The organism is Dokdonella sp. (genome assembly GCF_039926425.1).
Taxonomy (GTDB): Bacteria; Pseudomonadota; Gammaproteobacteria; order Xanthomonadales; family Rhodanobacteraceae; genus Dokdonella_A.
On the sequence record NZ_JBDSWZ010000024.1, the window covers coordinates 1 to 42259 of the forward strand.

Below are 42259 nucleotides of genomic sequence, written 5' to 3' on the forward strand. Positions count from 1 at the left end.
ATGAACGTCCGCAGCGTCGCGCGCCGAAGGCGGGAGCGTAAGTCATGCTGCAACCCAAGCGCACCAAATACCGCAAGGTACAAAAATCCCGCAACCGCGGTCTGGCCTATGTTTCCAACAAGGTCAGCTTTGGCGAGTACGGTCTTCGGGCAACGACGCATGGTCATCTGACCGCGCGCCAGATCGAGTCCGCGCGTCGTTGCATCACGCGATATGTTAAGCGCGGCGGCAAGCTCTGGATCCGCGTGTTCCCGGACAAGCCGATCTCGAAAAAGCCGATCGAAGTCCGCATGGGCAACGGCAAAGGCAACGTCGAGTTCTGGGTGGCACCGGTGCAGCCCGGCCGCATGTTGTATGAGATGGAAGGCGTGACCGAAGTCGAGGCGCGCGAGGCATTCCGCCTGGCCGCTGCCAAGCTGTCGGTGCAGACCCAATTTGTGGCTCGGACGGTGCTGTGATGGAACTCAAAGAACTCCGCCAGAAGAATCCGCAGCAGCTCAACGAGCATCTCGTCGAATTGCGTCGCGAACAATTCAACCTGCGCATGCAGAAGGGCGCTGGGCAGCAGACGCAGACGCATCAGTTTGGTCGCGTCCGACGCGAAATCGCGCAGGTCAAGCACCTGCTCGGCGCGCAGAAGCAGGAACAGCAAGCATGAACGATACCGAGAAAACACAGCGCACCATCGAAGGTCGCGTCGTCAGCAACAAAATGCAAAAGACCGTGACCGTCCTGCTCGAGCGCCAGGTGCAGCATCCGCTGTACGGCAAGATCGTGCGCCGGTCGACCAAGGTCCATGCACACGACGAGACCGGTGAGTGCAAGGAAGGCGACGTCGTCCGCATCGCGGAATGCCGACCGCTGTCGAAAACCAAGAACTGGCGCGTCGTGAAAGTCGTCACGCGCGCTGAAGCCTGATACGTGCAGAGCGGAAGGAGCGAGTAATATGATCCAGATGCAAAGCACGCTGGCCGCAGCGGATAACAGCGGCGCACGTGAACTGATGTGCATCAAGGTGCTGGGTGGTTCAAAGCGCCGTTATGCCCACATCGGCGACGTGATCAAGGTTTCCGTGCGCGAAGCGATTCCGCGCGGCAAGGTGAAGAAGGGCGAAGTCTACGACGCCGTCGTGGTGCGTACCCGCAAGGGTGTGCGTCGCGCAGATGGCTCGCTGATCCGTTTCGACGGCAATGCCGCCGTCCTGTTGAACAACAAGCTGGAGCCGATCGGTACCCGTATCTTCGGACCGGTGACGCGCGAGCTGCGCAGCGAACGATTCATGAAGATCGTCTCGCTGGCGCCGGAAGTTTTGTAACGAGGTTTATGTCATGAACCGTATCCGCAAAGGTGATCACGTACTGGTGATCTCCGGCAAGAACAAGGGTCAGAAGGGCGAAGTGACGCGCGTCGCGGGTGAAGCCGTGTTCGTGCAGAACATCAACCTGATCAAGCGCCACACCAAGCCGAATCCCCAGGCGAACCAGCCGGGTGGAATTGTCGAACGTGAGGCTGCGATCCATATCTCCAACGTAATGCTGTTCAACACTGCCTCCGGCAAGGGTGAACGCGTGGGATACAAGACGCTCGAGGATGGGCGCAAGGTCCGCGTGTATCGTCCTTCCGGCGAAGTAGTTGACGCCTGAGGTCTGCAGCGATGACGCGCCTTGAAAATTTTTACAAAGAAACGGTCACGCCGAAGCTGATGGAACGCTTTGGCTACGCCAATCCGATGCAGGTACCGCGCCTGACCAAGATCACGCTGAACATGGGCGTGGGCGAGGCTGTCGGTAACAAGAAGATCCTCGAGAACGCGGTCGGTGACATGGCGAAGATCGCTGGTCAGAAGCCGATCATCACGCTCTCGCGCAAGGCGCACGCCACGTTCAAGATTCGCGAGAACTGGCCAATTGGCTGCAAGGTCACCTTGCGCCGTGCGCGCATGTACGAATTCTTCGATCGCCTGATCAACATCTCGCTGCCGCGCGTGCGTGACTTCCGCGGCATATCGGGTCGTTCGTTCGACGGTCGCGGAAATTTCAACATGGGTCTCAAGGAACAGATCATCTTCCCCGAGATCGATTTCGACCAGATCGATGCGCTGCGCGGCATGGATATCGCGATCACGACGACTGCGCGTTCCGACGAAGAAGCCAAGGCATTGCTTGAAGCCTTCAGCTTCCCGTTCCGCAACTGATTGGGACTTGAGACATGGCAAAGCGTTCAATGATCAACCGCGATGTGAAGCGTACCAAGCTGGTCAAGCAGCATGGTGCGAAGCGCCTCGAGCTGAAGAAGATCGTCGTGAGCACGACGGCCTCTTATGACGACAAGATGGCTGCGGTGGTGAAGCTGCAGAAGCTGCCGCGTGATTCCAGTCCGTCGCGTCAACGCAATCGCTGCCTGCTGACGGGTCGTGCGCGTGGCGTGTACAGCAAGTTCGGCTTGGGCCGCCAGAAGCTGCGTGAGGCGACGATGCGCGGCGACGTGCCCGGCCTGCGCAAGGCAAGTTGGTAAAAAAATACATTCAGGGCTTCCGATTCGTTCGGAAGTGCCCGGATATCGATGCTAGATGAGGAATTGAACCATGAGCATGACTGATCCCATCGCCGACATGTTTACGCGCATCCGAAATGCGCAAGCCACGGGCAAGCGCTCCGTGGGCATGCCGGCTTCGCGTGTCAAGCACGCGCTTGCGAATTTGCTGAAGGACGAGGGCTATGTCGCTGACGTCCAGACTAACGTGGTAGATGGTAAGCCAAAGCTCGAAATCGCCCTCAAATACTACGAAGGCAAGCCAGTGATTGCGCGCATCGAGCGCATCAGCCGTTCCGGCTTGCGCGTATATCGTGGCAAGGACGATCTGCCGAAGATCCTCAACGGACTCGGCATTTCGATCGTGTCCACATCGTCCGGGATCATGACCGACGCACAGGCCCGCAAGCAGGGTCTCGGCGGCGAAGTCATCGGTCTGGTTGCCTGATCCTGGAGGAATACAAGCCATGTCACGCGTTGGAAAGAAACCCGTAATACTGCCCAAAGGCGTCGAATGCCAGGTGCAGGCAGATCAGATCATCGTGAAGGGCCCCAAGGGTTCGCTCAAGATGGCTGCCCCCTCAGGTGTCGACGTAGCCGTCAAGGACGGTCAGGTGCAATTGACCGCACGTACCGATGATGACCACAAGATGGCCGGCACGGCGCGCGCGCTGATCAACAACATGGCCGTCGGTGTCAGCGAAGGTTACTTGCGCAAACTTGAGCTTGTCGGCGTCGGTTATCGTGCTGCCTTGGCCGGAAAGGATCTCAATCTGAGCCTCGGCTTCTCGCACCCTGTGGTGTTCAAGGCACCGGAAGGCATCACGATCGAAGTGCCGATTCAGACCGAGATCCTGGTCAAGGGCAACGACAAGCAGAGTGTCGGCCAGGTCGCGGCAAAAATTCGCGCTTTCCGGCCACCAGAACCCTACAAGGGCAAGGGCGTTCGTTACTCGGGCGAGAAGATCACCATCAAGGAAGCCAAGAAGGCGTAATGCGGTTGATCCGCGAGAGCAGCACCGATTTCGGTCGCGCTCTTCATCAAGGCCTTCAGCTTCAGGAGCACTACCATGATCAAGAACATCGCAAGACTGCGCCGCGCCAAGACCACGCGTTCGCACATACGCTCGCTTGGCGTGCCACGCCTCAGCGTGCATCGAAGCGCGCAGCATATTTACGCGCAGGTGCAGAGTGCCGACGGTGACAAGGTGTTCGCGGCCGCCTCGACGGTGCAGAAGACCATTGCGGAAGGTCTCAAGGGCACCAAGAACAAGTCGGCTGCTGCAGCGGTGGGTAAGGCAGTTGCCGAACTCGCGTTGAAGGCGGGCATAGAGAAAGTTGCGTTTGATCGCTCGGGCTATCGTTACCACGGCCGCATTCAAGCCTTGGCCGATGCTGCACGCGAAGCAGGCCTGAAGTTCTAAGTACGTCCGCGATCTGTTCAAGATCGCGGTTCTCTGTAAATTGCTGGACGACGGGCGCACGTTCATCGTTTGGCGACACAAAGAGAAAACCGGATTGAGCTTTTCCGGAATTTGAAAACCACAATTCCAAGCGGCCTGGCCGCAAGCAGAAGTCCGCACCGGTTACGGGCGGCATGACAGGTGAAACATGGCGAACAACAACGAACGTGAAAGCGCCGATGGCTTGCTCGAGAAGCTCATCGCCGTCAACCGCGTGGCGAAGACCGTCAAGGGTGGCCGCCAGATGAGCTTCACGGCTCTCACCGTGGTCGGCGATGGCGATGGCCGCGTCGGTTTCGGATACGGCAAGGCGCGCGAAGTGCCGATCGCAATCTCCAAGGCGATGGAGCGCGCGCGCAAAGCGATGGTCAAGATCGAGCTGAACAGCGGCACGTTGTTCCATGCGGTCAAGGCCAACCACGGTGCCGCTAAGGTGTACATGCAGCCCGCCTCCGAAGGTACCGGCGTGATTGCCGGCGGTGCGATGCGCGCAGTGCTCGAAGTGGTCGGCGTCAAGAACGTCCTCGCCAAGGCTGTCGGTTCGCGCAATCCGATCAATCTGGTCCGAGCGACGATCAATGGCTTGCAGGCGATGGTTTCGCCACAGCGTATTGCATCCAAGCGCGGCAAGTCCCTCGATGAGGTGCTCGGCAATGAGTAAGACAACGACAACTGCAGGCAAGACGATTCGCGTCCGCCTGTTCAAGAGCGTCAATGGCTGCAAGGGCCGTCATCGCCTGAGCGTGCGCGCCCTCGGCTTGCGCAAGCTCAATGATGTCCGCGAACTGACGGACTCTCCGTCGGTGCGAGGTCTGATCAACCAGGTCAGCTATCTCGTCCGCGTCGAAGACAACGCCTGATCCGCAGCATTTTTCTGGAGTTCATTCCCATGCGTCTCAATACACTCAAGCCAGCCCCGGGTGCCCGCAAAGATCGCGTACGCGTCGGTCGTGGTATCGGTTCCGGACTCGGCAAGACGGCTGGTCGCGGTCACAAGGGTCAGTTTGCTCGCTCGGGCAAGGGCAAGGTCAAGGCCGGTTTCGAAGGCGGCCAGATGCCACTTCAGCGTCGCCTGCCCAAGGTCGGCTTTCGTTCCAAGAAGTTGAAGGACATCAGCGAAGTGCTGTTGTATCAGCTCGATGCACTGAAGGTCGACGCGATCGATTTTGATGCGCTCAAGGCGGCGGGTCTGATCACGACGCGTGCGAAGCGCGCGAAGATCGTCAAGAAGGGCGAGATCAAGCGAGCCATTACGCTCAAGGGCGTTGCGGTCACTGCAGGTGCCAAGGCTGCGATCGAGGCTGCCGGCGGCAGCGTGGAGTAAGCGAGTGGCAGCTTCCCAGTCCAATCCGCTGGCAGCGTTCGGCAAGTTGACCGAACTCAAGCAGCGTCTGCTGTTCGTGATCGCTGCGCTATTCGTGTATCGGCTGGGCTCGTATATCCCGCTGCCGGGCGTGAATTCCGACGAGCTCGCGCGCCGCGCTGCTGCGGGCGGCGGTGGCGGCTTGCTCGACATGATCAACATGTTCTCGGGCGGCGCGTTCAGCCGTCTGTCGGTGTTCGCGTTGGGAGTCATTCCCTACATTTCCGCGTCGATCATCGTGCAGATGTTTGCGACCGTGGTGCCTGCCTGGCAGGCGTTGCGCAAGGAAGGCGAGTCCGGTCGGCGCAAGCTCACCACCTATACGCGCATTGGCACGCTGGCGTTGGCGTTGTTCCAGTCGTTCGGTTTGGCTGTCACCCAGAATCAGCCAGGTATTGTCTACGCACCAGGTCCAAGTTTCATCTTCACGACAATGGTCGGTCTGACTGCCGGCGTCATGTTCCTGATGTGGCTGGGCGAGCAGATCACCGAGCGCGGGATCGGCAACGGAATTTCGCTGTTGATCTTCGCCGGCATTGTGGCGGGATTGCCTGCCGCAGTGGTCACGACCCTGGGGATGGCTCAGAGCGGCGAGCTGCCGATTCTTCGGGTATTGATCATTTTTGCGGTCGTTGTTGCGGTGACTGCTTTTGTCGTCTTCATGGAACGCGGTCAGCGCCGCATCACTGTCAACTATGCGAGACGGCAGGGCGGGGCTGGCAAGGCCTACATGAATCAAAGCTCGCACCTGCCATTGAAGATCAACATGGCCGGTGTTATTCCGCCGATTTTCGCGTCGTCATTGCTGATGTTTCCGGCAACGGCAGCGACGTGGTTCAACAATTCGAACGAGATCCACTGGTTGCAGGTGTTGACCGCGTCCCTCGGCCCTGGTCAGCCACTGCACATGTTCATCTACGGTTTGCTGATCATCGTCTTTGCGTATTTCTATACGGCGCTGACGTTCAATTCGCAGGAAACCGCCGACAATCTCAAGCGCTCTGGAGCATTGATTCCGGGAATGCGGCCGGGAAAGGCGACCGCCGATTACATCGATGGAGTGATGACCCGATTGACCGGCGCCGGCGCCCTGTATCTGGTTGCTGTGTGTCTGGTCCCGGATCTCTTGCGCAATGCGTGGAACGTGCCGTTCTATTTCGGCGGTACGTCACTGTTGATCGTCGTGGTTGTGGTCATGGACTTCACTGCCCAGATCCAGGCACACCTGGTTTCGCACCAGTACGAAAGTCTGCTCAAAAAGGCGAACCTGCGCGGCCGTTGAGCAAAAAAGCGATACAGCCGGACTGCGCGTTCAGGGGTTCCCTGGCTGCGACAGACCGGCTATAATGTCAAGTTCCCTGCGCACTTAAGTCGTTTTTGGAGATCATCAAGCATGGCCCGCATTGCAGGTGTCAATCTGCCGGTTCAGAAGCACGTCGTGATCGGCCTGCAGAGCATTTTCGGTATCGGTCGTTCGCGGTCGAAAAAGGTCTGTATCGAAGCGGGCGTGAGTCCGGCAGTCAAGATCAAGGATCTCACCGAAGCTGAAGTGGACAAGCTTCGCCAGGAAGTTGCCAAGTTCGGCGTCGAGGGCGATCTTCGCCGCGAAGTCGGCATGTCGATCAAGCGTTTGATCGATTTGGGCACGTATCGTGGACTGCGCCATCGTCGCGGCTTACCGCTTCGTGGTCAGCGTACCCGTACCAACGCACGCACCCGTAAGGGTCCGCGTCGCGCCATCAAGAAATAAGAGGACACCCCGGACCCATGAACAAGCCGGTCGCAGGCAAGGCAAAGAAGAAGATCAAGCGGGTGGTGACGGATGCCGTCGCCCATGTGCAGGCTTCCTTCAACAACACCGTGGTCACGATCACCGATCGTCAGGGCAATGCGCTGTCGTGGGCAACCGCCGGTGGAGCGGGATTCCGGGGTTCGCGCAAGTCGACGCCGTTTGCAGCGCAGGTCGCTGCCGACAAGGCGGCTCGTGCCGCGGCCGACTATGGCGTGAAGACGGTCGAAGTGCGCATCAAGGGCCCAGGCCCTGGTCGCGAGTCGGCGGTTCGCGCGTTGAACAATGCCGGTTACAAGGTAACCAACATCATCGACGTGACGCCCATTCCGCACAACGGATGCCGTCCGCCGAAGAAGCGTCGGGTGTGACTTTTGCGGTCGTTCGCGATCGCGAGAATTGAACACCGGCCAGCCTTGGCCGGACTTTTCGATAAGAGAATTTAAAATGGCTCGTTACATCGGACCCACCTGCAAGCTTGCGCGCCGTGAAGGCGCCGATCTCAGTCTAAAGAGCCCAGCTCGCGCACTCGATTCCAAGTGCAAGCTGGAGCAGAAGCCCGGTCAGCATGGCGCCGGCGGTGCCAAGCGCGGTCGTCTGTCGGACTACGGCGTGCAGTTGCGTGAGAAACAAAAGGTGAAGCGCATCTACGGTGTGCTGGAAAGGCAGTTCCACTCGTATTACCAGAAGGCTTCAGGCCAGAAGGGAAATACCGGTGAAAACCTGCTGCGCATGCTCGAAGGGCGGCTGGATAACGTCGTCTATCGCATGGGCTTCGCAGTCACTCGCGCCGCCGCCCGCCAGCTGGTGTCGCACGCCGCCATCCGCGTCAATGGCAAGAAGGTCAATCTCGCTTCGTACCAGGTTCGCCCGGGCGACGAAGTGGCGCTGAGTGAACGCGCCAAGAGCCAGTTGCGCGTTCAGGAAGCCCTGACCGTGTCGCAGGAGATGGATCTGGTTCCGACGTGGATCGAAGTCGATCCCAAGAAGGTCAGTGGACTCCTCAAGTCGTTGCCGGAGCGGTCGGATCTGCCGTCCGACATCAATGAGAGCCTCATCATCGAGCTCTACTCGAAGTAACGAAGTCTTTTTGCTGGCCGGGTTTTCCGCTGCAAACACATCATTAAGGGTCCGCTCGGACTCTTGGAGTCAAGCTCATATGGCGGGATCGTCAACCAATGTGCTGCGTCCGCGCGGCATTCAAGTCGAACGCATCGGCACCGACCGCGCACGAGTCGTCGTCGAGCCTCTGGAGCGAGGCTTCGGCCATACGCTCGGCAACGCCCTGCGTCGCGTGCTTTTGTCGTCCATCCCTGGCAGTGCAATTGTCGAAGTGGAAATCGACGGGGTTCTGCACGAGTACACGACGCTCGAAGGCTTGCAGGAAGACGTCATCGAGGTTCTGCTGAATCTCAAGGATGTCGCCATTCGGATGCACGGGCATGACGAGACCACGCTCACGCTCAGCAAGAAGGGCAAAGGCGTTGTCACCGCGGGCGACATCAAGGTCGATCATTCGGTCGAGATCGTCAATCCGGATCACGTGCTGTGCCACCTGACCAAGGACATCTCGCTCAACATGCGGCTGAAAGTTGCGCGTGGCGTCGGCTACCAGCCGGCGACTGCACGTCGTCTTCCAGACGAAGAAGCGCGTCCGATTGGTCGCTTGCAGCTCGATGCTTCGTTCTGCCCTGTTCGGCGCGTCGCCTACAATGTCGAGAGTGCGCGTCTTGAGCAGCGAACCGACCTCGACAAGCTGGTGATCGATGTCGAAACGAACGGCGCGATCGATGCAGAGGAAGCGGTCCGCAAGGCGGCCGAAATCCTGCAGGATCAGATCAGCGTCTTTGGTGATTTCGCGCGCCGCGAGAGTACCGATGCGAAGACCGACAAGAGCGGCGTCGATCCGGTTCTGTTGCGCCCGATCGATGACCTCGAGTTGACGGTGCGTTCGGCCAACTGCCTCAAGGCCGAGAGCATCTACTACATTGGCGACCTCGTCCAGAAGACCGAAGTCGAGTTGCTCAAGACGCCGAATCTTGGCAAGAAGTCGCTCACCGAGATCAAGGATGTGCTGTATCAGCGCGGCCTGCAGCTCGGCATGAAGCTGGAAAGCTGGCCGCCGCCGGGATTGGTTCACGGCATGCAGCTGGGTTGATGTTTTTTCGTTGCGATCTCCTTTGATCGCGCTGTAGCCTCCTTGGCTGCACGAAGGCGTGACTCAGCCTTCGGTGAGTTCCAGATGCGGCCATTCGTGGCCGCATCAGAAAATAAGGGCCCGATTTGAGTAGGCCCAAAAAATTGCGGATCACCGCGAGTAACCGGCCTTGTCCGGTTTTCTCATGACAATTGAAGTTCGAGGAATTCACCATGCGCCACCGTAAAGCCGGCCGTAAACTCAATCGCACCAGCAGCCATCGCGAAGCGATGTTCAAGAACATGGCTGCGTCGCTGTTCAAGCATGAACTGATTCGCACGACGCTCCCGAAGGCGAAGGAACTGCGCCGTGTTGCCGAGCCACTGATCACGCTTGCCAAGGTCGATGGCGTTGCCAATCGTCGTCTGGCTTTTGCGCGTTTGCGTGACAAGCAGGCGGTGGGCAAGCTGTTCGTCGAGCTCGGCCCGCGTTACCGCGAGCGCAAGGGCGGCTACCTGCGCCTGCTCAAGTGCGGCTTCCGCGTTGGCGACAATGCACCGATGGCCTATGTCGAACTGGTCGACCGTCCGCGCTCCGATGCGGGCGATGTGACTGAGGATTGATTCAGGCGTCAGCCGATGTCACCGAGCCCCGGCATGTCCGGGGCTCTGTTTTTGCGGCGATCGACATCCAATCTCGCCGCGGCGATTCGCCACTCGGCAAGCGTGATGCGTGGAACGGTCCGATCGCAATTCTGCTTGCGCTTGCCTTCGCGACCGCTGCGTTGGTCGCACTGTCCGGCACTACGCCACGCAGTGACGAAATCTTTCATTTCGAACAGATTCGCCAATTCCTCACGGGCCAGCTACACGGTCCCGACACCCACCTGAGCACCATTCCGGGTTATCACGCCCTCGTTGCGGCAGTGATGTGGGTTGTGCGTCAGGATTCACTTGGAACGGCGCGGCTCATCACCGCGTTGATCGGGCTGACAGCGGTCGCGGCATTCCACCGACTTCGCAGCAATCTCTGGAGCAATGACACCGGCCTGGCGGCGGCGCAGTTGGTTGCGTTGCCGATCCTCGTGCCGTTTTTTTTTCTCGTCTACACGGATGCGCTTGCCCTCGCCCTGGTGCTTTGGGCGACGGTTGCGGCGTTCGGAGGTCGGCATTGGCTTGCGGTCGGCTTGCTCAGCGTCGATATCTTCGTGCGGCAGACGGATGTGGTGTGGGCGGGTTTGCTTGCGCTGCTGTGTTTCTGGCCATTGCTTCGCGCGAGTGGCTTGAAAGCATTGCCAGCGGTGGTTGCCAAGTCGCTTCCGTATGCAATTCCCGTGGCCATCTTCATTGGCTACTGGGCTTGGCACGGTTCCATTACATGGTCGCCTCTGGAAGCACCGCTGCATCCTGAATTGACATTGCGATTGGGCAACATTGGTTTTGCCGTGCTACTGGCCGGGCTGCTCTTGCCGCTACAGGTCGTGGAAGGCGTCGGGCGTTTCACGTCGAAGGTGCGCACGAACCCATGGTTGATTGGGGTGCCACTGGTCGCGTTTGCAGTGTTCTGGTTCGGCTTTCATGCCGACAATCCCTACAACAACGCGTTGCCGCAGGTATATCCGCGCAATCGCCTGTTGATCGCGATCGATCAAGACCCTTGGTGGCGCGCAGCGGCCGGCTTCTGGATTGCGCTGTCCGTGTGTGGCCTTGGCAGCGTTCGACTTGCTCCTATGGGTGCGGCTTGGCTCTATCCCTTGTCGGGCTTCTTTCTAGCCTCGTCGTGGTTGATCGATCAGCGTTACATGCTGGTGCCGTTCGTGCTTTGGCTCGCGTTTCGCGAGCAGTCAAGCGTCACCGTTGAACGATCCACTCTGGCACTTTGGCTTGTTATTGCGGTCGCACTGTTTGCAGCGATCGCAGGCGGCCGTATTCTTCCCTAGCCACACACTCGCGCGCTTCGACCTCCTTTTCCAATCGACGATCGATGACACCCATGAACATGAATCCCTTCGCATGGCCCTTTCGCGCGCAGTTCCTTGCCGGCGCACTCGCGTGCATTGCATTGCTCGCTTACGCGATCTTCGAGCAGTTCCAGATGGGCATTGAGCCGTGCCCCAAATGCATCTTCCAGCGTGTCGCATTCATGGCGATGGGTGTGGTGTTTCTCGCGGGTGCGGCGCACGGACCGGCTGCGACGGGTCGGCGGATCTATGCGGTGCTCGTCGCGTTCGCGGCGGCGATCGGTGGAGTCATTGCGATTCGGCACCTGTATGTCCAGCTGTCGCCGCACGATCCTCTCATGGAGGGTTGCGGCCCGGGGCTCAACTACCTCATCGATTCGTTTGGTTTCACCGGGGGCATCCGCAAGGCGTTCACCGCATCGGGAGACTGCGGGGAAATCAACTGGACGTTCCTCGGCCTCACGATGCCCGGCTGGACGTTGATCTGTTTTGTGCTCCTCGGAGCTGGCGCTTTGTGGGCGGGATTCCGCCGACGGGCAGGTTCCGGTTTCGGACGGCGGTAGTGAGCCGAGCCTTGGCGTGTAGGCGCGCGCCAACTGCTGTGGCATCATCGTTTTCCGCACTGCAGCACACGTGATGGTCATGGTGTCGATCGACGGAAATATCGTTTCGCTTCGTGAAGCCGCATCGTGGGCTCCGGGCTCGTGGCAACAACGCCCGCACACCCAGCAGCCGGTGTATGCGGATGCGAACGAACTCGAACACGCGCTTCTGCAGTTGAACCAGCTACCGCCACTGGTGACGTCGTGGGAAATCCTGGCGCTCAAGGGGTTGCTTGCCGAAGCAGCCGAGGGCAAGCGGTTCCTGTTGCAGGCCGGCGATTGTGCGGAACGATTCGATGACTGCAGCTCTCCGCTGATTTCCAATCGGCTCAAGGTGATGTTGCAGATGAGCCTCGTGCTCGTTCATGGCCTGAAGCTCCCGATCGTGCGCGTGGGCCGCTTTGCCGGTCAGTACGCCAAGCCACGTTCGACCGATACCGAAACGCGCGATGGCATCGACCTTCCGAGCTACCGCGGCGACCTGATCAACGCCCCTGCGTTCAACGCGGAAGCGCGGCGGGCGGATCCGCAACGGCTGGTGCGAGGCCACGCCTATTCCGCGATGACGATGAACTTCGTGCGCGCGTTGATCGATGGCGGTTTTGCCGACCTCCACCATCCCGAGTACTGGGACCTCGGATGGGTCGAACATTCGCCGCTGCAGGAGGAATACCGCGCGATGGTCGAATCCATCGGCAATTCCCTGCGCTTCATGGAAACACTGGCTGGCAACTCGATCGGGAGTTTTCAGCGCGTCGACTTCTACACCTCGCACGAAGCACTCGTTCTGCATTACGAGCAGCCGCTCACCCGGCAGGTGCCGCGCCAGCCCGGATGGTTCAACCTGTCGACGCATTTTCCGTGGATCGGCATGCGCACCGCCGCGCTCGACGGGGCGCACGTGGAATATTTCCGCGGCATCCGGAATCCTGTGGCGATCAAGATCGGACCTTCGGTGACTCCCGACCAGCTGCTTCGACTGGCTGATGTGCTCGATCCGGATCGTGAGCCCGGCCGCTTGACGTTGATCCACCGCATGGGCGCCGCGAAGATCGAGAGCGCACTGCCTCCGTTGCTGGACGCCGTGAAAGCCGCAGGCCGGCAACCGCTGTGGTGCTGCGATCCGATGCACGGAAATACCGAGACGGTTGGCAACGGGGTCAAGACGCGCCGATTCGAGAACATCCGCGGAGAACTCGATCGCGCATTCGACGTGCATCGCGCCGCAGGCACCCGCCTCGGTGGCGTGCACCTCGAACTCACCGGCGAAAATGTCACCGAATGCATGGGTGGGGCGCGGGATCTGCTCGAAACGGATCTGGGCCGCGCGTACAAATCGCAGGTGGATCCGCGCCTCAACTACGAGCAGTCGCTGGAACTCGCGATGCTCATCGTGCGCAAGAGAGCCGGCACGCCGTAAGGCGCGCAGGGTGGTCCGACATCGGTCGGAGCCTTTGCCTGGTTCCCGCGCATCTCTGCGGTCGGAAAGTGCAGGGAAACGTCGCGGCGCCCACGACGATGATTCCCATTCGGATCCAGCGCGGATGCCGCTGGATCCGGATTTTCTGTTCGCGTAGTGAGACGGTCTACGCGGTCCGCGAAGCCCGCTTGCGATCGTTCTCGGTCAGGTGCTTCTTGCGCAGGCGGATCGCCTTGGGCGTCACCTCGACCAGTTCATCGTCCTCGATGAATTCGAGCGCCTGCTCGAGCGACATCTTGATTGCGGGGGTGAGCTGCACGTAGTCGTCCTTGCCAGCGGCGCGGACGTTGGTCATCTGCTTCGCACGCAATGCGTTGACCGTGAGATCGTTGTCCTTGGAATGGATACCGACAAGCTGACCTTCGTAGATGTTGTCGCCCTCGCTCACCAGCAGGCGACCGCGTTCCTGCAGGCTCACCAGCGAATAGGCTGGCGAGGGTCCCTGACCGTTGGAAATCATGACGCCGTTCTGCCGCTTGGCGATCGCGCCTTCGGATTTGGGCCCGTAGTGGTCGAACACGTGGAACAGCAGCCCGGTACCCGCGGTCACTGTGCGGAACTCGGTCTGAAAACCGATCAGTCCGCGCGCAGGGATCATGTAATCGAGGCGCACGCGTCCCTTGCCGTCGGGTTCCATGTTGACGAGCTGGCCGCGGCGCATGCCGAGGCGCTCCATCACCGCGCCCTGATACGGCTCTTCCATATCCACGACCAACTGCTCGAACGGCTCGCTCATCACGCCGTCGATTTCCTTGATGATCACTTCTGCACGCGATACGGCGAGTTCGTAGCCTTCGCGGCGCATCGTCTCGATCAGCACCGACAGATGCAGTTCGCCTCGGCCGGAAATCTTGAACTTGTCCGGATCCTCGGTTTCCTCGGCCTTCATCGCGACGTTGTGGAGCATCTCGCGCATCAACCGTTCGCGGATCTGGCGGCTGGTGAGGAACTTGCCGCCGCTGTGTTCCTTGGTGCCCGCGAATGGCGAGTTGTTGACCTGGAAGGTCATGCTGATCGTCGGTTCGTCAACGTGGAGCACGGGCAACTGCTCAGGCTTGTCCGGCGCGCAGATCGTGTCCGAAATGCTCAGCCCTTCGATGCCGTTGATCGCAATGATGTCGCCGGCTTCGGCTTCCGCCACTTCACGGCGCTCGAGGCCCATGAATCCAAGTACCTGCAACACTTTCGCATTGCGCTTCTTGCCTTCGCGATCGACCACCACGACAGGCATGTTCGTACGTACCTTGCCGCGCTGGATGCGGCCGATGCCGATCAGGCCGACGTAGTTGCTGTAGTCGAGCTGGCTGATGCGCATCTGGAACGGGCCATCAGGATCGACCTGCGGCGGCGACACATGCTTCATGATCGCTTCGTACAGCGGGGTCATGTCGCCCGAACGCACATCCTGGTCGAGCCCGGCATACCCGTGCAGCGCTGACGCATAGACGACCGGAAAATCGAGCTGCTCGTCAGTCGCGCCGAGGCGGTCGAACAAGTCGAATGTCTGGTTCAGCACCCAGTCCGGGCGCGCGCCCGGGCGGTCGACCTTGTTGATCACGACGATCGGCTTGAAGCCCATCTCGAACGCTTTCTGCGTGACGAAACGGGTCTGCGGCATCGGGCCGTCCATCGCGTCGACCAGGATCAGCACGGTGTCGACCATCGAAAGAACACGCTCCACCTCACCGCCGAAGTCGGCATGTCCGGGCGTGTCGACGATGTTGATGCGGTTGTCACGCCACGTGATCGCGGTGTTCTTCGAAAGGATCGTGATGCCGCGTTCCTTTTCCTGATCGTTCGAGTCCATCACGCGCTCGGCCAGCACGGTGCGTTCGCTGAACGTTCCGGACTGTTTCAGAAGGCAGTCGACGAGAGTGGTCTTGCCATGGTCGACGTGCGCGACGATGGCGATGTTGCGGAGCTTTTCGATGGACATCGGGATGACCTGCGGCCCAAGGTGATGGGCCGTATGAGGGAGTGCGGCGAGTGCCGGCAGTTAGCCGGTCATTATAGCCTTATCGGATGACGGCCGTCGCGTGCGGCGATCGGTCAGCGAATCGAGTCAAAGGATCGGTTAGTCTGCGCATCCTTTTTTGGCCCAGCTCCCAAGGAACCTGTCATGTCGAACCTGCCTGAACTCACTGCCGAAATCGCCACCGCGCACGGCACGATTCACCTGAAGCTCTTTGCGAGCCAGACGCCGATGACCGCCGCGAGTTTCGTCAACCTCGCGCGTCGCGGCTTCTACAACGGCAAGACCTTTCACCGCGTGATTCCCGATTTCATGATCCAGGGTGGATGCCCGCAGGGCAGTGGCACTGGCGGTCCGGGCTACAAGTTCGGCGACGAGATCGTCGCGACGCTCAAGCACGATCGTCCGGGCATCCTGTCGATGGCCAATGCAGGTCCCGGAACCAATGGCAGCCAGTTTTTCATCACGCATGGCGCCACGCCGTGGCTCGACGGCAAGCACACCGTGTTCGGCGTCGTGGCCGGAGCCCAGGACCAGGCGATTGTCGACAAGATCAAGGGTGGCGACGACATCCAGTCGATCACGATCCAGGGCGACGTCGAGCCTTTGCTAGCGCAGGAAGCCGCGCGCATCACCGGCTGGAACGCGGCGCTCGACGCCGCCGGTTTCAAGGCGTCCTGATCGCCCGACGATTATCGCCCTGCACAGTGCGGGGCGATGATCGTTCGCAGGCGAGGCCGGTCAGGCGCTTTTGCGCCGAAACAGCCGGTAGATCACCAGAAGAATGAGCGCTCCGATCACGCCGCCGATGAAGCCGGTCGGTTCGATGGATCCGGTCGCGGAAATATGGGTTCCGAAGATCAGGCTGGCCAGCCAGCCGCCCAGGAACATGCCCGCGATACCGAGCAATCCGGTGATGAAGAAGCCACCTGGATCCTTTCCGGGCATCAGGAACTTCGCAACGATGCCGACGAAAAGGCCGACGACGAACATCCACAACCAGTTCATGGAACTTTCCCTGCACAGAGTGATGCGGCAACTGTAACGCAGGATTGCATCTGCCTCCGTGCAACTGCTTGGAGAAGTGGCGCGTCGGTCTTCCGGACACGGTCGGACGCGCGCCGTGTGCTATGATTTTCAGGTTTTCCCAAGCCGTTTACTTTCGATTCGCGAGGACCTGCATGCTCACTCTCGCCGCTCGCATGAGCCGCGCCAAACCCAGCGCGATCATGGCTGTTGCCGACAAGGCAAAGCAGCTCAAGGCCACCGGCCGCGACGTCATCAGCTTCTCGATCGGCGTGCCCAATTTCCTGCCCGGACCGCATGTCTACGACGCAGTGCGTGACGCGCTCGGGAAGGACAGTGGCCAGTACGGATCCAATCGCGGCTCCGATGCGCTCCTCGATGCGTTCCTGAAGCATCTCGATGGCACCGGCCTGACGGGCTACTCGCGAAAGAACATCGCGACGGGCATTGGCGCGAAACATGTGCTCTACAACCTTGCGGAAGCATTGCTCGATCCAGGCGACACGATTGCATTTCCGGTTCCGTACTGGACGACCTACGTCGATATCGCCGAGATCCTCGAGGCGAAGATTCGTGCGATGCCGTGTCCTGCGGACCAGAACTACAAGCTCACGCCGGCGCAACTCGACGCGGCGCTCCCGGGTGTCAAGGTTTTTCTGTTCAACAATCCGTCCAATCCGACGGGCATGGTGTACACCAGGGACGAGATCGGTGCGCTCGCCGACGTGCTGGTGAAGCATCCGGATGTATGGATCATCTGCGACGACATCTACAACAGGATGGTGTTTGACGGCGTTGGCTACCACAACTTCGTCAATGCACGACCGGAACTGCGCGAGCGTGTCATCCATGTGGACTCGCTGTCCAAGACCTACGGCATGCCGGGATGGCGCGTCGGTTTCATCACGGGTCCCGAAGTCGTTGCGCAGGCCTGCGTCACGCTCAATTCCAACCACATCACGAACGTGCCGGAAATCGTCACGGCTGCGGCGGTTGCCGCGCTCGCCGGCCCGCAGGATGTGCCAACGCAGAAATGCGCAGAATTTCAGGCCAAACGCGATCTGGTCATGGATGTGATGAACTCGATCGCCGGCTTGGTCTGTCCGCGGCCGCAGGGAGCGTTTTACGTCTTCCCCAATGTCTCGAGCGCGTTCGGCAAAAGTCATGGGGGCGTGAAGATCGCGAACGATGTCGACTTCTGCAACGTGCTGCTGGAATCGAAGGGCGTCGCGTGCGTTCCCGGCTCGGCGTTCGGAGATCCGAATGCGCTACGTATTTCCTATACCTGCCCGACAGCGCAGTTGCCGGAAGGACTCAGGCGCTTCGCGGAGTTTTTTGCGGAGCTGGCCTGAGCCCATGTCTGCGTTGCGCGTCCTCGTCGCATTCGCGCTGGTGGCCTGCGTCGCCGCGTGCGTACCCTCGGACAAGGTTGCGGCCGACGTGCGCGCTGCGGTTGGCGATTCTCCGGTCGTTCTCCTTTCTGCATCGTGGTGTGGCTACTGCAAGCGCGCGCGCAATGATTTCCATGCGTGGGGTGTGCAGTTTCGCGAGTTCGATGTCGAGACCAGCGAGCCCGGTCGCAGGGCGTACGCGCTGCTCGGTGCGCGCTTCGTTCCGATCCTGTTGATTGGCGATCGACAAATCCGTGGTTATTCGTCCGCGGCGGTTCGCGCGGCCCTCGCGGATGCGGGTGAATTGCCACGAAACGCGTCCGTTGATCCCGCTTCCCTTTCTGTCTCACCTTGAGGTCGATGTCATGAAAACTCCCGTTCGCGTTGTCGTCACCGGAGCGGCTGGCCAGATCGGTTATGCATTGCTGTTCCGCATTGCTGCGGGCGACATGCTCGGGCCGGATCAGCCCGTGATCCTGCACCTGCTGGAGATCACTCCGGCCTTGCCTGCCCTGCAGGGCGTGGTGATGGAATTGAATGATTGTGCCTTTCCGACGCTCGCCGGAACGGTCGCGACGGACGATGTGAATGTCGCGTTCAAGGACGTCGATTTCGCGCTGCTGGTCGGTGCCCGTCCTCGGGGTCCCGGGATGGAACGCAAGGACCTGCTCGAAGCCAACGGTGCGATCTTCGCGCCGCAGGGCAAGGCGTTGAACGATCACGCGAAGCGCAACGTGAAGGTGCTTGTGGTGGGCAACCCGGCCAACACCAATGCGCTGATCGCGCAGCAAAACGCGCCATCGCTGGATCCGGCCTGCTTCACCGCGATGGTGAGACTCGATCACAACCGCGCGCTGTCGCAGCTGGCCGAGAAAACCGGTGCACACACGACCGACGTCCGCCGGATGACCATCTGGGGCAATCATTCTTCAACCCAGTATCCGGACATCCATCACTCAACCGTGAAGACAAAGCCGGCAATCGGGCTGATCGACCAGGCCTGGTACAAGGACACCTTCATCCCGACCGTGCAGCAGCGGGGCGCCGCGATCATCAAGGCGCGCGGAGCATCGTCTGCCGCCTCTGCTGCCTCGGCGGCGATCGACCACATGCGTGACTGGGCCATGGGGACTCCAGACGGCGACTGGGTTTCGATGGGAATTCCGTCGGACGGTTCCTACGGCATCGCGCCGGGTGTCATTTACGGCTTTCCGGTCACCGTGAAAAACGGGACGTACTCGATCGTGCAGGATCTTGAGGTCAACGCTTTTTCGCGCGAACGCATGGACGTGACGGAAAAGGAATTGCGAGAAGAGTGCCGGGGCGTTGAACACCTGTTTGCCAGACGTTGAGCGTCGCTTCTCCGCTGTGCCCGCAGGCGGTGAGAAAAGGGTAAAGCGGGTTCGCTCATCGGCCGATGCCATGCTTCAGCAGCCCCCAGACCCGCACGTTTCCTCCGCATTGACGCTCAAGTGGGTGAGCCGCCTGATGGAGGCGACGGCACCGCGCGATATTGCAAACGCAATGGCCGATCTCGTTCGGGAACTGCCAGGCTGCGTGGGAGCGAGGATGATCTGGCCGGCCGACGCGCCGGACGTGTTCGACAGTACGGAGAAGAGTCCGCCTGTCCGCGATGATCTGCAGCAGGTTCGTGCACTGCTGCACAGTGATGATGCATTGATTGTCGCAGGCGGGCGCGTGTCGTTGCGCGTGCACGCCGATGAACGCGCGGTGTTGCTGGCGGAGTTCGACAACGGCGTTTCCGCGCTGTCATTCGTCAATCAATTGCCGGATGTGTGGCCAGCGGCCGTGCGGCATTTCCGCCGAGCGCTCCGGCTCGCGGAGCTCGAACGGTCGAACCGCCAGCTGGGGCATTCGGAAGCGTTGCAGCGAGCGTTGTTCGCGATCTCTGAATTGGCGAGTTCCGACCTCGACCTGCCGGACATGTTGAAGGGCATCCACGCGATCGTCGGTACGCTCATGTACGCGGAAAATTTCTTCATCGTCCGACATGATGCCGAGCGCGACACCCTGCGATTCCTGTACTACGCGGACGCGGAGGATACCGACGCGCCGGATACCCTGACCGATGTCACGATGCAAAGCAGGGAGGGCAGCCTCACCTGGCACTTGATCACCGGCGGCAAGGCGCTGATGGGCAGCGCCGCGCAGCTCCGATCGCAGGTGTCCGGGGCGCTGCACATCGATGGACCGCACAGCGTCGACTGGCTCGGCGTTCCGATGCTGCGCGACGGACAGACGCTGGGCGCACTGGTCGTGCAGACCTACGAACAGGGAATCAGCTTCACGTTCGAGGACCGGTTGCTCCTGGAATTCGTCGGCAGCCACATTCTCACCGCGCTGGAACGAAAGCAGACCAAGGACGAACTGGAACACCGCGTGCAAGTGCGCACGCTGGAACTTGCCCAAGCCAACCGTGGCCTGCAACAGGAAGTCCTCGAGCGCGAGCGCGCGGAGCGCCTGCAGTCCGCGTTGTTCCACATCGCGCAGTTGGCAACGGCGGATATTGGAGAAACGGAGTTCTATGAAAGTGTGCATGCTGCAGTCGGTGCGCTGATCAACGCCGAGAACTTCTTCATCGCACTGCTCTCGGAGGACAGGCGGGTCCTGGGATTTCCGTACTACGTTGACGAGGGCGCTCGGCGAAGCGTCTCGCGCGAGGTCGGACGCGGTCTCAGCGAATACGTACTCCGCTCCGGCGAGCCTCTTCTGGGCACGCATGCGCACATCGAGCATCTGGGACGGTCGGGCGACATCGACCTGCAGCGCATCGGACAACCCGCAGTCTGCTGGCTCGGGGTGCCGCTTCGGGTCGGAGACCTGGTGATCGGACTCGTTGTCGTGCAGAGCTATCGAGAGGACGTGATCTACGGACCTGCCGACCAGGAGCTGTTGACCTTCGTCGCACTGCAAATCGCTTACAGCATTCATCGTCGTCGTTCGGCCGTGTCGCTTCAGCGCGCGTATGCCGACATGGAACTTCGCGTTGACGAGCGGACGCGCGAGCTGAGCGAGCAGATCCTGCAGCGCGAATACGTGCAGGAGCAGCTCAAACACCAGGTGATGCATGACGCGCTCACCGGTTTGCCAAACCGTGGCTTCCTCCGCGAGCGCATGGATCAGGTGCTGATGCGATTGCAGCGCGAACCTGGAAGCCGCTGCGCGTTGCTTTACCTCGACATCGATCGTTTCAAGGTGATCAATGACAGTCTTGGGCACATGGCGGGCGACGAAATGCTCAAGGAACTCGGACGCCGCCTGCAAGACTGCGTGCGCGAACCGGACATCGTGGCAAGACTTGCCGGGGACGAATTCTCCATCCTGCTGGCCGACGTGCGTTCCTCCGAAGCGGTCGAAGGCATCGCGCAGCGCATCCTGGACATCCTCTGCCAACCGTTGCAGGTGGCGGGAAGGGAGTTGCAGCCGTCCGCGAGCATCGGCATCGTCATCGGGGATGGCAGCTACATCATGGCGGACGAACTTTTGCGGGATGCAGACCTCGCGCTCTATCGCGCGAAGGAACGAGGGCGCAAGCGCTATGAGTTCTTCGACGAATCATTGGCCAACAACGTTGTCGACGTGCTCACTCTCGAAGGGGAATTGCTGCGAGCGCTGCAGCGCCAGGAGTTCGAGCCCTATTTCCAGCCAATTTTCCGGCTGGCGAGCGGGCAAATCGTCGGCTACGAGGCGCTGCTGCGCTGGAAGCACCCACGCGACGGCGTGATCGGGCCTTCGCGGTTCATGAAGGTCGCGCAGGACAGCGGGCATATCGAGGCGATCGACTGGTTGATGTTCGAGTTGAGTTGCCGCAGGTTCTCGCGGTTCGCAGAGGACAGCACTTTCCTCACGCTCAACGTGTCGGCGCTGCACGTGCGGCACGCCAATTTCGACCGCAGGTTGCTGAGCCTGCTGGAGCGGACGGGCGTCTCGCCGCTGCGCCTGATCGTCGAGGTCACCGAAGGATCGTTGCTGGATGATCCACAGCTCGTGCGCGCGACGCTCGAGAGGCTGCGCGGCGTGGGTGTTGGCGCCGCTCTCGACGATTTCGGAACGGGCTATTCGTCGTTGAGCTACCTGCATTCGCTTCCGCTGCGCATGTTGAAGATCGACCGATCGTTCGTGAATGCGCTGGACGAAGGCATGCATGCGACGACGACGGTGGTTGCGGCGATCCTGGCGCTTGCGCGCGCACTCAGCATCGAAGTCGTCGCCGAGGGAATCGAGACTGCGGCGCAGCGCGCCGCACTCGTCCAGATGGGCTGCGAGTTTGGGCAGGGGTACCTGCTGGGCCGCCCGACCCCGATGGAACAATGGCCGGATCCACGACACGGCGTGGTCGGCGCTGCGTCGGCGTCGTGAGCGACCTGCCAGATTACGTGGAGATCGCTCTGCAGCCCCGACTCAACGTCGCCGCGTTGCGTGGACGCGGACGGGACTGAGCCGCCTTCTCCGCACGCGCTAGAATATCCGGCTAACAAACGGAGCCCTCCCGATGAATGATCACTGCGCAGGCGCGAAGTTCCGCGCCGCCGTTGCTGAAGAGGCGCCGCTGCAGGTTGTCGGCGCGATCACTGCGTACGCGGCGCGCATGGCGCAACGAACCGGGTTTCGCGCAATCTACTTATCCGGCGGCGGAGTCGCCGCCAATTCGCTCGGCATGCCGGATCTTGGCATCAGCACGATGGAAGACGTCCTCACCGATATCCGCCGGATCACCGACGTTTGCGATTTGCCGCTGCTGGTCGATGTCGACACCGGTTGGGGCGGAGCATTCAACATCGCTCGCACAGTTCGTTCGCTGATCAAGGCAGGTGCCGGAGCGTTGCACATCGAAGACCAGGTTGCGGCGAAGCGTTGCGGTCATCGGCCGGGCAAGGCGGTCGTTCCAAAGGACGAAATGGTCGATCGCGTGAAGGCTGCCGTCGATGCGCGCTACGATCCCGGCTTCGTCATCATGGCACGCACCGATGCGATCGCTGTGGAAGGAATCGACGCGGCAATCGAACGCGCGATCGCCTGCGTCGAAGCCGGCGCAGACATGATTTTCCCCGAAGCCATCTATACGTTGGAGCAGTACCGCACGTTCAAGGACGCGGTGCGGGTGCCGATCCTCGCCAACATCACGGAGTTCGGGCAGACGCCGCTGTTCACCACGAATGAACTGGAATCGGCGGGCGTCGACATCGTGCTGTATTGCTGTGGGGCGTATCGAGCGATGAACAAGGCGGCGCTCAATTTCTACGAGACGGTGCGTCGCGACGGCACCCAGAAGTCGGCCGTGCCGACGATGCAGACGCGCGCCGAACTTTACGACTTCCTCGACTATCACGCGTACGAGCAGAAGCTCGACGCCTTGTTTGCGGGCGGCAAGGACGATTGACGATGGTTGCGCCGGGGACATCCGAACGCCGGCTTGTTGCCAGGGTTCGTCACTGGGATGGGCTTGCAGCGCTCATCGCGGCATTCATCGGCGTGCTTGCACTGGTGGTGTCCGGTTACACAGCGTATCTCCAACGGCAGCAGGTTCGGGCACAGGTGTGGCCCTATCTGGTCAGCGCCAATTACGATCCTGAATTCGCGATCAAGGTGCTCAACAAGGGTGTCGGCCCCGCCATCGTACACAGCGTCCGGGTCTCGGTGGACGACAAGCCGAAGCACGATTGGGGGCAGGTATTGAGCACGCTCGACGTCGAGGTCGCGAAACTCCGCACGTCCACCATCAGCGACAATGTCCTGAGAGCCAACGAAATGCTGGCCATGATCGTCTTTCCCGACGGAGCCAGCTATCGTGATTTCCGCGCCGCGGCGCGCGATCGCATCGCTCTTGAAATCTGCTACTGCTCGACGTTGGGCGAATGCTGGGTCTACAGCGACGGCACTCCGGGCGCCCGCGCCATGCAGACTGCTGTCGACCAATGCCCGCGCATCGCCGCCACCGATGCATTCGCCGACTGACGAACCAATCTACGATCCTGCGGCGGCGCTTTGACGTCCACGCAGATTCACGTTGCAACGGAGTTGAGAAATGAGTGAAGCCACGATTCCCTTCAAACCCAAGAAATCCGTCGCGCTGTCCGGCGTGAGCGCCGGCAACACTGCGCTGTGCACCGTCGGCCGCAGCGGCAACGACCTGCACTATCGCGGATACGACATCCTCGACATCGCCACCACCTGCGAGTTCGAGGAAATCGCGCATCTTCTGGTGCACGGAACGTTGCCGACACGCGCAGAACTGACCGCGTACAAGTCGAGACTCAAGTCGCTGCGTGGAATCCCGGCAGCGCTGAGAGCGGTTCTCGAGCAGCTGCCGGCGTCTACCCATCCGATGGATGTGATGCGCACAGCGGTTTCGGCGTTGGGTTGCGCGATGCCGGAGAAGGAAGGTCACACGCATTCCGGCGCTCGCGACATCGCCGACCGCCTGGTGGCGTCGCTGGGTTCGATTCTGCTGTACTGGTTCCACTACGCAACGAATGGCAAACGCATCGAGGTGGAGACCGATGACGATTCGATCGGCGGTCATTTCCTGCATCTGCTGCATGGCGAGCGACCGTGCGACCTGTGGGTGCGCGCGATGCACACCTCGTTGATCCTTTACGCCGAGCATGAGTTCAACGCGTCCACGTTTGCCGCGCGGGTGATTGCCGGAACGGGCAGCGACATGTATTCGGCGATTGCCGGAGCGATTGGCGCGTTGCGCGGGCCCAAGCATGGCGGAGCGAACGAGGCCGCGTTCGAGATCCAGAAGCGGTACGACAATCCCGACGACGCAGAAGCCGACATCCGAGCGCGCGTCGAGCGCAAGGAAGTGGTGATTGGTTTTGGTCACCCTGTCTACACGGTCAGCGATCCCCGAAACAAGATCATCAAGGAAGTGGCGCGCGAACTGTCTTCCGCGCAGGACAGCATGAAGATGTTCGATATCGCCGAGCGCCTCGAATCGACGATGTGGGACATCAAGAAGATGTTTCCGAACCTCGACTGGTTCAGTGCGGTGAGCTATCACATGATGGGCGTCCCGACCGCGATGTTCACCCCGTTGTTCGTGATTTCGCGAGCATCCGGTTGGAGTGCGCATGTGATCGAGCAACGGATCGATGGCAAGATCATCCGCCCGAGCGCGAACTACGTCGGGCCGGAAGACTTGAAATTCGTACCGATCGACCGGCGTTGATCGCCAGCGAGCGTCGATGAAAAAGCCGCGCAATGCGCGGCTTTTTCTTTACGACGAAGGGGACGCTCGGCCGATGCCTTCTTCCGCGAGCACTTTGCGCACCGCCGGATCGGCCTCCATGCGCGCGACGAACTTCGCAAGATGGTCCATCGCCGAGAGATCGACCTCGTTCGCCTTCGCCCAGCGCAGAACCACGTACAAATACACATCGGCGATCGAGCGCTCACCCGCGATCCACGCGTTGTTGGCGAGTTGAGCGTCTGCGCGCGCGAAGAGTCCTTTCAGCGCGGTGCGCGCGTGTTCCTTCGAATTTGCGATCGCAGCGTCGTCTCCAAGATAGCTGGTCGTTCCGAACAGCGGTTTGAACGTCGGATGCACGTCGGCATTGACGAAGGCGAGCCACCGGTTGACTTCTGCGCGGCTCCGCGCGCTACCGTCTCCACCCAGCTTGGCATCGGGGAAGGTATCGGCCAGATAGTTGAGGATCGCGGCATTCTGTGTCAGCACCCAGCCTTCATCCTCGAACACAGGCACGGCGCCTGCCGGGTTGAGTCGCAAGAAGTCCGCTGACTTGAGCTCCTCGCGGCTGACTTTCTGAGCTTCGTAGGGATTGCCGATCCATTCGAGCACGATATGGTCCGACAGTGAGCATGCACCGGGTGCGTAATAGAGCTTCATTCAATTCTCCAGGAATGGGATCTCCTGTTCTGCTGCCTCAACCAGGCTGATTCAAGGGGTTGACGCACCGGATCCGTGATCGTTCGCGCTCGCGTCGCGACATGTCGTTTATAGGCGGGCAGCCAGACGTGTACCCTGGTCGATTGCGCGCTTCGCATCAAGCTCGGCGGCGACGTCCGCTCCGCCGATCAGATGGGTGGTCAGACCCGAGTTTGCCAGTTCGACATGCAGTGCCCGATTCGACTCCTGGCCGGCGCAGATCACGATCGTATCGACCGGAAGCGTTTGATCCTGCCCACCCACGCGGATACGCAGGCCGTCGTCGTCGACGCGCTCATAAGTGACCCCGCCCAGCATCGTCACGCGCTTCGCGGCAAGTGTGGCGCGATGCACCCAGCCAGTGGTTTTGTTGAGCCGTTTGCCCGGTTTGCCGGCGGTCCGTTGCAGCAACCAGATTTGCCGCTGCGGCGGCTCGGGTGCCGCCTTGATAAGGCCGGCGCGCGCGCTGAGCGTGGTGTCGACTCCCCACTGGTGCGCCCATCGGGCGATATCGGTGGTCGGCGAAGGCGCGTTCTCGACAAGGAATTCCGCAACGTCGAAACCGATACCGCCTGCTCCGATGATCGCGACCCGCGCGCCGACGGATGCGTTTCCGCGCAGGACATCGACATAGCTGACGACGTTCGCGCGGTCGCCACCGGGAATGGCCGTGGCTCGCGCGGTGACACCGGTGGCGAAAACGATCTCGTCGAATCCGCCGTCGCGTAAAGTAGCCGGGGTCGCGGCGGTACCGATCAAGAGCGTGATGCCGGTTTGCTCGATCCGGCGTGCGAAGTAGCGCAACGTCTCATGGAATTCCTCCTTGCCGGGAATACGCTTGGCGAGGTTGAACTGGCCACCGATTTCGCTGGCTTGCTCAAAGAGGGTTACCACGTGTCCGCGCTCGGCCAGCGTCGTCGCACAAGCGAGACCGGCGGGCCCGGAACCGACCACGGCGATCCGCTTCGTGATCGTGGCGGGCCGGATCACCAGCTCGGTTTCGTGACAGGCGCGCGGATTGACCAGGCAACTCGCCCGTTTTTTCTCGAAGGCGTGGTCAAGGCAGGCCTGGTTGCAGGCGATGCACGTGTTGATGTCGGCTGCGCGGTTGTCACGTGCCTTGGCGACCCATCGCGGATCGGCGAGCAGGGGACGCGCCATCGACACCATGTCGGCATCGCCATCGGCAAGAATCCTTTCGGCGGTGTCGGGCATGTTGATGCGGTTCGTCGTGATCAGCGGAATGCGCACTTCGGACTTCATCCGTCGCGTGACCCACGCGAACGCCGCGCGCGGCACGCTGGTCACGATGGTCGGGATGCGCGCCTCGTGCCAGCCGATCCCGGTGTTGATCAGCGTGGCGCCGGCCGCTTCGATCTTCTTTGCAAGGGCGACGATTTCTTCCCAGCTCTGCCCACGCTCGACGAGGTCGAGCATCGACAATCGATAGATGATGATGAAGTTCGTTCCCACGGCGGCACGCATGCGCCGGACGATCTCGACCGGGAAACGCTGGCGATTCTCGACCGAGCCACCCCAGTCGTCTTCGCGCTGGTTCGTGCGTTCCGCGAGGAACTGGTTGATCAGATAGCCTTCCGAACCCATCACTTCGACGCCATCGTAGCCGGCGTCCTGCGCCTTGCGTGCGCAGTTGACGAAGTCTCCGATGGTCCGCTCGACGCCGCCATTGCTGAGCGCGCGCGGGGTGAACGGAGTGATCGGAGACTTGATCCTCGACGGCGCCACCGACAACGGGTGATAACCGTAACGGCCCGCGTGCAGGATCTGCAAGCAGATGCGACCGCCATGTGCGTTCACGGCGCGGGTGATCCTGCGGTGCGGACCGACGTGCCAAGGCATTGAAAGCCGGCTGCCGAACGGTGCGAGCCAACCGCGAATACCGGGTGCGAAACCACCCGTCACCATCAATCCGACGCCCCCTTGCGCGCGCTCTGCAAAATAAGCGGCCAGCTTGTCGAAATCGCGGGCGTGGTCTTCAAGACCGGTGTGCATCGAGCCCATCAGCACGCGATTGGGCAACGTGGTGAAGCCGAGATCGAGCGGGGCGAACAGGTGGGGATACGACACGCGGGCAGTCCGGTTCAAACGATCGTATGACGATGCCCGGAAAGCGATGCGACGACAAGCTCGCTCAATGGACGATGCGCAGCACGATCAGCGTCTGATCATCGACACCCAGCGCACTTTGCTGATGGGCGATCAACTCGTCGCGCAGCAATGCGAGCAATGCAGCCGGATCGTCCGGCCCGGACCCGACGAGGTCGGCGAGACGTTCGTTACCGAATGGTCGCTGCGCGGAGTCGCGTGCTTCGATGACTCCATCCGTGTGCAACACCAGCATGTCTCCCGAGGCGACCTCGAAATAATCGTTGTGCCAGACGTGGTCGCGCAGGACGCCCAGCGGAATCTGCGTGCCTGCCCCGCGGGCGATCACCGTTGAACCGCGTCGATGCAGGAGTGGCGGATGTCCCGCATCGACATAGGCGATCCTGCGCAGGTCCGGTCGATAGAGCAGGGCGAACGCGGTGAGAAAGTGCTGCCGTTGCCGCCGCGAGAAGAAATACCGGTTGGCGTAGGTGAGTGCGCCGGCGGGTCCGGCTTCCCCGTCGCCCTGGTACGTTCGCAGGATCGCATCAAATTGCACGGCTTCCATCGCGGCTGCCGCACCATGGCCGGAAACGTCCGCGAGCATCAACGCCCAGATGTCGGCGCCATCCGCGTTGAAATCTGCGGGTGCGCGCTGCGTCAGCGCGACGAGATCGTAGTAGTCGCCAGCGGCCGTGTCGGCGGGTTGCCAATGCACCGCATAGTCGAGACCGGCAATCGGCGGGTCGTCGGGCAGCAGCATCCGCTGCACGTCGGCAAGCCCCTCGATCGCCAGACGCTGCCGCGCCGTTTCGTCGCGCAAGGCACGTGTCACGAGCGGGCGGATGATCAGGTTGGCAGCGAGATTTCCTTCCACCAGCAACGCATCGCGATCGACCTCGTCGAAACGATCGTGCTGGTTGCTCGAGAAAATGAACCAGTGCTGCACCGCTCCGGCATTGGCGATCGGGATACCGAGCACGCTGCCGGGATTCGCAAGCGCGCGCCCGAACGGTGTCGCTGCCAACTCGGCAACGACGGTCAACACCCGCACTTCGGTGAGCGCGAAAAGAGTGCGGGTCAGCGCATCACCGAACACCCGCGCCCGCGAATGCTCGCCGAGCGGATCGACATTGGCCACGCGCTCGCGGCCATCTGCGCCAATCTGCCCGGCCAGCCGACATTGCCCAGGCGCGAAACCGGTGACCTGCACGAGACTCAGCGAGCACTCGGGTAGCCGATTCGCGAAGTACGCATGCAACGCGCGCAGTGCGTCGACGGAATCGCCGTCGAAGCCGCTGAGGTTGAGCAAGGGATCGAAACGTGAACCGTTCAGCGACACGGGATTTGCGTGAATGGACGAGGTGTGATTCTGCACGCCGCGTCCGTCCGCGCCAAGGCATGCATCACCAGCCCGACAGCGCGACCTTGCCGATCGTTTTGCCCGATTCCAGTTGCGCGTGCGCCGTGCGAAGGTTGGTCGCATCGATCGGGAACAGTGTTTCGGTGAGCGTGGTGCGCAATTCGCCTGCATCGACCAGCGACGCAACGCGTTCGAGGATGCGCTGTTGCTGCCCGATGTCGGCTGTCTTGAAGCGCGCGCGCGCGAACATCATTTCCCAGTGGATGCTGATGCACTTGGCCTTGTACGGATCGCCGATGTTCAGCGTCGCTGACGGCTCGACGATGAGGCCGATGCGTCCTTGAGGGGCAATCAGCTGCCCCATCGATTCCCAGTACGGCGCGGGATCGGCGAAGTTGACGATCGCGTCCACAGCGTCGAACCCGAGCGCGTCGAGTTGCGGCTTCAGCGCTTTTCGATGATCGATCACGTGCGTCGCCCCCATCTGGGTGCACCAGGCAATCGTTTCCGGCCGCGAAGCAGTCGCGATCACGATGAATCCCGCGTGGCGCGCGAGTTGCGTTGCGATCGATCCGACGCCGCCGGCGCCCCCGATGACCAGCAGAGTCCTGCCACGATCGGCGCCGTCCGGATCGAGGCGCATGCGCTGGAACATGAGCTCCCACGCAGTCAGCGATGTCAGCGGCAACGCCGCGGCCTGCGCGAAGTCGATCGTGGCCGGCTTGCGACTGACGATTCGCTCATCCACCAGCTGATACTGCGCATTGCTGCCGCTGCGCGTGATGTCGCCCGCGTACCAGACTTCGTCGCCCACCTTGAGTGACGTGACGCCGTCACCGACCGCGTCGACGACGCCGGCGGCATCGTATCCAAGCACCTTCGGCTGCGCTTCGACCTGCTGTTTGGGGGAGCGGACCTTGGTGTCGACCGGGTTTACCGACACCGCTTCGACGCGCACGAGGAGGTCGCGACCCGTCGGCGCTGGTCTTGGAAGTTCGACATCGACCAGCGATTGCGCATCGTCGATCGGAAGATAGCGCGTGAATCCAATGGCTTTCATGGCGAAATGCTCCAGGCAGCGGACATCAGCATACAGACAGCGCCCGTCTCCGATCCGCACGCGACGCCGAGCCGATGATCGCGACGGCGGCGGGGCTGGCGGCGAGATCGATGAAGCGCACGATTTCGACAGGCTCGATGAAGCGACGCAACGGCAACGGCGGCGGAAAGGAGGGCGGCAGGCAAGTTTCTTCAAAGGCGCACTCCGCTCATCGTGTCGCAACCGCCGGAAACGTGGTGCGCCCGGCGATGCGCAGCCCGAACCGGACATGCCTCGGCTCGCGCACGTCAGTTCTGGCAAAATGCGCGGCCGCGCGGCGCGCATCGCCGCCTCCCTTTGTTTCCTCGCAGCGGAACCTTCCATGTCCCAGCACGATATCCGTTCGGCCGTCCGCCCCGATCCCGACCAGCCGATGGTCGACATCGCCAACTACGTCGCCGATTACACCATCGATTCGAAGGAGGCATACGACACGGCGCGCTACATGCTGCTTGATTCACTTGCCTGTTCGATGCTCGCCATGAAGTTTCCCGACTGCGTCAAGCATCTCGGTCCGCTTGTACCCGGTGCGACGATGGCCGGCGGCGCACGCGTACCGGGCACGAACTTCGAGCTGGATCCGGTGCAGGCGGCGTACAACATCGGCGTGCAAGTGCGCTGGCTCGACTTCAACGACACCTGGCTCGCTGCGGAGTGGGGTCACCCGTCCGATAATCTCGGCGCGATCCTCGCTGTGGCGGATTACCTGTCGCGCAAGGCGGAGCGCGAAGGCGGTACGCCGCTGACCGTACGCGACGTCCTCGGTTACGCGATCAAGGCGCATGAAATCCAGGGTTGCTATGCGCTGAAGAATTCGTTCAACCGGGTGGGCATGGACCACGTCATCCTCGTGCGCCTGGCCTCGACCGCGGTGGCTACGCAGATGCTCGGTGGCGGCAAGGACGAAATCATCAATGCGGTCTCGCACAGCTGGATCGACAACGGCGTGCTGCGCACCTACCGACATGCACCAAATACCGGTCCTCGGAAAAGCTGGGCTGCGGGCGATGCGTGCCGCCGAGCAGTCACCCATGCGCTCAATGCGGTGAAGGGCTGTGTCGGTTATCCATCGGCGCTGAGTGCGAAGACCTGGGGGTTCTACGACATTGCGTTCAATGGAAAGCCGTTCGAATTCGAGCGTCCTTTCGGAAGCTACGTGATGGAAAACGTGCTGTTCAAGATCAGCTTCCCGGCGGAATTCCATGCGCAGACCGCAGTCGAATGCGCCATGAAGCTTCATGCCGAGGTTTCCGCGAAGCTGGACAAGGTCGCGCGCATCGTCATCGAAACGCAGGAAGCCGGCGTCCGGATCATCGACAAGACCGGGCCGCTGGCCAATTACGCCGATCGCGACCACTGCATCCAGTACATGGTCGCAGTGCCACTGATTTTCGGGCGTCTGACCGCCAGCGATTACGCCGACGCGGTCGCCGCGGATCCGCGCATCGACGCCTTGCGCGCGAAGATGGAGGTGAAGGAAAACCCGCAATTCACGACGGACTACTTCGACCCGGACAAGCGCTACATCGGCAACTCGCTGCAGGTGTTCTTCACCGACGGCACCGCGACGGAGAAGGTGTCGATCGACTATCCGATCGGCCATCGCAAGCGGCGTGCAGAAGGGATACCGGTCCTGTTGCAGAAATTCGAGGCGGCGCTGGCCGAACATCTCCCGGCGAACAGCGTCGAAAGAATCCTTGCGGCAAGCCGGGACACGCACACCCTGGATGCGATGCCGATCCAAGACTTCATCGGGCTGTTCAGTTTGTAGAGTGACTCGTTCCTTAACGACATCTTCACACCATGGTGGTCGTGGCGGGTCGATGCCGTTACACTGCGGCCGCAGCCCGTGGCCCAGTTAATTTGTTAAGCGCACGTTTCCTTCACGTCATTTTGGCGTAGACTAGGAAGAGTGCAGGCGTCCAGCGTGGGTTGGGCGGACGCGTGCAGAAAAAACCAAAACGTAGTTAGGAGACTTGAATGAAACGTAATGCCCTTAGTGCGCTCATCGCTCTGGCCCTCGTCGGCGGCAGCGCCGTTGCCCAGGCCCAGGATTTCGGCAACTGGTATGTCGCCCCGCGCATCGGAGCGAATTTCTCCGACAGCGACCGTCAGACGGACACCTCCGTCTGGGGCGGTATCGGCGTTGGCGTGTGGGTCAACCCCAATCTCGCCATCGACTTCGAATACACGATCAACAACGCGGGTTTCAAGGATAATTCCTTCCGCCCGAACCACGAGTGGGAAAGCGTCGGTCTCGGCGTCAGCGGCCGCTACTTCTTCGGTGACCAGGGTTCGCAGTGGCGTCCGTACATCATGGCTGGCGTCGGTGCGCTGCGTCATGCCGCGTACTCCGGCTTCCTGCTGAACGACGTGAACTTTAACGAGAATGGCTGGGATCCGATGGCCACCATCGGCGCCGGCATCCAGTACAACATGTCCGAGCGTGTCGCCCTGCGTGGTGAACTTGCAGCGCGTTACGACAAGGACAACAACACGCGCGGCGAATTGTCCGATGCGCTCGGTTACACCGTTCCGCACAAGAGCGGCTACACCGACGGCATCGCCAGCATCGCGCTGGTGTACAGCTTCGGTGGCACCGCGGCCCCTGCTGCGATGCCGGCTGCAGCCGTCACGCCGCCGCCGGCTGCTGATTGCCACGCGCTGGACGACGACCATGATGGCGTCAACAACTGCGATGACCGTTGCCCGGATACGGCTTCCGGCGTCATCGTCGGACCGGACGGTTGCCCGAAGAACGTTGTCATCGATCTGCGCGGCGTGAACTTCAAGTTCGATCGCCCGAAGACCGGTGAGCACGCCATCGAGCCGACCCTGCAGCTGCCGACCGCTGACTCGGTCGCGATTCTCGACCAGGCTGTGGATGCACTGCAGCGCTACCCGAGCATCAAGGTTGAACTTGACGGCCACACCGACTCGGTCGGTGCCGACGCGTACAACCAGAAGCTCTCGGAGCGTCGCGCGCAGATCGTGAGTGATTACCTGACGGCGCATGGCGTCGCTGCCGATCGCATCATGGCCGTGAAGGGCTTTGGTGAGTCGGCTCCGATCGACACGAACGCCACCAAGGAAGGTCGCGCTCGCAACCGTCGTACGGAAGTCAAGGTTGAGCAGTAAGCTCGATCAGGCGTTAAGTTGAGTGAAGGAGCCCGGCGAAAGCCGGGCTTTTTCTTTGTGCCTTTCGCGGGCTTCGAACAGTCACGGGGACTGTCGCGAACGGCGCTCACTGCGTGAGTGAAGGCGCATCGGCATCGCCGCCGCCCGATTGTTTGCGACGTAACGAAAACCCCTACCTTGGACGCGCGATGAACGCCCCCGCCCTGATCCCGCGTCGCCGCTTGCTGGCGCCGCTTCTGGCTGCGCTCGCGATGTTCGGACCGTTCTCGATCGATACGATCTTTCCGGCATTTCCGGAAATCGAAGCCGATCTGCACGCGACTCCGTTCGCAATGCAGCAAACGATCAGCGTGTACATGTTTGCGTACGCACTGATGTCGCTGCTGCACGGACCGCTGTCCGATGCGCTGGGAAGACGTCGCGTGATCCTGTTCGGGGTGGCGATGTTCGCGCTGGCATCGGTGGGGTGTGCGCTCTCCGGCACGATCGGCACATTGCTTGTGTTTCGCGCGTTGCAGGGCTTTTCCGCTGGAGCGGGCCTCATCGTCGGGCGCGCGATCATCCGCGACTGCTTCGACGGGGTCGAAGCACAACGGTTGATGTCGACGGTTTCGATGATTTTCGGCATTGCGCCGGCGATCGCACCGATCGTCGGTGGCTGGGTCATCGGCTTTGCGCGCTGGCCAATGATTTTCTGGATGCTTGCCGGTTTTTCGGTGGTCTTGTGGGTGGCATGCCGGTTTTTGTTGCCGGAGACCCACGCGCCGGAACGGCGCATGACGCTATCGATGGAATCCCTCGCCCGTACTTATCGGATGATCCTCGCGGATCGCGCCTTCTTTCCGCTTGCGCTGGCCGGCTCGCTGAACTTCAACGCGTTGTGGGTCTATATCTCGTCCGCTCCGGCCGTCGTGCTGAATCTTCTCAAGCTCGATGCGCAGCATTTCGCATGGCTATTCGTGCCGGCGATCAGCGGGATGATGCTGGGCGCGTTTCTCTCGGGCCGCGTTGCCGGCCGACTCACGGCCAATGCGACTGTTCGACTCGGCTACGCGATCATGCTTGGCGCTGCCTGTCTCAACCTGCTGGTCTGCTGGATCTTTCCGGAGCCGCGCCTGCCATGGGCGGTCTTGCCAATCGGTCTGCATGCAATCGGCATCGGCATCAACTTCCCGACGCTGACATTGTTGCTGCTCGACCGTTTTCCCAACCATCGCGGCGGTGTGTCTTCGGTGCAGGCGTTCGTCAGTCTGGTCATCAGCGCGGTCATGGCCGGACTGATCTCCCCGCTGTTGGCGGGACGCATGTCCACACTCGCTCTCGGAGCGCTCGCATCGACGGTCGCCGGGTTCCTCGCATGGCAGCTCTACCGGAGGATCGAGAGGACAGCCATCGCATGATGGATGGCGCTGCGCTGCCGCGCGATGCCTCGCATCGGCAGCGATTGGATCATCGGCGTCAGCGGGATGCTACGGACGCACCGCAGGAGCCGCCGGCTCAGCGGGTGTGCCGAGAATCGTGCGCAGCATCGAGAAGATCTCCTCCTTGGTTCCAACGACGTTGATCTGGGATTCACGCGGAACATCGGTGCCGATATTGACCGAGTAGCCGATCCCGAGGTCGTTGCCGTCTTCGTCAAGGCGTGCAAAGGATTCGGATTTGCCGATGTAGGCAACACGGTTGGCGTCGAGGAAACGGCCGTCGGGAAGTTTGATCCAGCGTTGCATGTGAGGCTCCTTCGATAGGGTGGATGGTTCTGCAGGCCACTCATTTGCGCACGAGTCTGGATGAAGCTGGCCGTCGGGATCGGGACGCCGCATTCGATCGGACGGGCTCGACCGGACATGCACGATCATGGCCAACGCCTTGTATTGCGCGGTTCAACGCAATCAGAGAGGAAGTAGACCTCGATGCTCCAACCATGTCCGCGCGTCCTGTGCATCGTCGCAGAACCAAGCGCGGGCGCTACCGAGGCGAAACGTGTAGCCCCATGCATCCATGTCCTGCATCGCACGATCACGACCGACATCGGCGAGTTCGTCCGCCAGCACGATTTGCAGATAGCAGGCTGCATCTTCTTCGGCTTGCGAATCGGACGCGTCGGTGTGGATGAACGCGCGCCGCTCCACAGGCGCGACGATCAGGTGGCTGGCTTCGTGAAGAAGTGAATGCACAGGCGTGTCGAGGCGGGCATAGACGCGATGCGCAATCACTCCCGCCTCGGTATCGCCCCAGTAGCTGCCGGGAATCGGCTGCCCGGTGGGCACGAATTCGAGATCGAGCTGATGCTTTGCGAGCAAACTGCGGACAGCATCGATGTCGATGTCGGCCAGCGTCAGCACGCGTCCCTGCGTGAGTGGTGGGTTGGGGTCGCCGGGCTCTCTTGCCAGCTGCATCGCCAATCGCCGGATGCAGCGGGTCAGGATTCGCGTGCAGCGGCAGCCGCAGCTGCCGCCTGATTGTGCTGCTTCTCCGGCAACGCGACCGACAGTTCCAGTACTTCCTGGTCGCCATCGCGTTCGACGTGGATCTCGATCGCGTCCGGATCGATGTTCACGTATTTGCGGATCACTTCGAGCAACTCGCGGCGCAACAACGGAAGATAGTCCGGCCGGCCCGAAACGGCGCGCTCCTGCGCCACGATGATACGCAGCCGCTCTGTCGCGACCGATGCGGTGCTCTTCGGGCGCGCACGCAGGAAATCGAAAAGTCCCATGGGTCAGCTCCCGAAAATGCGGGCGAAAAGGCCTTTTTTCTGCGCGTCGATGAAGCGCATCGGACGCGTTTCGCCACTGAGTCGTGCGACGGCGTCCGCGTAAGCCTGCCCGGCGTCGGAGTTTTCGTCGAGGATCACCGGCACGCCGGAGTTGGAGGCGGACAGCACTCCGGTCGATTCGGGAATCACGCCAAGCACCTCGATGCCGAGAATGTCCTTGACGTCGTTGATCCCCATCATGTCGCCAGCAGCGACCCGTTCAGGGTTGTAGCGGGTCAGCAGAAGATGCTGTTCCACCCCACCGTTGCCGAGTTCGGCGCGCCGGGTCTTGCTCGACAGCAGGCCAAGAATTCGGTCGGAGTCCCGCACACTGGAGACTTCCGGATTGACGACCACGACCGCTCGATCGGCGAAATACATCGCGAGGCTTGCTCCCTTCTCGATGCCGGCCGGCGAATCGCAGATGATGTAGTCGAACCCTTCCTCGCCGAGTTCCGTCAGTACGCGCTCGACGCCTTCTTTGCTCAGTGCATCCTTGTCCCGTGTTTGCGACGCGGCAAGCACGTAGAGCGTGTCGATGCGCTTGTCCTTGATCAACGCCTGCTTCAACGTGCACTCGCCCTGGATGACATTGACGAAGTCATAGACCACGCGCCGCTCGCATCCCATGATGAGGTCGAGATTGCGCAACCCGACGTCGAAGTCGATGACGGCAACTTTTTTGCCGCGTCGGGCCAGGCCAACTGCGAGCGAGGCGCTGGTCGTCGTCTTGCCGACGCCGCCCTTGCCCGAAGTGACAACGATGATCTCAGCCAATGCGTTTCTCCAGTGAAGCAGGAATAGTCAGTGGAACGGGAATAGGGAACAAGCACGCCGGAAGGACTGCCGCGTACGCGCGAACCACCGGCGCGTTTTGACGACGTCCCATTGCAGAATTCCGACTCACAGTTTTTTCAACATCAATCGATCGCCGTCCAGCCATGCCTGCACGGGCTGCCCGCGGAGTTCCGCCGGGATGTCCTCGAACACGCGGTACTGACCCGCGATCGAAACCAGTTCGGCGTGAAATTCCTGACAGTAGATGCGTGCCGTCTCGTCGCCCTTGGCGCCGGCAAGTGCACGGCCGCGAAGTGCTCCGTAGACATGGATGGAACCGTCTGCGATCACTTCCGCTCCGTTGCCGACGAGCGTGGTCAGGATGAGATCGCGTCCGCGTGCGTAGACCTGCTGACCGGATCGCACGGGTTTGTCGTGCAACTGTCCGATGGTGGCGACCTGGGCGGGAGTGGAAACAGGAATGTCTTCCGCCGATTCCGCAGTTGTCACGCGTTCGCGCGAAGGCGGTGCCGGGGTCGCGCGCGCAGGTTCGGCCACGGCTTCGCCTGCGCGCTCGTACGCTGCACGAAATTTGGCGAACACGGGGATCCCCAACGCCTGTGCGAGCTGTTCGTTCTCGCTGGTGCCGTAGGAAAGGCCAACTGGCAGCATGCCGGACGCGCGGACGCGTGCAAGCAGGTCGCGGACCGTGTCCAGCTCCGGGAGCGTGGACAAATGGCTGAGATCCAGAACGACAGGCGCGCGCAGGAACAGCTGCGCCGCGTTCGCGACCTTGTCATTCAATTCGTGCGCGAGCCCATCGGCATCGAGACGCTTCAGTTTGAGATTTGCGATACCGACCTGTCCGAACTTGATTTCGGCAACCGGTTCGAGTGACGCGATAGGGACCGACGACATCGTCATGCGCCGCCTGCGGCGCGGACGACACGTTGGCCGAGCGGTGCGTTGCTGCGGCCCCCCTCTGCCAACCATGGAACGTCGGGAAGCCCGCCGCCGGCGTCGAGGCGATACGTGTCGCGCACGTACGGAAAGCTGCACAGCGTTTTCGCCAGCAACGCCACGCGGCGTCCATTGCTGGGCATCAATTGCTGGCCGACCTCCTGGAATCCCCAGGTGCCGTGGAACAACAGCGAGACATCGTCGCGCGGTTCGAGAAAGACCTCGCACGCAAGGTGCGGAACGCGCGTCTCCGCGTAGCTGTTGACGTCCGCGTAGAACACCCTGCCGAGTCCGAGGCCGCGATACGGGCGCGCGATGACGATTCGGTCGATGTACGCAAACGCCGGATAACGCTCGCGAAACCAGAGGAAATTCGGACTGTCGTACTTCGCGTGCTCTCGCATCGCCGGCAGGAAACCGGCAACATGGCCATCCACTTCGGCGAGGCGAAAGTAGCTGGACGCCTCGTACAGCGCGCCCAAGGCGGCGGCGTCGAGCGGCAGGATGGTGGAACCCGCCGCATTGTTGAGGGCGAGCACCGAGTCCAGTTCGTGCGCAAGCACGTCGCGGATGCTGAGGACCATTACTTGCTCCGTCGAAGGTCGTGCGGGGGAGGGGGCGATGCTGCCGCCGCGCAACTCACGCGGGGCCGATTATCGCACGTGACTGTCGCGGGGTCATGGCGCCGACGTGGCAGCGGGGTTAAAACAAAGTGATGCGATGATGCGCGGTAGTGACTTCGGGCAGGTTACGCAAGCTCGATGCACGCCTATGATGGCGCACATGTCCTGGCCGCACATCAATCACATCCAGATGCTCCGCTACGCGGGACTCTTCCAGTACGCGAGCGTGGGCACGCCGTTCCTGCGCTATGACTCTCTGGTCGAGGATCTTTCGCAGAAGCAGTTGCCCGCGGCGTATGCGCATCTATGGCTGGCGTGCTACGTCGTATTCGGTATCGGCTACTGGTATCTGACCCATGATCTCGGCGACCGACGCCGCACGCCGCTGCGGCGCGTGCTGCAGATCGGACTCCTGCTCGTCCTCAATCTGGCGGCCGTGGCGATCGGCTGGTTCAGCCAAAGCGGCATTTCCGCATTGCTGCTCGCGGTGATTGCGGTGGTGCTTCCATGGTTGCTTCCGTTGCGTGTCGCCATTGCCTGGATGGTGTTGCAGAATTTTTCGCTGGTGCCCGTATTCGCCAGCATTCGTGAACCGGTCTTCAGTCTCGGCGATGCGTTCCTGCAGTCGAGCCTGTTTCTCGGTTTCAGCGTGCTCGCGTTCGTCACGGCGCTGGTCACCAAGCAGCAGGTGGAGGCGCGCGAGGAGCAGCGTCGCCTCAACTCCGAACTTCGGGCGACGCGCACGCTTCTCGCCGAGTCGAGCCGCCTGTCCGAGCGCATGCGCATCTCGCGCGAGCTGCATGATCTGGTCGGTCATCATCTGACCGCGCTCAGTCTCAATCTCGAAGTGGCCAGCCATCTCGTGCACGGTCAGGCGCAGGAGCACGTGCGCCAGGCGCAGACGGTGGCCAAGCTGCTGCTCAGCGACGTGCGCGAAGTGGTGAGCCAACTGCGCGAAGGCGACAGCATCGACCTGACCCAGGCGCTGCGCAATCTCACCGAAGGCGTGCCTGGACTTGCCATCCACCTCGAACTGCCGCCGCGATTCAGTGTGGACGATCCGAAGCGGGCGCAGGTATTGCTGCGCTGTGCGCAGGAAATCATCACCAACACCGTCCGCCATGCCGGAGCGCGCAACCTCTGGCTCCACTTCGAACGCAATGCGGGTCGTCAGATGACGATCCATGCGCGCGACGATGGCCAGGGCGCCACCCAGTTCAAGCAGGGCAATGGCCTTGCCGGAATGCGCGAGCGCCTTGCGCAGTTCGGCGGCAGCGTGGACATCAAGACCGGCAAGGGACAGGGCTTCACGCTCGATGCGTCTCTGCCGCTGGAGAGTGGAGCATGAGCAAAGACGGAATGATCGAGGTCTGCCTGGTGGACGACCAGACGCTGGTCCGCCAGGGGATCCGCTCGCTGCTGGAGTTGTCGGATTCGATCCGTGTGATCGCCGAAGCGATTGACGGAATGCAGGCGGTCGAGGTGATCCCCAAGGCGCGGCCGGACGTGGTGCTGCTCGACATGCGCATGCCCGGCATGTCCGGCCTCGATGTCCTCAACGCACTCGCGGCGAGGAATGAATTGCCGCCGACGATCATCCTGACCACCTTCGACGATGATCAACTCGTTCTCGCGGGCCTCAAGGCGGGTGCGCGGGGCTATCTCCTCAAGGACGTTTCGCTGGACCAGCTCGTCGATGCGGTGAAGACGGTCGCCGATGGCGGTTCGCTGGTGGCTCCAGTGGTGACGCAACGGCTGCTGTCGGGACTCGAGCGGATGCACAACGAGTTCACCAGCCTGGACCGGCCCGACCCGTTGACCGAGCGCGAGACGGAAATCCTGCGGCTGATGGCCGGCGGCTACAGCAACAAGGAAATCGCCAACTCGCTGGGCGTCGCGGAGGGGACGGTGAAGAACCATGTGTCCAATATCCTTTCCAAGCTGGGCGTGCGCGATCGAACGCGGGCAGTCCTGAAGGCATTCGAGCTCGGCATCGTGTAACCGGACGAGTGCAGGCTCCGCGGCAGCACAGGTGCGGCGCGGCCTGCCCGGGACGTAGCCTTTCCTCCCCGTAGTCCAGTACCATTGATGTCCGGTCCCGCGCGCGCGGAATCGCGTAAGCGCCCATGCGAAACGGGGGGCGAGGGTGGGGTATCGACCCCATGCCTTGGCCATCGCCATGTGTGCAAGACCATTGACGCAAGTCCTGGAGATGTCTCGGATGATTCGTATTTTTGAACTGCTGGTCGCCTTGCTGATTGTCTTCGTGCTGGCCGTGGTGATTGGCGTGATGCTGCCGAGCCATGGTCACATCGAGCGCGAGGTCGAAGTCTCCAGTCCGGTCCGCCAGGTCTACGATTCGTTGAACAATTTCCGGCGCTTTCCGCAGTGGTCGTGGATTCGCGCGCAGGATCCGAATGCGAAAATGAGTTTGCAGGGCCCCGAAGCCGGAACCGGCGCGAAGATCAGCTGGTCGAGCACCAATCCGCGCATTGGCGACGGCAATCTCACCATCACCTCGTCCACGCAGGACAGCAAGCTTGAGATGGCACTCGACAACGACTGGAACGGCACCAACAAGATCTACACGGTGCAGCTGCATCCGGCGTCCAACGGCAAGACCCTCAAGATCAACGAAACCTACGACGTCGACTACGGCTGGGACCTGAAGGCGCGTTATGCGGGTCTGTACATCGATGGCGATCCCGCGGCCTCGATCCAGACCAGCCTCAACAATCTTTCGGCGATGCTCGCGGGCTTTCCGAACATCGACTACAAAGATCAGAAGATCGATCCGGTCGACATCGTCGCGAAGCCGGTGTTTGTGGTTTCGACCAAGGCGAAGCGCTCGCTTGATGAAGTTGCCGCTGCGACCGACACCGCGATGGCGGAGATCGAGGCGGCGATGAAGAAGGCTGGCCTCACGGCAGCGGGTCCGCGCATGACGATCACCACTGAATGGGGTGATGAAGATTACTCATTCAGCGTCGCCGTGCCGGTGAGCGCGGCCACCTTCGCGCTTGATGGTCAGCAGATGACGATCGAGGCGCCAATGCCCCCCGCCGCCGGCACGGATGAGGACAGCGAGAAGGTCTATGCGCCCGGCGAGAAGGACGAGAAGGGCTTGCTGGTTGTCGACAACAATGTGCGTGCGGCCCTGTGGTATCAGGGGGTTGCGCTCTACACCGAATACACCGGCAGTCCCGCCGTGCTCCCGCTCATCCGCCTGAGTCAGAAGGCGTTTGCCGAAACGCACGGCTACAAGTATCAGGAAATCGGGCTCGGCCGCTTCTGGGACGAGGTCGTCTCGGCGCCCGATGCGCCAGAGGACCAGAGGACCTATCGGGTCTACATGCCGATTCAGCGATAGATCCCGGATCGCTCGACAGACGATTCGAAAGGGCGGCGCAAGCCGCCCTTTTTTTTGCGCGATCACGGCTTTGCCGTGCCCGCGCGCCTCCTCTGGAGTGGGCCATCGTAGGCGACTGCAACGACCACGAAACGCGCGCGCCCGGTTGGCAGATCCACCTCGAACTCGTCGTCCGCACGCCGTTTGAGTGCCGCTCGTGCGAGCGGCGAATCGATGCTGATATAGCCTGACGGCGCGTCGGTTTCGTCGGGACCGACGATGCGGTAATCGTGCTCGTCGCCACGTTCGTCCTCGACGCGAAACCACGCGCCGAAATAGAGCGCTGAAGCGTCCGTTGGCTGCGTCTCGATCACCCGCAGATTCTGCAGTCGTTTGCTCAGATACCGCAGGCGTCGATCGATCTCACCCAGCTGCTTCTTGCGATACGTGTACTCGGCGTTT

General features: G+C 61.5%; 49 protein-coding genes. 36 read left to right on the forward strand and 13 right to left on the reverse strand.

Going from position 1 to position 42259, the window contains the following annotated elements:
• Positions 1-44 precede the first annotated feature (44 nt).
• From rplP to ABIV12_RS01380, 22 genes are all read left to right on the forward strand, one after another.
• A complete protein-coding gene (gene rplP / locus ABIV12_RS01275) occupies positions 45-458 on the forward strand; it encodes a 50S ribosomal protein L16 (RefSeq protein ID WP_348055420.1) in 414 nt (137 codons plus the stop codon).
• On the forward strand, positions 458-658 hold the full coding sequence (gene rpmC / locus ABIV12_RS01280; protein WP_348055422.1) for a 50S ribosomal protein L29: 201 nt from the start codon (positions 458-460) through the stop codon (positions 656-658). The genes rplP and rpmC overlap by 1 nt, the downstream gene beginning before the upstream one ends.
• Positions 655-918 carry a 30S ribosomal protein S17 gene (gene rpsQ, locus ABIV12_RS01285; RefSeq protein ID WP_348055424.1) on the forward strand — a complete coding sequence of 88 codons (264 nt, stop codon included), beginning with the start codon at positions 655-657 and terminating at the stop codon, positions 916-918. The genes rpmC and rpsQ overlap by 4 nt, the downstream gene beginning before the upstream one ends.
• A gap of 28 nt (positions 919-946) precedes the next feature.
• Complete coding sequence (rplN, locus tag ABIV12_RS01290; RefSeq protein ID WP_348055426.1) at positions 947-1315, forward strand: 50S ribosomal protein L14; 369 nt, start codon at positions 947-949, stop codon at positions 1313-1315.
• Between the two features lie 13 nt (positions 1316-1328).
• Positions 1329-1643: a 50S ribosomal protein L24 gene (gene rplX / locus ABIV12_RS01295; protein ID WP_348055428.1), complete on the forward strand. Its 315-nt coding sequence runs from the start codon at positions 1329-1331 to the stop codon at positions 1641-1643.
• An 11-nt stretch (positions 1644-1654) separates the two neighbouring features.
• Positions 1655-2194 (forward strand): 50S ribosomal protein L5, encoded by a 540-nt coding sequence (rplE, locus tag ABIV12_RS01300; protein ID WP_348055430.1) that lies wholly within the window; start codon positions 1655-1657, stop codon positions 2192-2194.
• A gap of 14 nt (positions 2195-2208) precedes the next feature.
• Complete coding sequence (gene rpsN / locus ABIV12_RS01305; protein ID WP_348055432.1) at positions 2209-2514, forward strand: 30S ribosomal protein S14; 306 nt, start codon at positions 2209-2211, stop codon at positions 2512-2514.
• 70 nt (positions 2515-2584) lie between these two features.
• On the forward strand, positions 2585-2980 hold the full coding sequence (gene rpsH / locus ABIV12_RS01310) for a 30S ribosomal protein S8 (RefSeq protein ID WP_348055434.1): 396 nt from the start codon (positions 2585-2587) through the stop codon (positions 2978-2980).
• Between the two features lie 19 nt (positions 2981-2999).
• A complete protein-coding gene (rplF, locus tag ABIV12_RS01315) occupies positions 3000-3527 on the forward strand; it encodes a 50S ribosomal protein L6 (protein WP_348055436.1) in 528 nt (175 codons plus the stop codon).
• A gap of 75 nt (positions 3528-3602) precedes the next feature.
• Entirely contained in the window at positions 3603-3956 is a 354-nt protein-coding gene (rplR, locus tag ABIV12_RS01320) for a 50S ribosomal protein L18 (protein ID WP_348055438.1), read from the forward strand.
• Positions 3957-4143: 187 nt separating this feature from the next.
• The gene (gene rpsE / locus ABIV12_RS01325) at positions 4144-4656 is read left to right on the forward strand and encodes a 30S ribosomal protein S5 (RefSeq protein ID WP_348055440.1); all 513 of its coding nucleotides are present in this window, start codon (positions 4144-4146) and stop codon (positions 4654-4656) included.
• Complete coding sequence (gene rpmD, locus ABIV12_RS01330) at positions 4649-4855, forward strand: 50S ribosomal protein L30 (RefSeq protein WP_348055442.1); 207 nt, start codon at positions 4649-4651, stop codon at positions 4853-4855. The genes rpsE and rpmD overlap by 8 nt, the downstream gene beginning before the upstream one ends.
• A gap of 23 nt (positions 4856-4878) precedes the next feature.
• Entirely contained in the window at positions 4879-5319 is a 441-nt protein-coding gene (rplO, locus tag ABIV12_RS01335) for a 50S ribosomal protein L15 (protein ID WP_348055509.1), read from the forward strand.
• Positions 5320-5323: 4 nt separating this feature from the next.
• Positions 5324-6640 carry a preprotein translocase subunit SecY gene (gene secY, locus ABIV12_RS01340; RefSeq protein ID WP_348055444.1) on the forward strand — a complete coding sequence of 439 codons (1317 nt, stop codon included), beginning with the start codon at positions 5324-5326 and terminating at the stop codon, positions 6638-6640.
• A 111-nt stretch (positions 6641-6751) separates the two neighbouring features.
• Entirely contained in the window at positions 6752-7108 is a 357-nt protein-coding gene (gene rpsM / locus ABIV12_RS01345; protein WP_348055446.1) for a 30S ribosomal protein S13, read from the forward strand.
• A 17-nt stretch (positions 7109-7125) separates the two neighbouring features.
• Positions 7126-7518, forward strand: a complete 393-nt coding sequence (gene rpsK, locus ABIV12_RS01350; RefSeq protein WP_348055448.1) for a 30S ribosomal protein S11 — start codon at positions 7126-7128, stop codon at positions 7516-7518.
• 76 nt (positions 7519-7594) lie between these two features.
• The gene (gene rpsD, locus ABIV12_RS01355; protein WP_348055511.1) at positions 7595-8227 is read left to right on the forward strand and encodes a 30S ribosomal protein S4; all 633 of its coding nucleotides are present in this window, start codon (positions 7595-7597) and stop codon (positions 8225-8227) included.
• A gap of 79 nt (positions 8228-8306) precedes the next feature.
• Positions 8307-9305, forward strand: a complete 999-nt coding sequence (gene rpoA, locus ABIV12_RS01360) for a DNA-directed RNA polymerase subunit alpha (RefSeq protein ID WP_348055450.1) — start codon at positions 8307-8309, stop codon at positions 9303-9305.
• A gap of 212 nt (positions 9306-9517) precedes the next feature.
• On the forward strand, positions 9518-9907 hold the full coding sequence (gene rplQ, locus ABIV12_RS01365; protein WP_348055452.1) for a 50S ribosomal protein L17: 390 nt from the start codon (positions 9518-9520) through the stop codon (positions 9905-9907).
• On the forward strand, positions 9904-11223 hold the full coding sequence (locus ABIV12_RS01370) for a hypothetical protein (protein WP_348055454.1): 1320 nt from the start codon (positions 9904-9906) through the stop codon (positions 11221-11223). The genes rplQ and ABIV12_RS01370 overlap by 4 nt, the downstream gene beginning before the upstream one ends.
• 59 nt (positions 11224-11282) lie before the next feature.
• Entirely contained in the window at positions 11283-11807 is a 525-nt protein-coding gene (locus tag ABIV12_RS01375) for a disulfide bond formation protein B (RefSeq protein WP_348055513.1), read from the forward strand.
• A 79-nt stretch (positions 11808-11886) separates the two neighbouring features.
• Positions 11887-13266, forward strand: coding sequence for a 3-deoxy-7-phosphoheptulonate synthase class II (locus tag ABIV12_RS01380; RefSeq protein ID WP_348055456.1), 1380 nt, complete (start codon positions 11887-11889; stop codon positions 13264-13266).
• Between the two features lie 166 nt (positions 13267-13432).
• On the opposite strand, the gene typA is transcribed toward ABIV12_RS01380, so the two are convergent.
• Complete coding sequence (typA, locus tag ABIV12_RS01385; protein WP_348055458.1) at positions 13433-15262, reverse strand: translational GTPase TypA; 1830 nt, start codon at positions 15260-15262, stop codon at positions 13433-13435.
• Between the two features lie 183 nt (positions 15263-15445).
• On the opposite strand from typA, the gene ABIV12_RS01390 reads away from it, so the two are divergent.
• The gene (locus ABIV12_RS01390) at positions 15446-15979 is read left to right on the forward strand and encodes a peptidylprolyl isomerase (RefSeq protein WP_348055460.1); all 534 of its coding nucleotides are present in this window, start codon (positions 15446-15448) and stop codon (positions 15977-15979) included.
• Between the two features lie 60 nt (positions 15980-16039).
• On the opposite strand, the gene ABIV12_RS01395 is transcribed toward ABIV12_RS01390, so the two are convergent.
• A complete protein-coding gene (locus ABIV12_RS01395) occupies positions 16040-16306 on the reverse strand; it encodes a GlsB/YeaQ/YmgE family stress response membrane protein (RefSeq protein ID WP_348055462.1) in 267 nt (88 codons plus the stop codon).
• Between the two features lie 173 nt (positions 16307-16479).
• Here ABIV12_RS01395 and ABIV12_RS01400 point away from each other — a divergent pair, with 173 nt between their 5' ends.
• From ABIV12_RS01400 to prpC, 7 genes are all read left to right on the forward strand, one after another.
• On the forward strand, positions 16480-17676 hold the full coding sequence (locus tag ABIV12_RS01400) for an aminotransferase class I/II-fold pyridoxal phosphate-dependent enzyme (RefSeq protein WP_348055464.1): 1197 nt from the start codon (positions 16480-16482) through the stop codon (positions 17674-17676).
• A 4-nt stretch (positions 17677-17680) separates the two neighbouring features.
• On the forward strand, positions 17681-18070 hold the full coding sequence (locus ABIV12_RS01405; protein WP_348055466.1) for a glutaredoxin family protein: 390 nt from the start codon (positions 17681-17683) through the stop codon (positions 18068-18070).
• Positions 18071-18080: 10 nt separating this feature from the next.
• On the forward strand, positions 18081-19067 hold the full coding sequence (locus ABIV12_RS01410) for a malate dehydrogenase (RefSeq protein WP_348055468.1): 987 nt from the start codon (positions 18081-18083) through the stop codon (positions 19065-19067).
• 70 nt (positions 19068-19137) lie between these two features.
• Positions 19138-22095, forward strand: coding sequence for an EAL domain-containing protein (locus ABIV12_RS01415; protein ID WP_348055470.1), 2958 nt, complete (start codon positions 19138-19140; stop codon positions 22093-22095).
• 133 nt (positions 22096-22228) lie between these two features.
• Positions 22229-23116 (forward strand): methylisocitrate lyase, encoded by an 888-nt coding sequence (prpB, locus tag ABIV12_RS01420; protein WP_348055472.1) that lies wholly within the window; start codon positions 22229-22231, stop codon positions 23114-23116.
• Between the two features lie 2 nt (positions 23117-23118).
• On the forward strand, positions 23119-23691 hold the full coding sequence (locus ABIV12_RS01425) for a hypothetical protein (protein WP_348055474.1): 573 nt from the start codon (positions 23119-23121) through the stop codon (positions 23689-23691).
• A gap of 70 nt (positions 23692-23761) precedes the next feature.
• Entirely contained in the window at positions 23762-24910 is a 1149-nt protein-coding gene (gene prpC / locus ABIV12_RS01430) for a 2-methylcitrate synthase (protein ID WP_348055478.1), read from the forward strand.
• 48 nt (positions 24911-24958) lie between these two features.
• Here prpC and ABIV12_RS01435 read toward each other — a convergent pair whose 3' ends face one another.
• From ABIV12_RS01435 to ABIV12_RS01450, 4 genes are all read right to left on the reverse strand, one after another.
• Positions 24959-25588 (reverse strand): glutathione binding-like protein, encoded by a 630-nt coding sequence (locus tag ABIV12_RS01435; RefSeq protein WP_348055480.1) that lies wholly within the window; start codon positions 25586-25588, stop codon positions 24959-24961.
• 108 nt (positions 25589-25696) lie between these two features.
• Positions 25697-27715 (reverse strand): NADPH-dependent 2,4-dienoyl-CoA reductase, encoded by a 2019-nt coding sequence (locus tag ABIV12_RS01440; RefSeq protein ID WP_348055482.1) that lies wholly within the window; start codon positions 27713-27715, stop codon positions 25697-25699.
• 64 nt (positions 27716-27779) lie between these two features.
• Positions 27780-29075 (reverse strand): SpoIIE family protein phosphatase, encoded by a 1296-nt coding sequence (locus ABIV12_RS01445; protein ID WP_348055484.1) that lies wholly within the window; start codon positions 29073-29075, stop codon positions 27780-27782.
• A 64-nt stretch (positions 29076-29139) separates the two neighbouring features.
• On the reverse strand, positions 29140-30156 hold the full coding sequence (locus tag ABIV12_RS01450; RefSeq protein WP_348055486.1) for a zinc-binding alcohol dehydrogenase family protein: 1017 nt from the start codon (positions 30154-30156) through the stop codon (positions 29140-29142).
• Positions 30157-30517: 361 nt separating this feature from the next.
• On the opposite strand from ABIV12_RS01450, the gene ABIV12_RS01455 reads away from it, so the two are divergent.
• The 3 genes from ABIV12_RS01455 (at position 30518) to ABIV12_RS01465 (ending at position 34733) form a co-directional block, all read left to right on the forward strand.
• Positions 30518-31966, forward strand: coding sequence for a bifunctional 2-methylcitrate dehydratase/aconitate hydratase (locus tag ABIV12_RS01455; RefSeq protein WP_348055488.1), 1449 nt, complete (start codon positions 30518-30520; stop codon positions 31964-31966).
• Between the two features lie 209 nt (positions 31967-32175).
• The gene (locus tag ABIV12_RS01460) at positions 32176-33333 is read left to right on the forward strand and encodes an OmpA family protein (RefSeq protein ID WP_348055489.1); all 1158 of its coding nucleotides are present in this window, start codon (positions 32176-32178) and stop codon (positions 33331-33333) included.
• A 188-nt stretch (positions 33334-33521) separates the two neighbouring features.
• Positions 33522-34733, forward strand: a complete 1212-nt coding sequence (locus ABIV12_RS01465) for a multidrug effflux MFS transporter (protein WP_348055491.1) — start codon at positions 33522-33524, stop codon at positions 34731-34733.
• A gap of 69 nt (positions 34734-34802) precedes the next feature.
• Here ABIV12_RS01465 and ABIV12_RS01470 read toward each other — a convergent pair whose 3' ends face one another.
• From ABIV12_RS01470 to ABIV12_RS01495, 6 genes are all read right to left on the reverse strand, one after another.
• On the reverse strand, positions 34803-35060 hold the full coding sequence (locus ABIV12_RS01470) for a hypothetical protein (RefSeq protein WP_348055493.1): 258 nt from the start codon (positions 35058-35060) through the stop codon (positions 34803-34805).
• A gap of 162 nt (positions 35061-35222) precedes the next feature.
• The gene (locus tag ABIV12_RS01475; protein ID WP_348055494.1) at positions 35223-35729 is read right to left on the reverse strand and encodes a hypothetical protein; all 507 of its coding nucleotides are present in this window, start codon (positions 35727-35729) and stop codon (positions 35223-35225) included.
• A gap of 23 nt (positions 35730-35752) precedes the next feature.
• Positions 35753-36049 (reverse strand): cell division topological specificity factor MinE, encoded by a 297-nt coding sequence (gene minE, locus ABIV12_RS01480; RefSeq protein WP_348055496.1) that lies wholly within the window; start codon positions 36047-36049, stop codon positions 35753-35755.
• Between the two features lie 3 nt (positions 36050-36052).
• Entirely contained in the window at positions 36053-36865 is an 813-nt protein-coding gene (gene minD / locus ABIV12_RS01485; protein ID WP_348055498.1) for a septum site-determining protein MinD, read from the reverse strand.
• 126 nt (positions 36866-36991) lie between these two features.
• Positions 36992-37783, reverse strand: a complete 792-nt coding sequence (minC, locus tag ABIV12_RS01490) for a septum site-determining protein MinC (protein WP_348055499.1) — start codon at positions 37781-37783, stop codon at positions 36992-36994.
• A 2-nt stretch (positions 37784-37785) separates the two neighbouring features.
• Complete coding sequence (locus ABIV12_RS01495; protein WP_348055501.1) at positions 37786-38409, reverse strand: GNAT family N-acetyltransferase; 624 nt, start codon at positions 38407-38409, stop codon at positions 37786-37788.
• Positions 38410-38608: 199 nt separating this feature from the next.
• Here ABIV12_RS01495 and ABIV12_RS01500 point away from each other — a divergent pair, with 199 nt between their 5' ends.
• The 3 genes from ABIV12_RS01500 to ABIV12_RS01510 all read left to right on the forward strand — a co-directional run bounded on the left by ABIV12_RS01500 (position 38609) and on the right by ABIV12_RS01510 (position 41818).
• Positions 38609-39796, forward strand: coding sequence for a sensor histidine kinase (locus ABIV12_RS01500; protein WP_348055503.1), 1188 nt, complete (start codon positions 38609-38611; stop codon positions 39794-39796).
• A gap of 11 nt (positions 39797-39807) precedes the next feature.
• The gene (locus ABIV12_RS01505; RefSeq protein ID WP_348055515.1) at positions 39808-40449 is read left to right on the forward strand and encodes a response regulator transcription factor; all 642 of its coding nucleotides are present in this window, start codon (positions 39808-39810) and stop codon (positions 40447-40449) included.
• A gap of 220 nt (positions 40450-40669) precedes the next feature.
• Positions 40670-41818, forward strand: coding sequence for a polyketide cyclase (locus tag ABIV12_RS01510; protein WP_348055505.1), 1149 nt, complete (start codon positions 40670-40672; stop codon positions 41816-41818).
• A 62-nt stretch (positions 41819-41880) separates the two neighbouring features.
• On the opposite strand, the gene ABIV12_RS01515 is transcribed toward ABIV12_RS01510, so the two are convergent.
• On the reverse strand, positions 41881-42259 hold a 379-nt coding region (locus tag ABIV12_RS01515; protein ID WP_348055507.1), incomplete at its 5' end, for a GreA/GreB family elongation factor.

Excerpts from the sequence above, each read along its gene's own strand:
- minC (WP_348055499.1), bottom strand. The coding sequence starts at position 37,783 with ATGTCGTCGGTCCCTATCGCGTCACTCGAACCGGTTGCCGAAATCAAG.
- ABIV12_RS01415 (WP_348055470.1), top strand. The coding sequence starts at position 19,138 with ATGCTTCAGCAGCCCCCAGACCCGCACGTTTCCTCCGCATTGACGCTC.
- ABIV12_RS01470 (WP_348055493.1), bottom strand. The coding sequence starts at position 35,060 with ATGCAACGCTGGATCAAACTTCCCGACGGCCGTTTCCTCGACGCCAAC.
- ABIV12_RS01495 (WP_348055501.1), bottom strand. The coding sequence starts at position 38,409 with ATGGTCCTCAGCATCCGCGACGTGCTTGCGCACGAACTGGACTCGGTG.
- ABIV12_RS01410 (WP_348055468.1), top strand. The coding sequence starts at position 18,081 with ATGAAAACTCCCGTTCGCGTTGTCGTCACCGGAGCGGCTGGCCAGATC.
- rpmD (WP_348055442.1), top strand. The coding sequence starts at position 4,649 with ATGAGTAAGACAACGACAACTGCAGGCAAGACGATTCGCGTCCGCCTG.
- ABIV12_RS01400 (WP_348055464.1), top strand. The coding sequence starts at position 16,480 with ATGCTCACTCTCGCCGCTCGCATGAGCCGCGCCAAACCCAGCGCGATC.
- rpsH (WP_348055434.1), top strand. The coding sequence starts at position 2,585 with ATGAGCATGACTGATCCCATCGCCGACATGTTTACGCGCATCCGAAAT.
- rplX (WP_348055428.1), top strand. The coding sequence starts at position 1,329 with ATGAACCGTATCCGCAAAGGTGATCACGTACTGGTGATCTCCGGCAAG.
- rplQ (WP_348055452.1), top strand. The coding sequence starts at position 9,518 with ATGCGCCACCGTAAAGCCGGCCGTAAACTCAATCGCACCAGCAGCCAT.
- ABIV12_RS01380 (WP_348055456.1), top strand. The coding sequence starts at position 11,887 with ATGGTGTCGATCGACGGAAATATCGTTTCGCTTCGTGAAGCCGCATCG.
- rpsM (WP_348055446.1), top strand. The coding sequence starts at position 6,752 with ATGGCCCGCATTGCAGGTGTCAATCTGCCGGTTCAGAAGCACGTCGTG.
- rpoA (WP_348055450.1), top strand. The coding sequence starts at position 8,307 with ATGGCGGGATCGTCAACCAATGTGCTGCGTCCGCGCGGCATTCAAGTC.
- rplP (WP_348055420.1), top strand. The coding sequence starts at position 45 with ATGCTGCAACCCAAGCGCACCAAATACCGCAAGGTACAAAAATCCCGC.
- ABIV12_RS01395 (WP_348055462.1), bottom strand. The coding sequence starts at position 16,306 with ATGAACTGGTTGTGGATGTTCGTCGTCGGCCTTTTCGTCGGCATCGTT.
- rpmC (WP_348055422.1), top strand. The coding sequence starts at position 458 with ATGGAACTCAAAGAACTCCGCCAGAAGAATCCGCAGCAGCTCAACGAG.
- ABIV12_RS01425 (WP_348055474.1), top strand. The coding sequence starts at position 23,119 with ATGGTTGCGCCGGGGACATCCGAACGCCGGCTTGTTGCCAGGGTTCGT.
- minE (WP_348055496.1), bottom strand. The coding sequence starts at position 36,049 with ATGGGACTTTTCGATTTCCTGCGTGCGCGCCCGAAGAGCACCGCATCG.
- ABIV12_RS01475 (WP_348055494.1), bottom strand. The coding sequence starts at position 35,729 with ATGCAGCTGGCAAGAGAGCCCGGCGACCCCAACCCACCACTCACGCAG.
- prpC (WP_348055478.1), top strand. The coding sequence starts at position 23,762 with ATGAGTGAAGCCACGATTCCCTTCAAACCCAAGAAATCCGTCGCGCTG.
- rplN (WP_348055426.1), top strand. The coding sequence starts at position 947 with ATGATCCAGATGCAAAGCACGCTGGCCGCAGCGGATAACAGCGGCGCA.
- rpsE (WP_348055440.1), top strand. The coding sequence starts at position 4,144 with ATGGCGAACAACAACGAACGTGAAAGCGCCGATGGCTTGCTCGAGAAG.
- rpsN (WP_348055432.1), top strand. The coding sequence starts at position 2,209 with ATGGCAAAGCGTTCAATGATCAACCGCGATGTGAAGCGTACCAAGCTG.
- rpsQ (WP_348055424.1), top strand. The coding sequence starts at position 655 with ATGAACGATACCGAGAAAACACAGCGCACCATCGAAGGTCGCGTCGTC.
- rplE (WP_348055430.1), top strand. The coding sequence starts at position 1,655 with ATGACGCGCCTTGAAAATTTTTACAAAGAAACGGTCACGCCGAAGCTG.
- ABIV12_RS01375 (WP_348055513.1), top strand. The coding sequence starts at position 11,283 with ATGAATCCCTTCGCATGGCCCTTTCGCGCGCAGTTCCTTGCCGGCGCA.
- ABIV12_RS01390 (WP_348055460.1), top strand. The coding sequence starts at position 15,446 with ATGTCGAACCTGCCTGAACTCACTGCCGAAATCGCCACCGCGCACGGC.
- rplF (WP_348055436.1), top strand. The coding sequence starts at position 3,000 with ATGTCACGCGTTGGAAAGAAACCCGTAATACTGCCCAAAGGCGTCGAA.
- ABIV12_RS01405 (WP_348055466.1), top strand. The coding sequence starts at position 17,681 with ATGTCTGCGTTGCGCGTCCTCGTCGCATTCGCGCTGGTGGCCTGCGTC.
- typA (WP_348055458.1), bottom strand. The coding sequence starts at position 15,262 with ATGTCCATCGAAAAGCTCCGCAACATCGCCATCGTCGCGCACGTCGAC.
- ABIV12_RS01500 (WP_348055503.1), top strand. The coding sequence starts at position 38,609 with ATGTCCTGGCCGCACATCAATCACATCCAGATGCTCCGCTACGCGGGA.
- ABIV12_RS01435 (WP_348055480.1), bottom strand. The coding sequence starts at position 25,588 with ATGAAGCTCTATTACGCACCCGGTGCATGCTCACTGTCGGACCATATC.
- prpB (WP_348055472.1), top strand. The coding sequence starts at position 22,229 with ATGAATGATCACTGCGCAGGCGCGAAGTTCCGCGCCGCCGTTGCTGAA.
- ABIV12_RS01510 (WP_348055505.1), top strand. The coding sequence starts at position 40,670 with ATGATTCGTATTTTTGAACTGCTGGTCGCCTTGCTGATTGTCTTCGTG.
- ABIV12_RS01450 (WP_348055486.1), bottom strand. The coding sequence starts at position 30,156 with ATGAAAGCCATTGGATTCACGCGCTATCTTCCGATCGACGATGCGCAA.
- rplR (WP_348055438.1), top strand. The coding sequence starts at position 3,603 with ATGATCAAGAACATCGCAAGACTGCGCCGCGCCAAGACCACGCGTTCG.
- rpsD (WP_348055511.1), top strand. The coding sequence starts at position 7,595 with ATGGCTCGTTACATCGGACCCACCTGCAAGCTTGCGCGCCGTGAAGGC.
- ABIV12_RS01460 (WP_348055489.1), top strand. The coding sequence starts at position 32,176 with ATGAAACGTAATGCCCTTAGTGCGCTCATCGCTCTGGCCCTCGTCGGC.
- ABIV12_RS01455 (WP_348055488.1), top strand. The coding sequence starts at position 30,518 with ATGTCCCAGCACGATATCCGTTCGGCCGTCCGCCCCGATCCCGACCAG.
- rpsK (WP_348055448.1), top strand. The coding sequence starts at position 7,126 with ATGAACAAGCCGGTCGCAGGCAAGGCAAAGAAGAAGATCAAGCGGGTG.
- ABIV12_RS01465 (WP_348055491.1), top strand. The coding sequence starts at position 33,522 with ATGAACGCCCCCGCCCTGATCCCGCGTCGCCGCTTGCTGGCGCCGCTT.
- ABIV12_RS01505 (WP_348055515.1), top strand. The coding sequence starts at position 39,808 with ATGATCGAGGTCTGCCTGGTGGACGACCAGACGCTGGTCCGCCAGGGG.